Source organism: Actinomadura sp. NTSP31, assembly GCF_041951385.1.
Lineage (GTDB): Bacteria > Actinomycetota > Actinomycetes > Streptosporangiales > Streptosporangiaceae > Spirillospora > Spirillospora napierensis.
The window spans coordinates 1-56,300 of record NZ_JBGNUT010000013.1; the positions used below are offsets into that span (position 1 = coordinate 1).

The 56,300-nt window shown below is 74.3% G+C and carries 54 protein-coding genes and 1 riboswitch (1 of these 55 running past the window's edge); of the genes, 21 read left to right on the top strand and 33 right to left on the bottom strand.

Features of this window, described 5'->3' with window-relative positions; genetic code table 11:
• The 5 genes from carB to pyrR all read right to left on the bottom strand — a co-directional run.
• Positions 1–3,187 (bottom strand): carbamoyl-phosphate synthase large subunit (gene carB, locus ACA514_RS22230; protein WP_375043126.1); only part of this gene is annotated, 3,187 nt, incomplete at its 3' end.
• Positions 3,187–4,305: a glutamine-hydrolyzing carbamoyl-phosphate synthase small subunit gene (gene carA / locus ACA514_RS22235; protein WP_375043127.1), complete on the bottom strand. Its 1,119-nt coding sequence runs from the start codon at positions 4,303–4,305 to the stop codon at positions 3,187–3,189. The genes carB and carA, both read right to left, overlap by 1 nt.
• The gene (locus ACA514_RS22240; protein ID WP_375043128.1) at positions 4,302–5,588 is read right to left on the bottom strand and encodes a dihydroorotase; all 1,287 of its coding nucleotides are present in this window, start codon (positions 5,586–5,588) and stop codon (positions 4,302–4,304) included. Before ACA514_RS22240 ends, carA begins: the two co-directional genes overlap by 4 nt.
• Positions 5,585–6,526, bottom strand: coding sequence for an aspartate carbamoyltransferase catalytic subunit (locus tag ACA514_RS22245; RefSeq protein WP_344270819.1), 942 nt, complete (start codon positions 6,524–6,526; stop codon positions 5,585–5,587). Before ACA514_RS22245 ends, ACA514_RS22240 begins: the two co-directional genes overlap by 4 nt.
• Positions 6,523–7,164, bottom strand: coding sequence for a bifunctional pyr operon transcriptional regulator/uracil phosphoribosyltransferase PyrR (gene pyrR, locus ACA514_RS22250; protein WP_375043129.1), 642 nt, complete (start codon positions 7,162–7,164; stop codon positions 6,523–6,525). The genes ACA514_RS22245 and pyrR overlap by 4 nt, the downstream gene beginning before the upstream one ends.
• Positions 7,165–7,577: 413 nt before the next feature.
• Between pyrR and ACA514_RS22255 the strand changes: the two genes are divergently transcribed.
• Entirely contained in the window at positions 7,578–8,072 is a 495-nt protein-coding gene (locus ACA514_RS22255) for a transcriptional regulator (RefSeq protein ID WP_030145002.1), read from the top strand.
• Positions 8,073–8,365: 293 nt separating this feature from the next.
• On the opposite strand, the gene ACA514_RS22260 is transcribed toward ACA514_RS22255, so the two are convergent.
• From ACA514_RS22260 to ACA514_RS22270, 3 genes are all read right to left on the bottom strand, one after another.
• Positions 8,366–9,775 carry an MFS transporter gene (locus ACA514_RS22260; RefSeq protein WP_375043130.1) on the bottom strand — a complete coding sequence of 470 codons (1,410 nt, stop codon included), beginning with the start codon at positions 9,773–9,775 and terminating at the stop codon, positions 8,366–8,368.
• Positions 9,776–9,856: 81 nt separating this feature from the next.
• The gene (locus tag ACA514_RS22265) at positions 9,857–11,053 is read right to left on the bottom strand and encodes a CoA transferase (protein ID WP_375043131.1); all 1,197 of its coding nucleotides are present in this window, start codon (positions 11,051–11,053) and stop codon (positions 9,857–9,859) included.
• Positions 11,054–11,363: 310 nt separating this feature from the next.
• Positions 11,364–11,840, bottom strand: a complete 477-nt coding sequence (locus ACA514_RS22270; protein ID WP_375043132.1) for an SAV_6107 family HEPN domain-containing protein — start codon at positions 11,838–11,840, stop codon at positions 11,364–11,366.
• Between the two features lie 282 nt (positions 11,841–12,122).
• On the opposite strand from ACA514_RS22270, the gene ACA514_RS22275 reads away from it, so the two are divergent.
• The 5 genes from ACA514_RS22275 (at position 12,123) to ACA514_RS22295 (ending at position 14,893) form a co-directional block, all read left to right on the top strand.
• A complete protein-coding gene (locus tag ACA514_RS22275) occupies positions 12,123–12,587 on the top strand; it encodes a YbaK/EbsC family protein (RefSeq protein ID WP_375043133.1) in 465 nt (154 codons plus the stop codon).
• A gap of 10 nt (positions 12,588–12,597) precedes the next feature.
• Positions 12,598–12,948, top strand: a complete 351-nt coding sequence (locus ACA514_RS22280; protein WP_375043134.1) for an arsenate reductase family protein — start codon at positions 12,598–12,600, stop codon at positions 12,946–12,948.
• Between the two features lie 72 nt (positions 12,949–13,020).
• On the top strand, positions 13,021–13,935 hold the full coding sequence (locus ACA514_RS22285) for a hypothetical protein (RefSeq protein WP_375043135.1): 915 nt from the start codon (positions 13,021–13,023) through the stop codon (positions 13,933–13,935).
• Positions 13,936–13,947: 12 nt separating this feature from the next.
• Positions 13,948–14,280: a hypothetical protein gene (locus ACA514_RS22290; RefSeq protein ID WP_375043136.1), complete on the top strand. Its 333-nt coding sequence runs from the start codon at positions 13,948–13,950 to the stop codon at positions 14,278–14,280.
• Positions 14,281–14,290: 10 nt separating this feature from the next.
• The gene (locus tag ACA514_RS22295; protein ID WP_375043137.1) at positions 14,291–14,893 is read left to right on the top strand and encodes a GNAT family N-acetyltransferase; all 603 of its coding nucleotides are present in this window, start codon (positions 14,291–14,293) and stop codon (positions 14,891–14,893) included.
• On the opposite strand, the gene metF is transcribed toward ACA514_RS22295, so the two are convergent.
• Positions 14,830–15,765 (bottom strand): methylenetetrahydrofolate reductase [NAD(P)H], encoded by a 936-nt coding sequence (gene metF, locus ACA514_RS22300; protein WP_375043138.1) that lies wholly within the window; start codon positions 15,763–15,765, stop codon positions 14,830–14,832. The genes ACA514_RS22295 and metF overlap by 64 nt on opposite strands.
• Before the next feature lie 183 nt (positions 15,766–15,948).
• Between metF and ACA514_RS22305 the strand changes: the two genes are divergently transcribed.
• From ACA514_RS22305 to ACA514_RS22320, 4 genes are all read left to right on the top strand, one after another.
• The gene (locus tag ACA514_RS22305; RefSeq protein ID WP_375043139.1) at positions 15,949–17,058 is read left to right on the top strand and encodes a polyprenyl synthetase family protein; all 1,110 of its coding nucleotides are present in this window, start codon (positions 15,949–15,951) and stop codon (positions 17,056–17,058) included.
• A gap of 137 nt (positions 17,059–17,195) precedes the next feature.
• Entirely contained in the window at positions 17,196–17,738 is a 543-nt protein-coding gene (locus ACA514_RS22310; RefSeq protein WP_375043140.1) for a carboxymuconolactone decarboxylase family protein, read from the top strand.
• Positions 17,738–19,954 carry a beta-glucosidase gene (locus ACA514_RS22315; protein ID WP_375043141.1) on the top strand — a complete coding sequence of 739 codons (2,217 nt, stop codon included), beginning with the start codon at positions 17,738–17,740 and terminating at the stop codon, positions 19,952–19,954. The genes ACA514_RS22310 and ACA514_RS22315 overlap by 1 nt, the downstream gene beginning before the upstream one ends.
• An 86-nt stretch (positions 19,955–20,040) precedes the next feature.
• A complete protein-coding gene (locus ACA514_RS22320) occupies positions 20,041–21,039 on the top strand; it encodes a serine/threonine-protein kinase (RefSeq protein WP_375043142.1) in 999 nt (332 codons plus the stop codon).
• Positions 21,040–21,092: 53 nt separating this feature from the next.
• Here ACA514_RS22320 and ACA514_RS22325 read toward each other — a convergent pair whose 3' ends face one another.
• The 4 genes from ACA514_RS22325 to ACA514_RS22340 all read right to left on the bottom strand — a co-directional run bounded on the left by ACA514_RS22325 (position 21,093) and on the right by ACA514_RS22340 (position 23,851).
• Positions 21,093–21,254 (bottom strand): hypothetical protein, encoded by a 162-nt coding sequence (locus ACA514_RS22325; protein WP_344270771.1) that lies wholly within the window; start codon positions 21,252–21,254, stop codon positions 21,093–21,095.
• Positions 21,255–21,344: 90 nt separating this feature from the next.
• Positions 21,345–22,013, bottom strand: coding sequence for a thiamine phosphate synthase (thiE, locus tag ACA514_RS22330; protein ID WP_375043143.1), 669 nt, complete (start codon positions 22,011–22,013; stop codon positions 21,345–21,347).
• Between the two features lie 149 nt (positions 22,014–22,162).
• The gene (locus tag ACA514_RS22335) at positions 22,163–22,546 is read right to left on the bottom strand and encodes an Rv2175c family DNA-binding protein (RefSeq protein ID WP_375043144.1); all 384 of its coding nucleotides are present in this window, start codon (positions 22,544–22,546) and stop codon (positions 22,163–22,165) included.
• A gap of 69 nt (positions 22,547–22,615) precedes the next feature.
• Entirely contained in the window at positions 22,616–23,851 is a 1,236-nt protein-coding gene (locus tag ACA514_RS22340) for an NAD(P)/FAD-dependent oxidoreductase (RefSeq protein WP_375043145.1), read from the bottom strand.
• Between the two features lie 107 nt (positions 23,852–23,958).
• Positions 23,959–24,072, top strand: a riboswitch (TPP riboswitch).
• Here ACA514_RS22340 and thiO point away from each other — a divergent pair.
• From thiO to ACA514_RS22370, 6 genes are all read left to right on the top strand, one after another.
• Positions 24,063–25,187 carry a glycine oxidase ThiO gene (thiO, locus tag ACA514_RS22345; RefSeq protein ID WP_375043146.1) on the top strand — a complete coding sequence of 375 codons (1,125 nt, stop codon included), beginning with the start codon at positions 24,063–24,065 and terminating at the stop codon, positions 25,185–25,187. It overlaps the preceding riboswitch by 10 nt.
• Positions 25,188–25,203: 16 nt before the next feature.
• The gene (gene thiS / locus ACA514_RS22350; RefSeq protein ID WP_375043147.1) at positions 25,204–25,404 is read left to right on the top strand and encodes a sulfur carrier protein ThiS; all 201 of its coding nucleotides are present in this window, start codon (positions 25,204–25,206) and stop codon (positions 25,402–25,404) included.
• A 3-nt stretch (positions 25,405–25,407) separates the two neighbouring features.
• Complete coding sequence (locus ACA514_RS22355) at positions 25,408–26,205, top strand: thiazole synthase (protein WP_375043148.1); 798 nt, start codon at positions 25,408–25,410, stop codon at positions 26,203–26,205.
• Positions 26,206–26,365: 160 nt separating this feature from the next.
• Entirely contained in the window at positions 26,366–27,340 is a 975-nt protein-coding gene (locus tag ACA514_RS22360) for a DMT family transporter (RefSeq protein ID WP_375043149.1), read from the top strand.
• A gap of 36 nt (positions 27,341–27,376) precedes the next feature.
• A complete protein-coding gene (gene pknB / locus ACA514_RS22365) occupies positions 27,377–29,320 on the top strand; it encodes a Stk1 family PASTA domain-containing Ser/Thr kinase (RefSeq protein WP_375043150.1) in 1,944 nt (647 codons plus the stop codon).
• A gap of 42 nt (positions 29,321–29,362) precedes the next feature.
• Positions 29,363–30,214: a deoxyribonuclease IV gene (locus ACA514_RS22370; RefSeq protein ID WP_375043151.1), complete on the top strand. Its 852-nt coding sequence runs from the start codon at positions 29,363–29,365 to the stop codon at positions 30,212–30,214.
• A 686-nt stretch (positions 30,215–30,900) separates the two neighbouring features.
• Here ACA514_RS22370 and ACA514_RS22375 read toward each other — a convergent pair.
• From ACA514_RS22375 to ACA514_RS22395, 5 genes are all read right to left on the bottom strand, one after another.
• Positions 30,901–32,610: a cation acetate symporter gene (locus tag ACA514_RS22375; RefSeq protein ID WP_375043152.1), complete on the bottom strand. Its 1,710-nt coding sequence runs from the start codon at positions 32,608–32,610 to the stop codon at positions 30,901–30,903.
• Positions 32,607–33,122: a hypothetical protein gene (locus tag ACA514_RS22380; protein WP_375043153.1), complete on the bottom strand. Its 516-nt coding sequence runs from the start codon at positions 33,120–33,122 to the stop codon at positions 32,607–32,609. Before ACA514_RS22380 ends, ACA514_RS22375 begins: the two co-directional genes overlap by 4 nt.
• 112 nt (positions 33,123–33,234) lie before the next feature.
• Positions 33,235–34,032: a LytR/AlgR family response regulator transcription factor gene (locus ACA514_RS22385; protein ID WP_375043154.1), complete on the bottom strand. Its 798-nt coding sequence runs from the start codon at positions 34,030–34,032 to the stop codon at positions 33,235–33,237.
• Between the two features lie 76 nt (positions 34,033–34,108).
• Positions 34,109–35,464, bottom strand: a complete 1,356-nt coding sequence (locus tag ACA514_RS22390) for a sensor histidine kinase (RefSeq protein ID WP_375043155.1) — start codon at positions 35,462–35,464, stop codon at positions 34,109–34,111.
• A 97-nt stretch (positions 35,465–35,561) separates the two neighbouring features.
• A complete protein-coding gene (locus tag ACA514_RS22395) occupies positions 35,562–36,185 on the bottom strand; it encodes a sulfite oxidase-like oxidoreductase (RefSeq protein WP_375043156.1) in 624 nt (207 codons plus the stop codon).
• Between the two features lie 280 nt (positions 36,186–36,465).
• Here ACA514_RS22395 and aroF point away from each other — a divergent pair, with 280 nt between their 5' ends.
• From aroF to ACA514_RS22410, 3 genes are all read left to right on the top strand, one after another.
• Positions 36,466–37,506 (top strand): 3-deoxy-7-phosphoheptulonate synthase, encoded by a 1,041-nt coding sequence (gene aroF / locus ACA514_RS22400; protein ID WP_375043157.1) that lies wholly within the window; start codon positions 36,466–36,468, stop codon positions 37,504–37,506.
• Positions 37,507–37,768: 262 nt separating this feature from the next.
• Entirely contained in the window at positions 37,769–38,743 is a 975-nt protein-coding gene (locus tag ACA514_RS22405) for a DMT family transporter (RefSeq protein ID WP_375043158.1), read from the top strand.
• Positions 38,744–38,793: 50 nt separating this feature from the next.
• Positions 38,794–39,723, top strand: a complete 930-nt coding sequence (locus tag ACA514_RS22410; protein ID WP_375043159.1) for a DUF5954 family protein — start codon at positions 38,794–38,796, stop codon at positions 39,721–39,723.
• Between the two features lie 49 nt (positions 39,724–39,772).
• Here ACA514_RS22410 and thiI read toward each other — a convergent pair whose 3' ends face one another.
• From thiI to ACA514_RS22435, 5 genes are all read right to left on the bottom strand, one after another.
• Positions 39,773–41,008, bottom strand: coding sequence for a tRNA uracil 4-sulfurtransferase ThiI (gene thiI / locus ACA514_RS22415; RefSeq protein ID WP_375043160.1), 1,236 nt, complete (start codon positions 41,006–41,008; stop codon positions 39,773–39,775).
• A gap of 103 nt (positions 41,009–41,111) precedes the next feature.
• Positions 41,112–42,137, bottom strand: a complete 1,026-nt coding sequence (locus ACA514_RS22420; RefSeq protein ID WP_375043161.1) for a 6-phosphofructokinase — start codon at positions 42,135–42,137, stop codon at positions 41,112–41,114.
• Between the two features lie 159 nt (positions 42,138–42,296).
• Positions 42,297–42,935 (bottom strand): response regulator transcription factor, encoded by a 639-nt coding sequence (locus ACA514_RS22425; RefSeq protein WP_344270866.1) that lies wholly within the window; start codon positions 42,933–42,935, stop codon positions 42,297–42,299.
• Positions 42,936–42,982: 47 nt separating this feature from the next.
• A complete protein-coding gene (macS, locus tag ACA514_RS22430; protein WP_375043162.1) occupies positions 42,983–44,227 on the bottom strand; it encodes a MacS family sensor histidine kinase in 1,245 nt (414 codons plus the stop codon).
• Positions 44,228–44,232: 5 nt separating this feature from the next.
• The gene (locus ACA514_RS22435; RefSeq protein ID WP_375043163.1) at positions 44,233–44,967 is read right to left on the bottom strand and encodes a lysophospholipid acyltransferase family protein; all 735 of its coding nucleotides are present in this window, start codon (positions 44,965–44,967) and stop codon (positions 44,233–44,235) included.
• Between the two features lie 422 nt (positions 44,968–45,389).
• Here ACA514_RS22435 and ACA514_RS22440 point away from each other — a divergent pair, with 422 nt between their 5' ends.
• Positions 45,390–46,334, top strand: a complete 945-nt coding sequence (locus tag ACA514_RS22440) for a hypothetical protein (RefSeq protein WP_375043164.1) — start codon at positions 45,390–45,392, stop codon at positions 46,332–46,334.
• Here the strand turns inward: ACA514_RS22440 and ACA514_RS22445 are convergent.
• From ACA514_RS22445 to ACA514_RS22470, 6 genes are all read right to left on the bottom strand, one after another.
• On the bottom strand, positions 46,331–47,059 hold the full coding sequence (locus ACA514_RS22445) for an endonuclease/exonuclease/phosphatase family protein (protein ID WP_375043165.1): 729 nt from the start codon (positions 47,057–47,059) through the stop codon (positions 46,331–46,333). The genes ACA514_RS22440 and ACA514_RS22445 overlap by 4 nt on opposite strands.
• Positions 47,060–47,069: 10 nt before the next feature.
• Positions 47,070–48,038 carry an ROK family glucokinase gene (locus tag ACA514_RS22450; protein ID WP_375043166.1) on the bottom strand — a complete coding sequence of 323 codons (969 nt, stop codon included), beginning with the start codon at positions 48,036–48,038 and terminating at the stop codon, positions 47,070–47,072.
• Between the two features lie 49 nt (positions 48,039–48,087).
• Positions 48,088–48,645, bottom strand: a complete 558-nt coding sequence (locus ACA514_RS22455) for a hypothetical protein (RefSeq protein WP_375043167.1) — start codon at positions 48,643–48,645, stop codon at positions 48,088–48,090.
• A gap of 54 nt (positions 48,646–48,699) precedes the next feature.
• Positions 48,700–49,134 (bottom strand): SRPBCC family protein, encoded by a 435-nt coding sequence (locus tag ACA514_RS22460; RefSeq protein WP_375043168.1) that lies wholly within the window; start codon positions 49,132–49,134, stop codon positions 48,700–48,702.
• A gap of 79 nt (positions 49,135–49,213) precedes the next feature.
• Positions 49,214–49,981 (bottom strand): metallophosphoesterase, encoded by a 768-nt coding sequence (locus ACA514_RS22465; protein WP_375043169.1) that lies wholly within the window; start codon positions 49,979–49,981, stop codon positions 49,214–49,216.
• 63 nt (positions 49,982–50,044) lie between these two features.
• Positions 50,045–50,740: a copper homeostasis protein CutC gene (locus ACA514_RS22470; RefSeq protein ID WP_375043170.1), complete on the bottom strand. Its 696-nt coding sequence runs from the start codon at positions 50,738–50,740 to the stop codon at positions 50,045–50,047.
• 231 nt (positions 50,741–50,971) lie between these two features.
• Here ACA514_RS22470 and ACA514_RS22475 point away from each other — a divergent pair, with 231 nt between their 5' ends.
• Positions 50,972–52,762, top strand: coding sequence for an AMP-dependent synthetase/ligase (locus ACA514_RS22475; protein WP_375043171.1), 1,791 nt, complete (start codon positions 50,972–50,974; stop codon positions 52,760–52,762).
• Between the two features lie 39 nt (positions 52,763–52,801).
• Here the strand turns inward: ACA514_RS22475 and ACA514_RS22480 are convergent, their stop codons facing one another.
• The 4 genes from ACA514_RS22480 to ACA514_RS22495 form a co-directional block, all read right to left on the bottom strand.
• Positions 52,802–53,464, bottom strand: coding sequence for an NAD(P)H-binding protein (locus tag ACA514_RS22480; protein WP_375043172.1), 663 nt, complete (start codon positions 53,462–53,464; stop codon positions 52,802–52,804).
• Positions 53,465–53,510: 46 nt separating this feature from the next.
• Positions 53,511–54,839, bottom strand: a complete 1,329-nt coding sequence (locus tag ACA514_RS22485) for a DUF1996 domain-containing protein (RefSeq protein ID WP_375043173.1) — start codon at positions 54,837–54,839, stop codon at positions 53,511–53,513.
• A 37-nt stretch (positions 54,840–54,876) separates the two neighbouring features.
• Positions 54,877–55,512, bottom strand: a complete 636-nt coding sequence (locus ACA514_RS22490) for a DUF4142 domain-containing protein (RefSeq protein WP_375043174.1) — start codon at positions 55,510–55,512, stop codon at positions 54,877–54,879.
• A gap of 148 nt (positions 55,513–55,660) precedes the next feature.
• On the bottom strand, positions 55,661–56,300 hold the 3' end of the coding sequence (locus ACA514_RS22495; protein WP_375043175.1) for a ferredoxin. The gene runs 878 nt beyond the window's last position; only the last 640 of its 1,518 coding nucleotides appear in the window; the start codon falls outside the window, past its right edge; it ends in the stop codon at positions 55,661–55,663.

Sequence of the window (56,300 nt, forward strand, 5' to 3'; positions counted from 1 at the left end):
CGCGGATGCGGCGGACGTCGTCGTGGCCGAGGGTGATGGGCGGCAGGGCGCACGCCGAGTCGCCGGAGTGAATGCCGGCCTCCTCGATGTGCTCCATGACGCCGCCGAGGTACAGCTCCTCGCCGTCCGGGCCCTGACCTTCGCTGTGCTTGCGCACGATCTTGGCACGCACGCCGTTGCGGCGCAGGACCTCCGCGGTCCCTTCCGTGGCAAGAATCTCAAAGCCCAGGTCAGCGAGGCGCTTGACCGGGAAGATCATGTGCCGCTTGTCCCGGTTCGCGACCGACACGAACGCGCGGCCCTTGGTGGGCAGCGACCCGTAGGCGGCCTGCTGCGACTTGGCGAACGCGGTGCCGAACACCTCGTCGATGCCCATGACCTCGCCGGTGGAGCGCATCTCGGGGCCGAGGACGGTGTCGACGCCCTGCCCCCGCTCGTTGCGGAACCGGTCGAAGGGCAGCACGGCCTCCTTCACCGCGATCGGCGCGTCCAGCGGCAGGGTGCCGCCGTCGCCGGTCGCGGGCAGCAGGCCCTCGGCGCGCAGCTCGGCGATCCGCGCGCCCATCATCACGCGGGCGGCGGCCTTGGCGAGCTGCACCGCCGTCGCCTTGGACACGAACGGGACGGTCCGGGACGCGCGCGGGTTGGCCTCCAGGACGTACAGGACGCCCGCCGCCAGCGCGTACTGGACGTTCATCAGCCCGCGCACCCCGACGCCCTTGGCGAGCGCCTCGGTGGCCTCGCGGATGCGGCGGACGTCGTCGTGGCCGAGGGTGATGGGCGGCAGGGCGCACGCCGAGTCGCCGGAGTGAATGCCGGCCTCCTCGATGTGCTCCATGACGCCGCCGAGGTACAGCTCCTCGCCGTCGTAGAGGGCGTCGACGTCGATCTCGATCGCCTCGTCCAGGAACCGGTCGACGAGCACGGGGTGCTCCGGGCTCGCCTCGGTCGCGCGCGCCATGTACGACTCCAGCGTGGTGTCGTCGTACACGATCTCCATGCCGCGTCCGCCGAGCACGTAGGAGGGCCGCACGAGGACCGGGTAGCCGATCTCGGCGGCGATCTCCAGGGCCTCCTCGTAGGAGGTGGCGGTGCCGTGCTTGGGGGCGAGCAGCCCGGCGCGGTGCAGGACGCGCCCGAACGCGCCGCGCTCCTCGGCCAGGTGGATGCTCTCCGGGGACGTCCCGACGATCGGCACGCCGGCGTTCTTCAGCTTCTGCGCCAGGCCGAGCGGGGTCTGCCCGCCGAGCTGGACGATGACGCCCGCGACCTCGCCGGACTGCTGCTCGGCGTAGACCACCTCGAGGACGTCCTCCAGGGTGAGCGGCTCGAAGTACAGCCGGTCGGAGGTGTCGTAGTCGGTGGAGACGGTCTCGGGGTTGCAGTTGACCATCACCGTCTCGTAGCCGGCCTCGGCCAGCGCGAACGAGGCGTGGACGCACGAGTAGTCGAACTCGACGCCCTGGCCGATGCGGTTGGGGCCGCTGCCGAGGATGAGCACCTTGGGCTTCGCGCCCGGCGGGACCTCGGTCTCCTCGTCGTAGGCGGAGTACAGGTACGGGGTCTGCGCGGCGAACTCGGCGGCGCAGGTGTCGACGGTCAGGTAGACGGGGCGGACGCCGAGCGCGTGCCGCAGTTCCCGGACGACCTCCTCCGACAGGCCCCGCAGCTCGCCGATCTGCGCGTCGGAGAAGCCGTGCCGCTTGGCGCGCAGGATCTTGTCCCGGGTGAGCGCGTCGTCGGCGGTGCGGATCTCCTCGGCGGTCTCGTTGATCGCGGAGATCTGGTCGAGGAACCACGGGTCGATCCGGGTCGCCTCGTAGGCCTCCTGGAGGCTCGCCCCGGCGGCCAGCGCGAGCTGGACCTCCCGCAGCCGGCCCTCGTGCGGCCGCTTGGCGGACTCCAGCAGCGCGGCGGGGTCGGCGTCGGCGAGCCCGGCCCAGCTGAACGAGGAGCCCTTCTGCTCCAGCGACCGCAGCGCCTTCTGCAGCGCCTCGGTGAAGCAGCGGCCGATCGCCATCGCCTCGCCGACCGACTTCATGTGGGTGGTGAGGGTCGGGTCGGCGCCGGGGAACTTCTCGAACGCGAACCGCGGCACCTTCACCACGACGTAGTCGAGGGTCGGCTCGAACGACGCGGGGGTCTCGCGGGTGATGTCGTTGGGGATCTCGTCGAGGGTGTAGCCGATGGCCAGCTTCGCGGCGATCTTGGCGATCGGGAAGCCGGTGGCCTTGGAGGCCAGCGCCGACGAGCGCGACACCCGCGGGTTCATCTCGATGACGATCATCCGGCCGGTGCCGGGGTGCACCGCGAACTGGATGTTGCAGCCGCCGGTGTCGACCCCGACCTCGCGGATCACCGCGATCGCGACGTCGCGCATGTTCTGGTACTCGCGGTCGGTCAGCGTCATCGCGGGCGCGACGGTGATCGAGTCGCCGGTGTGCACGCCCATCGGGTCCAGGTTCTCGATGGAGCACACGATGACCACGTTGTCGGCGCGGTCCCGCATGACCTCCAGCTCGTACTCCTTCCAGCCGAGGATCGACTCCTCCAGGAGGACCTCGCTGGTCGGGGACGCGTCGAGGCCGGCGCCGGCGATGCGGCGCAGCTCGTCCTCGTCGTGGGCGAAGCCGGAGCCGCGGCCGCCCATCGTGAACGACGGCCGGACGACGAGCGGGTAGCCGAGCTCGCCGGCGGCGGCGAGCACCTCGTCCATGGTGTGGCAGATCACCGACTTGGCGGACTCGGCGTTCAGGCCCTGCTCGCGCGCGACCTTGGCGACGATCTCCTTGAACTTCTCACGGTTCTCGCCGGCCTGGATCGCGTCCACGTCGGCGCCGATCAGCTCGACCCCGTACTTGGCGAGGACGCCGCTCTCGAAGAGCGCGATGGCGGTGTTGAGGGCCGTCTGGCCGCCGAGGGTCGGCAGCAGCGCGTCCGGCCGCTCCTTGGCGATGATCTTCTCGACGACCTCGGGGGTGATCGGCTCGACGTAGGTGGCGTCGGCGAACTCCGGGTCGGTCATGATCGTGGCGGGGTTGCTGTTGACCAGCGTCACCCGCAGGCCCTCGGCCTTCAGCACCCGGCACGCCTGGGTGCCGGAGTAGTCGAACTCGCAGGCCTGCCCGATGACGATCGGCCCCGAGCCGATCACCAGGACGGACTTCAGGTCTTCGCGGCGCGGCATTACCTCGACCCCTCCATCAGCTCGCAGAAACGGTCGAAGAGCCCGGACGCGTCGTGCGGGCCCGCCGCGGCCTCCGGGTGGTACTGGACGGAGAACGCCGGGCGGTCCAGGAGCCGCAGCCCCTCGACGCAGCCGTCGTTCAGGTTCACGTGGCTGACCTCGGCGCGCCCGTAGCGGGTGTCGAACGGGCCGTCGGTGGGGGCGTCCACGGCGAACCCGTGGTTGTGCGCCGACACGTCGACCTTGCCGGTCGTGCGGTCCTGGACGGGCTGGTTGATGCCCCGGTGCCCGAACCGCAGCTTGTAGGTGCCGAGGCCGAGCGCGCGGCCGAAGATCTGGTTGCCGAAGCAGATGCCGAAGAACGGCTTGCCGGCGTCCAGGACGCCGCGCAGCGCGTCCACGGCGTAGTCGGCGGCGGCGGGGTCGCCGGGGCCGTTGGAGAAGAACACCCCGTCCGGGTCCAGCGCGAGGATGTCCTCGGCGGTGCTGCCCGCGGGCAGCACGTGCACCTCGCAGCCGCGCTCGGACATCCGGTACGGCGTCATCGACTTGATGCCGAGGTCCACGGCGGCGACGGTGTAGCGCTTCTCGCCCTGCGCCTCGACGACGTAGGGCTCGGCGGCCGAGACGTCCCGGGCGAGGTCGGCGCCCTCCATCGACGGGCTCTGCCGGACGCGCTCCACCAGCGCGTCCGCGCCGGGGGCGAGGGCGTCCGGGCCGCTGAAGATCGCGGCGCGCATCGCGCCCCTGTCGCGCAGGTGCCGCGTCAGCGCGCGGGTGCCGGGGATCGCGATGCCCACGATCCCCTGGTCGCGCAGCGCCGACCCGAGCGACCCGGTCGCGCGCCAGTTGGACGCCACGCGCGCAGGCTCGCGCACCACGTACCCGGCGACCTGGATCCGCCGGGACTCCGGGTCCTCGGCGTTGACGCCGGTGTTGCCGATGTGGGGGGACGTCATGGCGACGATCTGGCGGGCGTAGGAGGGGTCGGTGAGCGTCTCCTGGTAGCCGGTCATGCCGGTGTTGAAGACCATCTCGCCGAAGGTCTCCCCCGCGGCGCCGTAGGCGGTCCCGTGGAAGACCCTGCCGTCTTCCAGAACGAGCAGAGCAGGGGTCACTGAAGCTTCCCTTCCAGGACGGTCGGCCTGCCGCGCAGGAACGTCGCGACGACCCGGCCGGGCAGCTCCAGCCCCGCGAAGGGGGTGTTGCGGCTCTTGGAGGTCATCGCCGACGGGTCCACGGCGCGGCGCGGCGACGGGTCGTACAGCGTGATGTTGGCGGGCGAACCTGCCTCCAGCGGACGACCCTGTCCGGTAAGGCGGCCGATGCGGGCGGGGCGGTACGACATCCGGTCGGCGACGCCGGCCCAGTCCAGCAGGCCGGTCTCGACCATCGCCTCCTGGACGACCGGCAGCGCCGTCTCCAGGCCGATCATGCCCATCGCGGCGACCGCCCACTCGGTCTCCTTGGCCTCGACCGGGTGCGGGGCGTGGTCGGTGGCGACGCAGTCGATGGTGCCGTCGGCGAGCGCGTGCCGCAGCGCGGTGACGTCGTCGGCGGTGCGCAGCGGCGGGTTGACCTTGAAGATCGGGTCGTAGGTGCCGGCCTTGGCGTCGTTGAGCAGCAGGTGGTGCGGGGTGACCTCGGCGGTCACCGGGCAGCCCTTGCTCTTCGCCCACCGGATGATCTCCACCGAGCCGGCGGTGGAGACGTGGCAGACGTGCAGCCGCGACCCGACGTGCTGGGCGAGCAGCACGTCCCGGGCGATGATCGCCTCCTCGGCGACCGCGGGCCAGCCGCGCAGGCCGAGCGCCGCCGACATCTCGCCCTCGTTCAGCTGCGCGCCCTCGGTGAGCCGGGGTTCCTGGGCGTGCTGGGCGACGACGCCGTCGAACGCCTTCACGTACTCCAGCGCCCGGCGCATGATCACCGCGTCGGACACGCAGTGCCCGTCGTCGGAGAACACCCGGACCTCGGCGGCGGAGTCGGCCATGGCGCCGAGCTCGGCGAGCTTCTCGCCGGCGATCCCGCGCGTCACCGCCCCGACGGGCTGGACGTCGCAGTAGCCGGCCTCGCGGCCGAGCCGCCACACCTGCTCGACCACGCCGGCGGTGTCGGCGACCGGGTCGGTGTTGGCCATCGCGTGGACGGCCGTGTAGCCGCCCATCGCCGCCGCCTTCGTGCCGGACTCGACGGTCTCGGCGTCCTCGCGGCCAGGCTCGCGCAGGTGGGTGTGCAGGTCGACCAGGCCGGGCAGCGCGACGAGCCCCGCGGCCTCGACGATCTGCGCGCCGGCGGCGGACAGGCCCGTCCCGACCTCGGCGATGACGCCGTCGCGGACCAGGAGGTCGGCCGGCTCACCGCCGAGGATCCGGGCGCCCTTGATGATGTGCGTGCTCACGGGGAGACCTCCTGGCCGATCGCGGGCTCGGAGCCTCCGAGCAGCAGGTACAGGACCGCCATGCGGGCGCTGACGCCGTTGGCGACCTGCTCGACGATCGTGGAACGGACGGAGTCGGCGACCTCCGCGGCGATCTCGACGCCGCGGTTCATCGGGCCGGGGTGCATGACGATCGCGTGGTCGGGCAGCGCCGCCATGCGCTCGGTGTCCAGGCCGTAGCGGCGGCTGTACTCGCGGACGGTCGGGAAGTACGCGGCGTTCATCCGCTCCTGCTGGACGCGCAGCATCATGATGACGTCGCTCTTGGGGAGCACGCCGTCCAGGTCGTAGGAGACCGAGCAGGGCCAGGTGTCGATCGCGACCGGCAGCAGCGTCGGCGGCGCGACCACGGTGACGTCGGCGCCGAGGGTGTTGAGCAGCAGCACGTTGGATCGTGCCACCCGGCTGTGCAGGACGTCGCCGACGATCGTGACGCGGCGGCCCTCCAGGTCGCCGAGCCGCTTGCGCATCGTGAACGCGTCCAGCAGCGCCTGCGTCGGGTGCTCGTGCGTGCCGTCGCCGGCGTTGACGACGCTGCCCTGCACCCAGCCGGCCAGCCGGTGCGGCGCGCCGGACGCGCTGTGCCGGATGACGACGCCGTCGGCGCCCATCGCCTCCAGGGTGAGCGCGGTGTCCTTCAGGCTCTCGCCCTTGGACACGCTGGACCCCTTCGCGGAGAAGTTGATCACGTCGGCGGACAGCCGCTTGGCGGCCGCCTCGAACGAGATCCGGGTCCGGGTGGAGTCCTCGAAGAACAGGTTGACGACCGTCCGGCCGCGCAGCGTCGGCAGCTTCTTCACGGCGCGGCTCGCGATCTGGGCGAGCTCCTCGGCCGTGTCCAGCACCAGCAGCGCGTCGTCGCGGGTCAGGTCGGCCGCCGAGATCAGATGGCGTTTCACTTGGCTCCCTCCGCGGTCGCGGCCGGGCCCTGCGCGGGCGCGGGCGACCCGGCCGCGGGCCCGAGCAGGACGGCGTCGCGGCCGTCGTTCTCGGCTAGCAGGACCTTCACGTTCTCGCGCATCGAGGTGGGCAGGTTCTTGCCCACGTAGTCCGCGCGGATGGGCAGCTCGCGGTGCCCGCGGTCGACCAGGACGGCGAGCTGGACGGCGCGCGGCCGCCCGAGGTCGTTGAGCGCGTCGAGCGCGGCGCGGACCGTCCGGCCGGAGAACAGCACGTCGTCGACCAGCACGACGACGCGGTCGTCGATCCCGTCGGACGGCAGCTCGGTGCGGCCGAGCGCGCGGGCGGGGCGCATGCGCAGGTCGTCGCGGTACATGGTGACGTCGAGGGATCCCCACGGCACCGGCCGGCCCTCGACGTCGTGCAGCAGCCCGGCGAGCCGCTCGGCGAGCGTCACGCCGCGCGTCTGGATGCCGAGGAGCAGGACGTCGTGCCCGCCCTTGGTGCGTTCGAGGATCTCGTGTGCGATCCGGGTCAGCGCGCGCCTGATGTCGGGACCCTCGAGAACGGCCTTGGGCCGGGGATCTCCGTCCGCGCGCGCCCCCGCAGGCCGAACCGGCCTGGAGGCAGCATTCACCGCCGAAACCTCCTTTCCCGCCTCACGGGACGGGTCTTAAAGGACGCCTTGTCCCGAACACGGTAGCAGCCGGGCGCGGCTGCCCCGCACCCGGGCCGTCGGCGTCTTGCCTGGTGAGACGGGGTGAGAGGGGTCACATTCGGGCCGCCGGCGGGGCCCGCCGGGGGCCCGCGCGACGGCCCGGAGCCCGTCCTGGCGGGCCTTCCGGGGGGCGGGAGTGCCCGGATCGAGACCTGCGGATTCGACCGCTTTTTTCCAATCAGCTTGACCTAGGGCCCTCCCCGTTTTACCGTCACTGTCCGTAACCATCCCTGGAGACAGGGTCTTGAGGCCCAATGGCGTCGGGAATCTGTCTCCCCCCGGCATCCCGCCGGGGTCCAACGACGACGAAAGTGAGCCTGGGGGGCCGCAGAATGCCGTCTGAATACGCAAAGGCTCTCGGCGCGCGCCTGCGCGCCATCCGCACCCAGCAGGGGCTGTCGCTGCACGGTGTGGAGGAGAAGTCCCGCGGCCGCTGGAAGGCCGTCGTCGTGGGTTCGTACGAGCGGGGCGACCGCGCCGTCACCGTTCAGAAGCTGGCCGAGCTCGCCGATTTCTATGGCGTGCCGGTTTCCGAGTTGCTGCCCGGCGGAGCCGCGCCGAGCCCGCTCGGGCCTACGCCCAAGCTCGTCATCGACCTTGAGCGGCTGCAGCAGCTTCCGAAGGACAAGGCCGGTCCTCTCGCCCGCTACGCCGCGACGATCCAGAGCCAGCGGGGCGACTACAACGGAAAGGTCCTGTCCATCCGCCAGGAAGACCTGCGTTCCCTGGCGGTCATCTATGACAAGTCCCCGACCGAGCTGACCGAGGAGCTCATCACCTGGGGCGTGCTCGACCCGGAGGCGCGCCGCGCCGTCGAGTCGTTCTGACCCGGCGAGATCGCCGGGGGCGCGAGGGGCCCGTCCCCTCGAAGAGCACAGCCCCCACCGCATGACCGAGACGGGGCCCGGCCACCCACCGGGCCCCGTTCCGTGCGCGCCCGCAGTTCCCCGTGCCCGCCGGCCCTTCCGCATCGGGCCGCCGGCGGCGAACTCGATAGCGATTCCTCCCGCAATCCACCGGCGGCACGGAATTTCCAGGAAAAGCCTCGCCGCCCCTCCCGCACTCGCGGGTTCCCGCGGCCCACGCGGCGCACCGATCACTCTGCGTCCAACCTCCCGCGTCATGCCACGGGAGCGGTGCGGCGCTCCTCGCCCGCGAGGGAAGCGCTCCCACGCGCGCGCCCCCGCCGCGGGACGAGCAACGCGAGCGGAAGCACTGCGGCCATGACGGCGGAGCTGACCGCGAACCCGGCGGTGAAGCCGCGCTCACCGGGCAGACCGGCCACGATCACGGCGCTCACCTGAGTGCCGAGGGACGCCCCGACCGTGCGGAGGAGGGTGTTGATGCCCGTGGCGACGCCCGTCTCCCCCGCCGGGACCGCCGCGACGACGAGGTTCGCGACGGCGGCGTAGGCGAAGCCGAGGCCGATGCCGCGGCCGAGACCGCCGACGTAGAGCTGCCACATGGCCGCGTGCTGGACGGTCACGAACGCGTAGCCGGCGGCGGTCAGCACCGCGCCGCCGAGCAGCACCATCCGGGAGCCGACGCGGCGGTCGAGGAGCCCGGCGGCCAGGCCCGCCGCCGTCATCCCGATGCTGGCGGGCAGCTGGAGCAGGGCCGCCTGCGTGGCCGTCCCGCCGAAGCCGTAGCCGGTGCCCGCCGGCAGCTGGACGAGGAGCGGGAACAGCAGCCCGCCCGCCATCAGGGCGTACCCGGACAGCAGCGACGCGGCGTTCGCCGTCCACACCCCGCGCACCCGCATCAGGCGCAGGTCGACCAGCGGCTCGGCGACGCGGGCCTCGACCCGCAGCCACGCCGCGGCCAGCACCGCCGCGAGGGCGAGCAGGCCGAGCACGCCCGGGGACGCCCAGCCCCAGTCCATCCCCTCGGTGAGCGCGGTCAGCGCGGCCACCAGCCAGCCGGCGAACAGCGCGGCCCCCCACCAGTCGACCCGGGCCGCGTCGCGCGGCGGGGACGCGGGAACGATCCACCAGGCGAGCAGGAGGCCCGGCAGGAGCCCGGCCACCGGCACCCACAGCAGCCAGCGCCAGCCCAGCAGGTCGATGACCGGCCCGGCGATGCACCACGAGATCGCACCGCCGAGGCCCAGCATCGACGACATCAGGCCGACCGCCGACGCCGTCCGGGCGGGCGGGAAGACGTCCCGGATGATGGTGTAGGCGAGCGGGAAGACGCCGCCGCCGATCCCGCCGAGCATCCGCCCGGCCAGCATCAGCGGCAGCGACCCGGCCGCCGCCGCGACGACCATCCCGACGGTGGCGGTCACCAGCACGGCCAGCAGCACGCGGCGCGGCCCGTACAGGTCGCCGAGCCGGCCGATCACCGGGGTGGACACCGCGGCCGACAGCGTCATCGCGGTGATCGCCCAGGCGGCGCCGGCGGCCGAGGTGTGCAGGCCCTGCTGGATCAGCGCGAGCGCGGGCGTCACGACGGCCATGGACAGCGAGTACGCCATCATGCCGAGGAACGCCAGCAGCGGCACCAGCCCCCGTCCGCCCCGCGCCGTCACCGCGTCCTCCCTTACTTCGCCGCCCTAACGATCTCATGGACGGACGAAGCAGGGACAAAGCGGGTTATTTCACAATCCCCGTCACCCGGGCTCGCCGACGACGCGGCGGGCCCGCAGGGACCGCACCTCCTCGTCCGGGACGCCCAGGACCTCGCGGAGGACCTCGTCGGTGTGCGCGCCGAGGAGCGGCGCGGGCGCCGGGGCCGGCACCTCCTCGCCCAGCCGCAGCGGGGACGCGGGGGCGAGATGGCGGCCGATGCCCGGCTCGTCCAGCTCGCCCATGAGCGGCTCGTCGTGCAGACCCGCCGCGACCTCGGCGAAGTCGCGGTACCGGGAGCACAGCACCGAGGTGCCCTTCAGCCCGTCCGCGGCCTCCGCGCAGGTGCGGGACGCGAACCAGGGGGCGAGGACGCCGCCGAGCGCGTCCCGGTAGGCGTACCGGTCGCCGGCGGTCCGGAAGTCGGCGCCGAGGGCCCGCTCCAGCGCCTCGGCGACCTCGGTGAGCCCGGTGGCGGCGACCAGGTCGCGCCAGTGCCGCGCGGACAGGACCGCGACCATGACCCGCCCGTCCCTGGTGGCGAAGTCGCGCCCGAAGTCACCGAACAACTGGTTGCCGAGCCGCGGCCGCACCTGCCCGAGCTGCGCCTCTGCCAGCATCCCGAGGTTGCCGGCCGTGGCGAGCGCGACGTCGGACAGTGCGACCCGCAGCCGGGTCCCCGCGCCGGTCCGCAGCCGGTGCCGCTCGGCGGCCAGCAGCCCGACGGCGAGGTAGAGACCGCACGCCACGTCCCAGGCCGGCAGCACGTGGTTGGACGGCTCCGCGCTCCCGGCCGGCCCGGTGATCGACGGGAAGCCCGCCTCGGCGTTGACCGTGTAGTCCACGCCGTTGCCGCCGTCCCGCGTGCCGAGCAGCTGCACGTGGATCAGGTCGGGCCGCACCTCCCGCAGCGCCTCGTACGTGAGCCCGTCGCGCGGCGGCGCGTTCGTCAGCACCGCACCGGCCTCCGCCGCCAGCCGCGCGACGAGCGCGCGCCCCTCGGCCGACCGCAGGTCGGCGGTCAGCGACCGCTTGCCCTTGTTCAGCCCGGCCCAGTACAGGCTGCGTCCGGACGGGGCGAGCGGCCACCGGTCGATGTCGGGGCCGCCGCCGATCTGGTCGACCCGGATCACGTCCGCGCCGAGCTGGGCGAGGGTCATCCCGCCGAGCGGGGAGGCGACGAAACTGGACAGCTCGATTACCCGCAGCCCCGCCAGCGGCGGCGCACCGTCATTCTGCATTCCACCGAGTATGCAAGTCCCCGCACCGCCCCCACGGCCCGCCCGCCTCCGAGCGACCGCGGGAGCCGCGCCGGTGCCGGTCGGCTCGGGGGGTTGCGACCAGCACCGGCGCGGCCGTCAAGGAGGCTTCAGCCCTCTCCCCGACCAGGCGGCGACCCGACCCATCGCGATCGCGAGCGAAGCCGGATTCAAGCGAAGCGAGAATCCGATCGCGCAGCGAGCCCCCAGGGCGAGTCGAAGCGATGCAGCGATCGCCCGCAGTGCCCGCCGAAGGAAGGCGCCCCGGCGCCTGACGCCAAGGGCACTGCAATCAAGGCAGAGTGGGTTGGCTGGGCACGCCGAGGGTGTCCTCGACGAGGGTGACGAAGACCTCGGCGTCGTGGAGGAGTTCCTCCGCTTCGCGCGGGGTGACGGCGCGCGGGAGGCCGGCCTCGGCGGCGGCGCGCTTGTCGGCGCCGGCGGCGAAGAACGCGGCCCACTCGCGCAGTGCGGGCTCGGCTTCGGGCAGCAGTACCCAGACGCTGCGCGGGCGTCCGCGGCGGTGGGTCTCCAGGGGTTCCTTGGACGCCAGCACCGCGGCGGCGGCGCGCAGCGCGGCCAGGTGGGCGCAGACGTAGCGGACGGCCGGCGAGGTCGCCTCGGCGGCCTCGGCGAGGCCCATGCGGGCGGCGTGCAGCTGGCCGACCGCCGTGTGGGTCGGCCGCGGCGCCGGCAGCGGCCGGTGGCGCGGGGCCGGTGCGGGCTGGGCGGCGGAGTGGACTCCGCGCGCCGCCGTGGTTGCGGACATGACTGCCTCCTTCCGGGGCTCGGGCCGGCCGGGCGGAGAGCTTCCCCTCACTCCGCCCGGCCGTCCGTCCCGCCGGCCACCGCTGCACCGGTCGGGGACGTCGCCCTGGCGCGGGCCGCGAGTCCCGCGCCACATCGAACATAAGTTCGACGCATTCACAGTAAAGCGTCCTGCCGCCGATTCGTCAACGTGTTCGAACGGGTGTCGCCTGACCTGCGTTCCGGGGCATACGCGCAGGAAAACGGCGGGTCGCGGGGGCCCGCCGCACCATAGGGTGCTGGCATGCATCCGAATGTCGAACGGGTCGCCGCGGCGCTGCGCGAGCACGGCGCCGCGGGAGAGATCATCGAGCTGCCGGACTCGGCCCGCACCGCCCAGGCGGCGGCGGACCAGCTCGGCTGCGAGGTCGGCGCGATCGCCAACAGCCTGGTGTTCGACGCCGACGGCGCGCCCCTGCTGGTGATGACGAGCGGCGCGCACCGGGTGGACACCGGCAAGGTCGCGCTGCTGGTGGGCGCGGAGAAGGTGCGGCGGGCGTCGCCCGAGTTCGTCCGGGAGGCGACCGGGCAGACGATCGGGGGCGTCGCGCCGGTCGGGCATCCGGCGCCGATCCGCACGCTCGTGGACGTCTGGCTGGACAAGTACGACGAGGTGTGGGCCGCCGGCGGGCTCGCGCACACCGTCTTCCCCACGGGCTACGACGAACTGTTGAAGATCACCGGGGGCACCCCGGCCGAAGTGAGCTGAAGGGGCCCACATGGAGATCTGGCACAACCCGCGCTGCTCGAAGAGCCGCGCCGCCAAGGCCGCGCTGGACGAGGCGGGCGTGGAGTACACCGAGCGCCGCTACCTGGACGAGCCGCCCACGGCGGACGAGCTGGACGCGGTCCTCAAGCGGATCGGCGCGGAGCCGTGGGAGGTGGCGCGGCTGAGCGAGCCGGTCGCCAAGGAGCTGGGGCTGAAGGACCTCGAACACGACCGCGCCCGGTGGATCGAGGTCATGGTGGCGAACCCGGTGCTGATCCAGCGGCCGATCGTGCTGACCGGTGACGAGGCCGTGGTGGCGCGGGATCCCGAATCGGTCCGGAAGGCCCTCGACAGCCGCTGATGCCGGTGTGATTCTGGGGATCGGAACGCTGCGGCGTTCCACGCCGACGATGGGTGACGTCCGGGAGGGGCGATGACCGCGCAGATGCGCACCGGCCCGGCCGCGCGCGACCCGGAGTTCCGGGGCATCGACCCGCCCGCGCTCGACCAGGTGATCCGGCAGCTGCGCGACGCGCAGGCGGCGATCTCGGGCTGGCTGAACGGGCACCGCCCGCCGGCCGGGGTGTCGCAGGCCGGGTACCGGCAGGCCGACCAGGTGGCGCACTGGGCCTCCGGGCAGCTCGGGATGCTGACGCGGCGGTACAACTTCGCGGTCACCCACCCCGACCCGGGCGGCGGGGTCGACGCGCCTCCCGCGCCGAAGCCCGCGCCGTCGCCGCCCCGGACGGGGAGCCCCGCCCCGGGCGGGACGCCGCATCCGGTGCGCCCGCCCCGCCGGACGTCCCCGGTGCGCAAGGTCGCGCCGACGCCGCGGGGCGCGGGCGACCTCGGCGGCTACCCGGACCGTCCGGCCGCGCAGAAGGCGGCCAGGGCGGACGCGCTGGCCGTCGCCGCCGCCGTGCAGGACGGCAAGGCCGTCCCGGACGCGGTGTGGAAGCGGCTGAAGGCCGACGCCGGCGACCCCGACTACACCGAGGCGCTGTACGGGCGGCTCGGCCCCGCGGGCGCCGCGGACCTGGTCAGGGCGGCGCACGGCGACGAGGCGCGGCTGAAGGTGATCGAGGAGTCGCTCGGCACCTCCAGCCACCACCTGGTGATGGACGTGACGTGGCTGCGCGCCTTCCTCGCCGAGGCCGACCGCGCCGGGGTGCGTCCGGCGGCCGTCCAGGTCGTCACCGAGGCCGCGATGAGCGGCAGGACCCGCGAGGCCATCGCCAAGCTGCACCTGGACCCCGTGATGCACACGCAGGGCGCACCGGGCCCGAACAGCACACCGAACCACGCGAGCACGCCCAGCCACGAGAGCACACCGAGCAACGTCGCCTGATGTGAGGTCGCCATGGCCGCTCCGCCGCCTCCGGGGAGCCTGCCCCCGCCGTACACGGCCGCCGGGGCCGCCGAGCTGTCGCCGACGGAGCGGCCGAACCCCGAGTACGAGCGGCTGTACCACGCCTACGCCGACGCCTACGGCAGCATCGACCAGGTCAGGCGGGCCCTGGACGCGCCGGCGCGGACGCTCGGCTCGACCGACGCGTGGCTGGGCCCGGAGGCGCGCGAGTGGGGCGCGCAGCTCGATTCCCAGCGCGGGACGCTGAAGAAGGCGGCCGACCGGATCCTGTGGGACATCTACGACCGGCTGTCGTCCACGCAGCGCACCACCCCGCGGGTCTAGTCTCTTCCGGGTGAGGGACCCGAAGCTGCGCGAGATCGACGAACGCGCCTTCCTACGCCGACTCGGCCCCATGCTCGATGTGTACAGGGCCGCCATGGAGCCGCCGGAGGAGCAGTTGCCGGGCCGGCACACGATCATGGAGCGGCACGCGGCGTACCCGTCGTTCCGCGCGTTCGTCGCGGAGCGGCGCGGCGCGCTGCCCGGCCTGCCCGGACCGGTCCACGGGTTCGCCTACGGGTTCAGCGGGGCGCGCGGGCAGTGGTGGCACGACGTGGTGTACCAGGCGCTCATCGACGTCGGCGGCGACGCGCACGCCGAGTCGTGGATGGACGACTCGTTCGAGGTGGCGGAGCTGCACGTGCACCCGCAGGCGCAGGGCAGGGGGCTCGGGCGGGCGCTGCTGACGGCGCTGTGCGAGGGGCGGCCGGAGCGCACGGTCGTGCTGTCGACGCTGGACCGCCGGCCCGAGACCCCGGCCCGCCACCTGTACCGCTCGGTCGGCATGGTCGATCTGCTGACCGACTTCGAGTTCCCCGGCGGCGGCCCCCGCTACGCGGTCATGGGCGGGACGCTGCCCCTGGCGCCGTACCCGCCGGTCTCCAGCAGCCCGTAGACCTCGCGCGTCGCCGTCGACTGGTTGAAGGTGATGAAGTGGACGCCGGGCGCGTCCTGGTCGAGCAGGTCGCGGCACAGGTCGGCGGCGTGCTCGATGCCGAGCCGCCGCACCGCGTCCGGGTCGTCGGCCACGGCGTCGAAGCGGGCCCTGACCTCGGGCGGGAACGGCGCGCCGGACAGCTGCTCGGAGCGCTCGATGGTGCTGTACTTGGTGACCGGCATGATGCCGGGGATGATCGGCGTATCGCAGCCGGCGGCGGCCACCCGGTCGCGCAGCCGGAAGTAGTCGTCCGCGCGGAAGAACATCTGGGTGATCGCGTAGTCGGCGCCGGCGCGGCACTTGTCCACGAAGAACCGGGTGTCGCTCTCGATGTCGGGCGAGCGCGGGTGCTTGTAGGGGAACGCGGCGACGCCGACGCAGAAGTCGCCGTAGGAGCGGATCATGCGGACGAGCTCGGCGGCGTACTCGACGCCCTCGGGGTGCTTGAGCCATTCCCCCATCGGGTCGCCGGGCGGGTCGCCGCGCAGCGCGAGCACGTTGCGGACGCCGGCGGCGGCGAACCGGCCGATGAGGTTGCGCAGCTCGGCCTGGGAGTGGTTCACGGCGGTGAAGTGCGCGACGGGGGTGAGGGTGGTGTCGGTGGCGATGCGCTCGACGATGTCGACGGTCGTGTCGCGGGTGCCGCCGCCCGCCCCGTAGGTGACCGACACGAACGTCGGGTGCAGGGGCTCCAGCTCGCGGATCGTACGCCACAGGTTCCGCACGCCCTGCTCGGTCTTGGGCGGGGAGAACTCGAAGGAGAAGGAACGCTCGCCCGAGGCGAGCAGCTCTCGGACGGTGGGAGGCCGGACGGGACGTACGGATCGCATCCCCCAAGCCTACAGGCGGGCTCCCCCGGGGTCCGGCGGACGGCCGGGCCGCGGGCGACGGCTCCGTTACGGGTGATCCTGCACACGTCTACACCGACGTAATGCCTCTATTTCCCGTGATCGACTGACATATCCCCGGATAGCTGGCGGGTGGATTCCGTCCGGCTGGATACGATCGCGGGCATGTCGAGGCTGCCTGCGGGAGGACGACCCCCCGCGCCCCCCGGATCGCTCCGCTCGTCCTGGAGCCGCATCCGCAAGGAGGTCGACGAGGCGCTGCTGGCCTTCGTCGACCGCCAGCGCCCCGGCCTGCTGGCCATCAGCGACGACCTCGGGCCGCTGCTGTCGGCCCTGGACGCGCTGCTGGCGGGCGGCAAGCGGCTGCGCCCGGCGTTCTGCTACTGGGGATGGCGCGCGGCCGACGGCGGCACCGACGACCCGGCGATCGTGCACGCGGCGGCGTCCCTGGAGCTGCTGCAGGCGAGCGCGCTGATCCACGACGACGTGATGGACTCCAGCGACACCCGGCGCGGGCAGCCGTCGGTGCACCGCCGGTTCGAGGCGCTGCACCACGCGCAGGGCTGGCCGGGCGCCGCCGTGCCCTTCGGCTCGGGCACCGCGATCCTGCTCGGCGACCTGTGCCTGGCCTGGTCGAGCGAGATGTTCGAGACCTGCGGGCTGGACGAGGAGCGGCGCCGCCGCGGCCGTGCCGTCTACGACCTGATGCGCACCGAGGTCATGTGCGGCCAGTACCTCGACATGCTGGAGGGCACCCGCGGCCGCGCGACCGTGGAGACGGCGCTGCGGGTGGTGGAGTTCAAGAGCGCCAAGTACACGATCGAGCGGCCGCTGCACCTCGGCGCCGCGCTGGCCGGCGCGGACCCGCGGGTCACCGCCGCGCTCACCGGCTACGGCCTGCCGCTCGGCATCGCCTTCCAACTGCGCGACGACGTGCTGGGCGTGTTCGGCGACCCCGCCGAGACCGGCAAGCCGGCCGGCGACGACCTGCGCGAGGGCAAGCGGACCGTGCTGGTCGCGCTCACGCTGGAACGCGCCACCGCGGCGCAGGCGGCCGCGCTGGAGCGCCGCCTCGGCGACCCGGAGCTGGACCTTCCCGGCGTGGACGAGGCGCGCGCGATCATCGAGGAGACCGGCGGCCTGGCGGCCTGCGAGGCGATGATCGACGGCTACCTGGGCGAGGTCGGCCGCGCGCTGGCCGGCGCGCCGATCGCCGAGGAGGCCCGCGACGCGCTCGCCGAGCTCGCGATCGCCGCCACCGCCCGCCGCACCTGACCCCGCCCCGCCCGGTGGCCGCGCCCGTGATCGGGGGCGTCCGGGCCCGTATTGGCAGATGATCCAAAAGTAACGATCCGGCCAAGTGAGGCCGCAGGGGTAGCACCGTTCCACCATTTGGTGGCAGAAATGTCGCCATGTGCGCAGACATCCCCGGGAACCGCGTGCCGCGCATCGCTCCGCTGCCCGCGGCGGAGTGGGACGACACGCTGAAGGCCGCGACCGCGTCGATCGGTCCGCTGAACGTCCTGACCACGCTCGGCCGCCACCCGAAGCTGTTCGGGAGCTGGGTCCGTCTCGGGACGGCGCTGCTCATGAAGGGCCTGCTGGGCGACCGCGACCGGGAGCTGGCCATCATGCGCACGGCGCACCTGCGGGACTGCGCGTACGAGTGGGGGCACCACCGCCGGCTCGCGCTGGCCGCGGGCCTGACGGAGGCCGAGATCGCCGCGCTCCGGCTGCCCGCCGACGACCACGCCTGGAGCGAGGACGACCTGATGGTGCTGACCGCGGCGGACGAGCTGAACGAGCGCAGCACCCTCACCGACGCGACCTGGGCGGCGCTGTCGGCCCGGTTCGGGGAGCCGGAGCTGATCGAGCTCGTGATGCTCATCGGTCACTACCACATGGTCGCCTTCGCGCTGAACGCCCTGCGCGTCCAGGACGAGGAGGAGCACTGATGCAGCCCTTCACAAGGCGGACGAGCACCCGGGCGAGCAGGCGGGCGGGCACGCGGACGGGCCGATGGACGGGCAGGTGGACGCCTGCCGCGGGGGCGCTGGCGTCCGTGCTCGCGCTCGCCGCGCCCGTCTCCGCCGCGTTACCGGCGCAGGCGGCGCCGACCAGGTGCGGCGACCCGGCGCAGCGCCCGTGGTGCGACGCCTCGCTCACCGCCGACCGGCGGACGGCGCTGCTGACGGCGAAGATGACCGACGACGAGAAGATCGCGATGCTCGCGTCGGACGACCCGCTGGGCGGCCCGCTCGGCGGCTTCATCGACACCGCGCACGCCGACACCAACAGCGGCATCGCGCGGCTCGGCATCCCGCCCGTCTACATGGCCGACGGCCCGGCGGGCGTCCGGCAGGGCAGGGCGACCCGGCTGCCCGCGCCGATCTCGCTGGCCGCCGGCTTCGACCCGGAGGCGGCCCGGCTGTACGGCGGGACGGTCGGGTGGGAGGCCAGGCACCGCGGCAACGATCTGATCTTCGGGCCGACCGTGGACGTGCTGCGGGTGCCGCGCAACGGCCGCTCGTTCGAGGGCTTCGGCGAGGACCCGTACCTGTCGTCCGGTCTCGGGGCGGCCTGGATCCGCGGCGCGCAGGCGCAGGGCGTCATGGCGTCGGTCAAGCACATGGCCGTCTACACCCAGGAGACCGACCGGCTGTCGCTGGACATGAAGGTGGACCCGCGCACGCTGCGGGAGGTCTACCTGCCGCCGTTCGAGGCGGCGGTGAAGCAGGGCGGCGCGGCCACCGTGATGTGCGGGTTCGGCAAGCTGAACGGGCGGTGGGCGTGCCAGGACGACGGCGCCCTCAACAAGGTCCTGCGGTCGGAGTGGGGCTTCAAGGGGTTCGTGCCGTCCGACCACACCGCCGTGCAGGACACCGCGGCGGGCGCCAACGGCGGCGTCGACATGGAGCTGCCGATCGGCATGCACTACAACGCGTTCATGCTCAAGCAGGCGGTCGCGCAGAAGACGGTCACGCAGGCGACGATCGACGGGCACGTCCGCAACGTCCTGCGGACGATGTTCGCGTTCGGGGTGTTCGACCGGCCCGCCTACCCCAACGACCTCGGGACGATCGACCGGAGCGCGAGCGAGGCCGCCGCGCGGAAGATCGCGGAGAGCGGCATCACGCTGCTGCGCAACGCCGGCGGGATCCTGCCGCTGAAATCGCCGTCGTCCATCGCGCTGGTCGGGCGGGCCGCGCGGGAGAGCCAGAGCGGCTCGGGCTCGGCGAACGTCGTCCCGTTCAGCGCCGTCAGCGCGCAGGACGGCATCGCCCGCCGCGCGGGCTCCGGGACGAAGGTCACCTACACCGACGGCGGGAACGCCGGTGCCGCCGCCGACGCCGCCCGCAAGGCCGACGTCGCGATCGTGTTCGCCACCGACAGCGAGGGCGAGTTCTTCGACCGGTCCTGCCTGACGCTCACGTGCGGCGACCCGCTGCGCGGCGACCAGGACGCGCTGATCAGCGCGGTCGCCGCGGCCAACCCCAACACGATCGTCGTGCTGGAGACGGGCGGCCCGGTGCTGACGCCGTGGCGGAACCAGGTGAAGGGCATCGTCGAGGCCTGGTATCCCGGCCAGGAGGGCGGGAACGCGCTGGCCCGCGTCCTGTACGGGGACGTCGACCCGGGCGGCCGGCTGCCCGTCACCTTCCCCGCCGCGGAGAACGACGCGCCGACGGCCGCGAACCCGGCGCAGTTCCCCGGCGTGAACAAGACCGTCACGTTCTCCGAGGGCGTCATGGTCGGCTACCGGCACTACGACGCCAAGGGGACCACGCCGGCGTTCCCGTTCGGGCACGGCCTGTCCTACACGGCGTTCGGCTACAGCGGGCTCACCGCATCGTCCACGTCGGTGGAGGTGACGGTGACCAACACCGGCCGGCGGGCGGGGACGGCCGTCCCGCAGCTCTACCTCGGGCTGCCCTCGCCCGGCGTGGACGTCCCGCAGCCGGCCCGGCAGCTGAAGGGCTACGCCAAGGTCGCGCTGGCGCCCGGCGAGAGCAGGCGCGTGGCGTTCCCGCTGACCTCGCGGTCGCTGGCGTACTGGAACGAGGGGGCGAAGGCGTGGAAGGTCGCCGCCGGCTGCTACAAGGTCATGGTCGGCGGATCCGAGCGCGACATCGCCCAAACGGGGAGCTTCGGGACGTGTCCCGCCAAGTAAAGATCGGGGTTCCCCTGCCCCGGTCCGGGGTCACGCGGTAGAAATGAGGGGTTCTTCGTCCGTCCCCGCCGAGTCGGAGTCCCCCCTTGCCGCACGACACCTCCCGCGGGAGGACGACCTCCCGCAGCGCCCGTCCCGCGCCGCGGCACGGCCGGGGCCGGCGGCACGAGAGGCCGCTGCGCCCCGGCGACCCGCGCAGCGTCGGCGGCTACCGGCTGCTCGGCCGGCTCGGCGAGGGCGGCCAGGGCGTGGTCTACCTCGGCCGGGACGGCGACGGCGCGCCGGTCACGGTCAAGGTGCTGCGCGGCGGCCTGGACGCCGGGGAGCGGGCGCGCAGCCGCTTCGTCAAGGAGGCGGAGGCGGCGCGCAAGGTCGCCGGGCGGCACACCGCGCGGGTCCTGGACGCCGACGTCACCGGCGACCGCCCCTACATCGTCAGCGAGTTCGTCGAGGGCCCGACGCTGCAGCGGGTCGTGGACGAGGAGGGGCCGCTGCCGGCGCCGCGGCTGCGCAAGACGGCGCTGCGCACCGCCGGGGCGCTCGCCGCGATCCACCGCGCGGGGATCGTGCACCGCGACTTCAAGCCCGCCAACGTGGTGCTCGGCCCGGACGGCGCGAAGGTCATCGACTTCGGCATCGCCCGCGCCGCCGACGCGCTCACCCGCACCGAGCCGCTCACCACGAGCCCGCTCGGCACGCCCGGCTACATGGCGCCCGAGCAGATCGAGGACGAGCCGGTCGGGCCGCCCGCCGACGTGTTCGCCTGGGGCGCCGCGATGGTGTTCGCCGCGACCGGCCGGCCGCCGTTCGGCACCGGGCCGGGCGCGGCGGTGATGCGGCGGGTGACCTCCCGGCCGCCCGACCTCGGCGACATGGCCGGGCCGCTGCGCGACCTGGCCGCCCGCTGCCTGGACAAGAACCCGGCGGCCCGGCCCACCGCGCCGCAGCTCGTCCGCGCGCTGCGCGAGGGGCAGGGCCCGGCGCCGCGGCCGCGGCCGACCCGCATCCCGCGCTACCGGTGGCGGATGATGCTGGCGCTCGGCGCGGTGATCGTCGCCGGGTTCGTGCTGGGCGTGCTGTTCTAGCGGCGGGCGGCCCGTTCTCACGGCGCGCGGCCTGCGATTGCGGCGGGCGGCGCTCACCAGTGCGGCGGGCGCTCCTCCAGCAGCCGGTCGTCGTCATCGCCGCCGCCGCGCCACTCGCCCCAGCCGGTGTCGGTGTCGTCGGAGGTCTGGTCCGGCAGGATCTCCAGGTCGTCGCCCAGGTCGACCGGCCGGTCGTCGTCGGGTCCCACGGTCATGACGCCCATTGTCGGTCATCGGGCCCACCGCCCGCACCGTGATCCCCGTCGCCGCCCGCCGGGCCCGGTCGGGCCGCCCGCCGGGCCCGGTCAGGCGGCCAGGCGACGGGCGAACCCGGCGGCGGCGGCGCCCGGGTCGGCGGCCTCGGTGATCGCCCGGACCACCACGACGCGCTCGGCGCCCGCGTCCAGCACCTCGCCGAGGTTGGCGAGGTCGATGCCGCCGATCGCGAACCAGGGGCGCGGCTGGCGCTGCGCCGCCACGTACTCCAGCAGCTTCGGGCCGGGCGCGGGGCGTCCCGGCTTGGTCGGGGTGGGCCACACCGGGCCCGTGCAGAAGTAGTCCACGCCCGGCTCGGCGGTCGCCGCGGACGCCTGCTCGCCGGAGTGCGTGGACCGGCCGATCAGCACGTCCCCGCCGACGATCTCGCGGGCGGCCGGCACCGGCAGGTCGTCCTGCCCGAGGTGCAGCACGTCGGCGCCGACCGCGCGGGCGACGTCGGCGCGGTCGTTGACCGCCAGCAGCGCCCCGTGCCGCTCGCAGGCCGCCCGGAACACCTCCAGGTACGCCATCTCCTGCCGGGCCTCCAGGCCCTTCTGGCGCAGCTGGACGATGTCGACGCCGTTGCCCAGGACCGCGTCCAGGAACGCGGGAAGGTCCCCTTGCCGCTCCCTCGCGTCCGTGCAGAGGTAAAGGCGGGCGCGGCTGAGCCGGGCGCGCAGCGCCACGGCCCGTTCGGTCGGGATGTGCCTGGACACGGTGGGGGAGGTTTCCTTTCACGGGGCGGGCACGGGTCCGCGGGGCCACGCGCGATGGCGCGACCCCGCGGGTCGTTCGGTCGGCCGTTCGGTCGGCCGGCGTCACCGGGAGGGCGGCGTCCGCTCCCCCGGGGGCCGGCGTGGTCGGGTCAGAATGCCAGGGCCTGGGCGCGGCGGCGCACCTCGGTCCCCCGGTTCTCGCTGAGCGCCTGGACGGGCGTGCCGGGCAGCGTGTCGTCGGCGGTGAACAGCCAGCGGAGGGTCTCGACGTCGCCGAAGCCGGCGTCCGACAGCAGCGTCAGCGTGCCGGGCAGGCCCTTGATGACCTGGCCGTCGCGGATGAACGCCGCCGGGACCATCGGTTCGCCGTCGCGGCGGACCGACAGCAGCTTGCGCTCGCTGATGAGCTGCTTGATCCGGCTGGTCTTGATGCCGAGCCGCTCCGCCGTCTCCCGTAGGGAGAGCCAGTCGCCGGCGAGGGCGTCGGTGCGGGGGTCCAGTGCGCTGTCAACGGTTGCGTGCGTCTGGGTCACGCCCCCTTGCTACCACGCCTTCGGAAGCCTCAAACCCGCCCGGCCGCCGTTACCGCCGGTCACCTTCCGCTACCCGCGAACGGCCTGCCGGACGGGCACGTCCGGGTCCGCGACCGCCGCCGGATCGACGGGCGTCCCGGCGGCGATCACCCGCCTCGCCTGCACCAGGTCGCGGGGGCGGTCGACGGTCAGGATCGCGTCGAGCCGGTCGCCGGTCAGCCACGCCACCGCCCACTTGCGGCCGGACGGGTCGCCGCGGTGCACGAGCCGCTCCGAGCGCGCGTGGTTCCCGGCGTACTGCACCATGCGTCCGAACTGCTCGGACCAGAAGTAGGGGGCGGCGTCGTAGACCGCGTCCTGGCCGAGCAGGGCCGCGGCGGCGACGTCTGGGGCGTTGAGGGCGGTGTCCCAGTGCTCGACGAGCAGCCGGCGCCCGTACCGCTCCGACCACCAGGCGGCGCAGTCGCCGACCGCGACGACGTCCGGGCGGACGGTGCCGTCCCCGTCGTCCAGGACGGTGCGGAACGAGCCGTCGGTGACGACGCCACGCTCCAGCCGCAGGCCGGAGCCCTCCAGCCAGCCGAGCGCGGGCCGCACGCCGACGCCGACGACGACCTCGTCGGCGTCGATCCGCTCGCCGCCGTCCGGGCCGGCGAGGGCGAGCCCGCCGTGCTCGACCGCGGCGACCTTGACGCCGGTGCGCAGTTCGACGCCCGCCTCGGCGTACCAGGGGATGGTGAGCGCGCCGACCTCGGGCCCGATCGCCTGCGAGAGCGGGGTGCCGGCGGCCTCGACGACGGTGACGGCGCAGCCCTTCTTCGCGGCGGTCGTGGCGACCTCGGCGCCGATCCAGCCGGCGCCGACGATGACGATCCGGGCGCCCTCGGTGAGCCGTCCGCGCAGGTCGCGGGAGTCCTCGATGGTGCGCAGGACGTGCTGGCGGCCGTCGCCCGGCAGCGTGACGGGCGCGGCCCCGGTCGCGATGACCAGGCCGTCGAAGGGCAGGTCGCCGGCGGTGGAGGCGACGGTGCCGCCCCCTCGGCCGTCCGGGCCCGGTGCGTCGAGGCGAAGGCCGGTGGCGCGCTCGCCGAGCAGCAGTTCGCAGCGGAGCGCGTCCCAGTCGGCGTCGACGGTCGTGTCGTCGGAGTCGCCCGCCAGCACGGCCTTCGACAGCGGCGGCCGGTCGTAGGGCCGGTGCCGCTCCGCCGAGAGGAGGGTCAGCGCGCCCTCGTACCCCTTGCTCCTCAGTGCCTCGGCGGCCCGCACGCCCGCCAGCCCGCCGCCCACGACGATCACCCTGTTCATGGGCGCCCACCCTAACGGGCCCGCCGGAGCGGATTTGGACTGGTGTCCAGACAGCTGCATCGCGGCCGGTGGTCGTAGGGTGGGGGACATAACGGCACGTGCACAACACAACAGGGCGCGGGAGTCCGGTGCGACCGGGCTGAGAGGGCGGCTGACCGGGCCGCCGACCGCCACGACCTGATCCGGATCATGCCGGCGAAGGGAGCGCGCATTGCAGATCGCGATCATCGGGGCCGGGGTCATCGGCCTGGCCACCGCCTGGCGGGCCGCGCAGGGCGGCGCCGCCGTCACCCTGGTCGACCCGGCGCCCGCGGGCGGCGCGTCGTCGGTCGCCGCGGGCATGCTCACCCCGGTCAGCGAGCTGACCTACGGCGAGGAGCCGCTGCTGCGCCTCGGCCTCGCCTCCCGCGACCGCTACGGCGCGTTCGCCGCCGAGCTGGCCGAGGCCACCGGCCTGGACACCGGCTACCGCGACGACGGGACGCTCCAGGTCGCGTTCGACTCCGACGACCTGAAGGTCCTGGACGACCTGCGCGCCTTCCAGGAGGGGCTCGGGATCCCCGTCGAGCCGCTGACCGGCCGCGAGTGCCGCAGGGCCGAGCCGATGCTGGCGCCCGGCGTGCGCGGCGGCCTGCTCGCCCCCGAGGACGGCTCGGTCGACCCGCGCCGCCTGGCCCCGGCGCTGCTGGCGGCGGGCGAGCGGCTGGGCGTCCGGCTGGTGCGGCGGCGGGCGAAGGGCGTCGTGATCGAGCGGGACGCCGCCGCCGGGGTCCGGCTGGAGGACGGCTCGGAGATCCGCGCGGACAAGGTGCTGCTGGCCGCCGGGCCGTGGTCGGGCGACCTCGAGGGCCTGCCCGCCGGGACCGTTCCACCCGTCCGGCCGGTCAAGGGCCAGGTGGTCCGGCTCCGCACGCCGGTGCCGTTCCTGCGGCGCACGACCCGCGGCCTGGTCAAGGGCTCGTCGATCTACCTGGTGCCGCGCGCGGACGGCGAGATCGTCATCGGCGCCACGCAGGAGGAGATGGGGTTCGACACGCGGGTCACCGCGGGCGGTCTGTGGGAGCTGCTGCGGGACGCCCGCGAGCTGCTGCCCGGCATCACCGAGCTGGAGTTCGCCGAGGTCACCGCCGGGCTGCGCCCCGGCTCCCCGGACAACGCGCCGCTGATGGGCCCCACCGCGCTGCCCGGCCTCTACCTCGGCACCGGCCACTTCCGCAACGGGATCCTGCTGGCGCCGGTCAGCGCCGACGCGCTCGCCGCGATGCTGCTGGACGGGCCCGTCCCGGACGTGGCCGCCCCGTTCTCCCCCGCCCGCTTCGCCCCCGAACCGCAGTGACGAAGGTCGTGCAGTCATGAAGATCATCGTGAACGGAGAGCCGCGGGAGCTGCCCGCCGGCACGTCCCTGGCGCAGGCGGTCGCGGCCGTGACCACCGCCGCGTCCGGAGTGGCCGCCGCGCTGAACGACGAGGTCGTCCGGCGGTCGGCGTGGGAGGCGACGACGCTGCGCGAGGCGGACCGCCTCGAGGTGCTGACCGCGGTACAGGGAGGCTGACCGGTGACACAGCGGACGACGAACGACACCGCCGAGGACGCCCTGGTGATCGCCGGGGAGGAGATCTCCTCCCGGCTGATCATGGGCACCGGCGGGGCGCCCAGCATGCACGTGCTGCGCGAGGCGCTCACCGCGTCGGGGACGGCGCTGACCACGGTCGCGATGCGGCGGGTCGACCCGTCCGCGCGCGGCTCGGTGCTGGACGTGCTGACCGAGTGCGGCATCCGGGTGCTGCCGAACACGGCGGGCTGCTTCACCGCCGGCGAGGCTGTGCTGACCGCGAAGATGGCGCGCGAGGCGCTCGGCACGAACTGGGTCAAGCTCGAGGTGATCGCGGACGAGCGGACGCTGCTGCCGGACCCGATCGAGCTGGTGGAGGCCGCCGAGCAGCTCGTCGACGACGGCTTCGTCGTGCTGCCCTACACCAATGACGACCCCGTGCTGGCGCAGCGGCTGGAGCGGATCGGCTGCGCGGCGGTGATGCCGCTCGGCTCGCCGATCGGCTCGGGGCTCGGCATCCGCAACCCGCACAACATCGAGCTGATCGTCGAGCGGGCGGAGGTCCCGGTGATCCTGGACGCGGGGCTCGGCACCGCGTCCGACGCCGCGCTGGCGATGGAGCTCGGCTGCGACGCGGTGCTGCTCGCGACGGCCGTGACCCGCGCCCAGTCCCCCGCCCGGATGGCGGCGGCGATGCGGCACGCCGTCGAGGGCGGGCGGCTCGCCCGGCTGGCCGGCCGGATCCCCAGGCGCCGCTACGCCCAGGCGTCCTCCCCCTTCGAGGGCCTCGCCTCCCTCTGACTTCGCTGAAGCGCTACTAAAGCTTCGGCTGAAGAAATATTCGCTGGACCTGAACGGTGGGCGTCCCCAGACTGAGGGGCGTCCACCGGACGGGGACCGGCCGCAACCGCGCGCCACCGTTCGGTGTTCATGGAAACGTCCCGACCCTAAGGTGCGCCACATGCAACAGGACAGCTCCCGGCCGGCGGGCATCGACCGGCTCGCCGTCGCGGCGGCGGCCGTCACGGTCGTGCTGTGGGCCTCGGCGTTCGTCGCCATCCGCAGCGCCGGCGCGGACTACGGCCCCGGCGCCCTCGCCCTCGGCCGGCTGCTCTCCGGGACCGTCGTGCTCGCCGCGATCTGCCTCGTCCGCCGCGAGGGCCTGCCGCCGAAGGGCGCCTGGCCCGGCATCGTCGCGGCGGGCGTGCTGTGGTTCGGCGCCTACATGGTCGCGCTGAACTGGGGTGAGCGGCTCGTCGACGCCGGCACCGCGGCGCTCGTCGTCAACATCGGCCCGATCCTCATCGCGCTGCTCGGCGGCTGGCTGCTGAAGGAGGGGTTCGCGCCCCGGCTGCTGGCCGGCATGGCGGTGTCGTTCGCGGGCGCCGCCGTCGTGGGGCTGTCGATGTCCGGGGACGGGAGCGCCTCGGTCGGCGGCGTGCTGCTGTGCCTCGGCGCCGCCGTGACCTACGCGTTCGGCGTCGTCAGCCAGAAGCCGGCGCTCCGGCACGCCTCGCCGCTGCAGTTCACCACGTGGGCCTGCGCCATCGGCGCGGTCGTCTGCCTGCCGTTCGCGCCGCAGCTGGTCGCGCAGGCCGCGGACGCCCCGGCCGGCGCGACCCTGAACATGCTCTACCTCGGCGTCTTCCCCACCGCGATCGCCTTCACCACCTGGGGATACGCGCTGGCCCGCACGTCCGCCGGGAAGATGGGCGCCACCACCTACGCGGCGCCCGCGCTCGTCGTGGCGATGTCGTGGCTGTTCCTCGACGAGGTGCCCGGCCTGATCACGCTCGGCGGCGGCGTCCTGTGCCTGGCCGGCGTCGCCGTCTCCCGCAGCACCCGTGGCCTCCGCCGCCGCCCGGCGCCCGCGCCCGTCCCCGCGGACGCCGCCGGATCCGACCCGCGGCTCATCGATGCTCATACTCCCGACTGATGAGAACATCCGTCATTCGCCCGTAAACTCGCACCGATGGACACGTCGGTTGCAGATCCACTCGTCGGGCAGGTGCTCGACGGGCGCTACCGCATTGAGTCGCGGATCGCGCGCGGCGGCATGGCCACCGTGTACGTGGCCCGCGACATCCGGCTGGACCGCACGATCGCGATCAAGGTGATGCACGCCGCCCTGGCCTCCGACGAGGACTTCGTCGCCCGCTTCATCGGCGAGGCCAAGGCCGCCGCGGCGCTCTCCCACCCCAACGTCGTCGCCGTGTACGACCAGCGCTCCGACGGCGAGCACGTGTTCCTGGTGATGGAGTACGTCCCCGGCCGGACGCTGCGCGACGCGCTCACCGAGCTCGGCCGGCTCGGCCCGCGCTCCGCGCTGGAGATCATGCAGCCGGTGCTGGCGGCCCTCGGCGCCGCCCACCGCGCCGGGCTCGTGCACCGCGACGTCAAGCCGGAGAACGTGCTGATCTGCGAGGACGGCACGATCAAGGTCGCCGACTTCGGGCTCGCCCGGGCCGAGACCGCGAGCAAGATGACCAAGACCGGCATGATCATCGGCACGGTCGGCTACCTCGCGCCGGAGCAGGTCCTGGCGGGCAGCGCCGACGTCCGCTCCGACGTCTACGCCGCCGGGATCATGCTGTTCGAGCTGCTCACCGGCCACCTGCCGCACCAGGCCGACACGCCGCTCGCCGTGGCCTACAAGCACGTCAACGAGGTCGTCCCGGCGCCGTCCAGCGTCGTGCCCGGCATCCCGCAGCGGGTGGACGAGCTGGTCACCGACGCCACGGCGCACGACCCGTCCCGCCGCCCGCAGGACGCCAACCAGTACCTCGCCGAGGTCGCGGAGGTCTTCGGCGGGCTGCCCCGCGACTTCGACCGCCGGATGGAGGAGGCGTCCCGCAACGCCACCAGCATGCTGGAGTCGCCGCCCGCCGCGCCGCCGCAGGGCCGCACCGCCGTCCTCGACGCGAGCACCCTGCCGCCCGAGGCGCTCCCGGCGGGCCACATCCCCCGCTCCCGCACCGACCGGGCGCTCGGCGCGCTCACCGGCAAGTACGTCCTGATCGCCATCGGCGCCGTCGCCGCGGTGATCCTCGGCTGGGCCGTCTGGTACCAGACGTCCGGCCAGTACGACCACATCCCGTCCCAGATCATCGGGATGAAGGTCGCGGACGCCCAGCGCGAGCTCGACGGCGACGGCCTCGACGTCCGCGTCGCCACCGCCGTCTACGACGACCACGTCCACAAGGGCATGGTCGCCAAGAGCGACCCGCCCGCCGGGGCCCGGATCGCCAAGGGCGAGACCGTCACGCTGACCCCGTCCAAGGGCATCACGCCCCGCGAGATCCCGGACGTGTCGGGCAAGTCGCTCGACGACGCGAAGCAGACCCTGCGGAGCAAGGGCTTCACCGTCGGCAAGACCAGCACGATCCCGTCCCAGACGGTCGCCAAGGACAAGGTCGTCGGCACCGACCCGGAGGCGGGCGAGAAGCTGTCCCCCGACAAGCCGGTCGACGTCGTCGTCAGCAGCGGCATGTCCATGCCGAACGTCCTCGGCTCGAACGGCGACGCGGCCGCCAACCAGCTGCGCTCCATGGGGCTGAACGTCAAGGTCGAGAAGAAGAAGGTCGACGGCAAGCCCGCGGACACGGTGGTGAGCCAGGACCCGTCCGAGGGAACCGGCGTGTCCCGCGGCGACGACGTCACCATCGTCGTCAACAAGCGCGACTGCGTCGTGGACGCCGGCCCGTTCCACTTCGGGTGCAACGACGGCGACCAGCAGCAGAACATCCCCGTCCCGAACGTGACCGGGCGCAGCGTCGCCGACGCCAGGAAGGCCCTGGAGGACTCCGGCTTCCAGGTCAACGTCACCGGCTTCGGCGGCAACACCGTCCGGCTGCAGAGCCCGAACGGCGGCGAGGCCCCGCGCGGCTCCACCGTCACCCTGGTGAAGGGCCCCTGACCGGCTCGGACGGTCAGCGGCGGCGGCTAGGCTGAAGGCGCTATGACCGCACCGCAGAGCCCCGTCGGGGCGCATGTTCCCGTGGCCGGCGGGCTCGCCACCGGCGGCCTGAAGTACGCCGCCGAGATCGGCGCCGAGGCGATCCAGGTGTTCGTCTCCAACCCGCGCGGCTGGGCGCTGCCCGAGGGCAGGCCCGCCGAGGACGCCAAGCTCCTCGAACGCACCGACGTGCCCGTCTACGTGCACGCCCCGTACCTGGTCAACTTCGGCTCGCCCAGCGAGGAGACCCTCGCCAAGTCGATCGCGACCGTCCGGCACTCGCTCGTCCGGGGCCGCGCCATCGGCGCCCGCGGCGTCGTCGTGCACACCGGCTCCGCGGTCAGCCAGACCTACGACGAGGCCATGGCCCAGGTCCACGAGCACGTCCTGCCGCTCCTGGAGGAGATCCCCGAGGACGGCCCCGACCTCCTCCTGGAGCCGATGGCGGGCCAGGGCAGGATGCTGTGCGCCAGGGTGCGGGACCTCGGCCCGTTCTTCGACCGCCTCGAGCACCACCCGAAGCTCGGCGTCTGCCTCGACACCTGCCACGCGTTCGCCGCCGGCCACGACCTCGCCGCCCCCGGCGGCGTCGAGGACACGATGGACGAGCTGGCCGCCACCGTCGGCGAGGGCCGCCTGAGGCTCGTCCACGCCAACGACTCCAAGGACGCCTGCGGCTCCGCCAAGGACCGCCACGAGAACATCGGCGCGGGCCAGATCGGCGAGCGCCCCTTCGCCGACCTCCTGAACCACCCCGCCGCGGCCGGCGTCCCCTTCATCATCGAGACCCCCGGCCGCGCCCCCGAACCCCACGCCAAGGACATCACGACCCTCAAGAACCTGAGAGCCGATTAAGCAGCCCCCCAGCCGAGGCCCCCAACCGGGGCTCAGCCACAACGGACGGCCACATGATCGTCCGTAAGCGAGGTGGCGACGACCGCCACGTTGCGATCGCGTGCGAAGCCAGATTCGAGCGAAGCAAGAATCTGATCGCGCAGCGAGCCCCCAGGGCCGAGTCGAAGCGATGCTGCGATCGCCGCTTTGCCCGCCGAAGGGAGGCCCCCCAGGGCCGACCGCCAAGGGCAAAGCAATAAATAGGACTCGGGCGCCGCTGAACAACCCCCCGACTGTTCAACGACGCCCGAGCCACAGGTCGTCGGGTCCCACCCCCCCGGTACGGGACCCGGCGACTCACGATCCGGCGTTCGACTGGCGTCCGCCGGATCTCCGGATTTGCTTTTGTGGGAGGTCTCGCGGTGGTGGACGGTGGGTGCCGTCCGGTCCGTCCGCCCGCTCCTCCGAAGCGGTGTGGCGTGTGGTGCCACTGAGAACACTAGAGGTCTGATGCCTCCGATCGTCACCCGGCAAGCACAAGGCTCGGTAAACGGTTCGTAGTCATAGATGTGCGGAGAGTAGTTGGACGGTGAGCGGTCGGTTTCGCGGGACGAACGGTCGGGCCGGCATCCAGGAACGGTCCACACGACGGTGAACGGTTCCGAAGGAAAATCACCGGGCGGCGTTGTGCCCGGTTCGCCGGGTTCTCAGCGGGCGGCGGCGTGTTCGGGCAGGTGCAGCCGGGCCATGGCGCCGTCGGCCCGGCGCGGGACGCGGCGCCGGGTGAGCAGCGACACCGCGATCATGGTGGCGAACGCGGCGGGGGCGACCGCGAGGGTGGGCTGGGCGAGCAGCGCCGCGGCCCAGCCCGTCCACGGGGCGGACGCGAGCCGCGCGATGCCGGCGGCGACGGCGAGCCCGCCGCCGGTGACCAGGCCGGCGCAGGCTCCGGCGGCGGTCAGCCCGCGCCACCAGATGCCGAGGACGAGCAGCGGGCACAGCGAGCACGCCGACACGCACAGCGCCGTGGTGGCGAGGTCGGCGGCGTCGCGCGGGCCGATGCCGGGGAGCACGGCGAGCGGCGCGGCCAGGGCGAGCACCACGCCGATCCGGAAGGCGGTGACGCCGTCCTGGTGCCGCATCCGCTGGGTGACCGTCCCGGCGATGGCCATGACGAGGCCGCAGGAGGTGGAGATGAACGCGGCGAACGCGCCGGCGGCGACGACGCCGGTCAGCAGCGCGCCGGCGGTGCCGGGGGCCGCCCGGCGCGGGAGCAGCAGGATGGTGGCGTCGATGTCGCCGGTCATCAGCAGTTCGGGCGTGTAGAGGCGGCCGAGCGCGCCGTGGACGGCGGGGAAGACGTAGAACAGGGCGAGCAGGACCGGGACGAGCGCGGCGGTGCGGCGCGCGGCGCGTCCGCAGGTGTTGGTGTAGAAGCGCATCAGGATGTGGGGCAGCCCCATCGTCCCGAGCAGGACGCCCAGCAGCGTCGAGTAGGTGGTGTAGGCGCCGTGGCCGGCCGGCTGGCCGAACGGGGCCGGCCATGTCCCGTCCTGCCGGGCGGGCAGGCGTTCCGCGCGGGGGACGGCCGCGCCGCGGGGGAACACCAGTTCGGTGCCCGCGCCGATGGTGTGGCGGCCTGGGGGCAGCGGCACCGCGGCGGCGTCGTAGCGGGCGCCGTCCACGCGTCCCGTGGTGGTGACGGTCACGGCGGCGGGGACGATCACGGCGGTGCCGGTCCGGACGTGGACGTGGGTGGCGTGCGCGAAGCGCATCGGCCGGTCCGCGGCGGGGGCGTCGGCGTGCCAGCAGGCCAGCAGCGCGAGGGCGGGCACCGCGACGGCGAGCAGCTTCACCCAGAACTGCACGGCCTGGACGGCGGTGATGCCGCGCATGCCGCCGGACGCGACGAGCGCGAGCGCCACCACGACGATCACCGCCCAGCCCGCCCAGACGGGCGCGCCGGTCAGCACCCGCAGCGTCACGCCGGCGCCCTGGAACTGCGGCAGCAGGTAGAACCAGCCGACGAAGCAGACGCAGCAGGTGACGGCGCGCCGCACGGCCCGCGATCCGAGCCGCCACTCGGCGAAGTCGGAGAGCGTGTAGGCGCCCGAGCGGCGCAGCGGGGCGGTCACGAACGCCAGCAGCAGCACGTACCCGGCGATCGCGCCGATCGGCAGCCACAGCATGTCGGCGCCGTAGGCGAGGACGAGCCCGGCGGTGCCGAGGTAGGCGGCGGCGGAGAGGTACTCGCTGCCGATGGCGGTGGCGTTCCGCAGCGGGGTGACGCCGCGGGAGGCCACCAGGAAGTCGGCGGGGGTGCGGGCGGCGCGGCGGGCGTGCAGGCCGAGCGCCGCCGTCAGCGCCAGCACGACGGCCAGGGCGGTGAGCGCGGCCGGCACCGCCGGGGCGGTCACGAACGGCCCGCCGGCCTCGCGAGGTCGCGTTCGGCGCGTTCGGCGCGGCGCAGGTGCAGGAGGGCGGCGAGCATCCACAGCGGCTGGACGACGAGGAGCGGCAGCAGCCAGGACAGCGGCACCCCGAACGCCCGGATCCGGCCGAGGCCCGGCGCCAGGACGGGCAGCGCCGGGAGCACCGCCGTAACGGCCAGCACGACCGCTGCGGTCTGCACGGCGATCCGCAACTGAACCCGCACGAGCGCACGCACATCGTCCGGCCGAGGCACCCCCGCGACACCCTGCTCGGCCAAGTCACCCGGATCGACAAGGCCGCCGGGGACCCCCGGGCCAAGGCTCGCGGTAGCGGCGGGCTCGGCCGGGCCGGCCGGATCGGCCAGGTCGGCCAGGTCGGGCGGGCCTGACAGGCCGGACGCGGCGGACGGGCCGGGGTTCACGAGGGCGGCGGGGCCGGCCGGGCCGGTATCGGGCGGGTCGGGGTCCGGGGCGTCCGGGCCCGCGGGTTCGGGCACGGCGGCTCCGGCCCCTGCCCGCCGCGTCCCGGTAGGCCGCGCTGCGTCGACCTGTGTCGCGTCGTTCACGCTTGCTCCCTTCGCCCCTGCTCGCTCCGCCGTCCGGCGGCGGTCAGTCGTGGCCATGGCCGCCGCCGTCACCCGTGCCGTCCGGCGCGTGGTGGAACTTGCGCACGAGGAGGTCGCGGACCTCGCGGGTGTGCCGGCGGCTCACCGGCAGCAGCGCGTCGCCGATCTGCACGGCGGCCCGCCCGCCGTCGAAGCGCAGCTCGGTGATGTGCGCGGACGCGACGAGCGTGCTGCGGTGGATCCGGATGAACCCGGCGGCCTCCCACCGCTTGGTCAGCGCGGTCAGCGGCATCCGCACCAGGTAGCCGCCGTCTGCGGTGTGCAGCCGGACGTAGTCGCCCTGCGCCTCCACGTGGGTGACGGTCCGCCGCGACACCAGCCGGGTGCGGCCGCCGAGCTCGACGGGGATCATCTCGTCGTCGGCGCCGGTGGAGGGGGCGTCCTCGCCCGGCGGCCCGGACGGGCGCGCGGCCCGCGCGACCCGCCGGACGGCCTCGGCGAGCCGCTCGGGCCGGACCGGCTTCAGCAGGTAGTCGAGCGCGCCGAGCTCGTAGGCGGTGACGGCGCAGTCGTCGTGCGCGGTGACGAACACCACGTGCGGGGGCGCGGCGAAGCCGGTCAGCAGCCGGGTGAAGTCCAGGCCGTCGAGCCCGGGCATCCGGATGTCCAGGAACACCGCGTCCAGGCGCTCGCCCTCGACGAGCATCCGGCTCAGGTCGCGCAGCGCGGACGAGGCGTCCTCCGCGCCGGTGACCCGCCCGATCCTCGGGTCCTCGCGGAGCAGATGGGTGAGCTCCTCCAGGGCGGGGCGTTCATCGTCGACGGCCAGGACGTGAAGCATGATGGCGACTTTGCCGCGATTACCGTCTGTCCGCAATCGGTTCCGAAAAGTGAGTGGTCCGCCGGGGCGGGGCCGCTCAGTCCGGAAACACGCCCGGACGGTACTTCGGAACGCGCAATTTGACCTTGGTCCCGGCGCCGAGCGCTGTCTCGACGGTCAGCCCGTACTCCTCCCCGTAGACCTGCCGCATCCGCTCGTCGACGTTGGCGAGCCCGATCCCGCCGCCGCGCCGGTCGGGGGTGGCGACGCTGCCCCATCCGGTCGGACCCGGCAGGCCGACCGGGGCGGCGAGGATCTCCTGGAGCCGCTCGGGGTCCATGCCGACGCCGTCGTCCTCGACGCTGATCGCCGCCTCGGCGCCGCAGTCGCGCGCCACGATCGAGATGCGCAGCGGGCCGCGGGTGCCCTTCATGCCGTGCCGGATCGCGTTCTCCACCAGCGGCTGCAGGGCCAGGAACGGGACGGCGACCGGCAGCACCTCGGGCGCGACCTGCACGTCGAACCGGAGCCGCTCGCCGAACCGGGCCCGCTCCAGCAGCAGGTAGCGGTCGATGGAGCGCAGCTCGTCGGCGAGCGTGGTGAAGTCGCGCGGGTTGCGGAAGGAGTAGCGGGCGAAGTCGGCGAAGTCCAGCAGCAGGCCGCGGGCCCGCTCGGGGTCGGTGCGGACGAACGAGGCGATCGTGGTCAGCGAGTTGTAGACGAAGTGCGGGGAGATCTGCGCGCGCAGCGCCCGCATCTCGGCCTCGGCGAGCCGGATCCGGGCGGCGTCCAGCCCGGCGAGCTCCAGCTGCCCGGTGACGAGCCGGGCCGCCTCGCCGACGGCGCGGACCCGCGCGGTGGACGGCCCGGACCAGTACGCGGCGAGCGCGCCCTCGACGCGTCCCTCGATGGTGAGCGGGGCGACCATGGCGACCCGGACGCGGCACAGCGGGTCGTGGCAGCCGAGCAGTTCCGGGACGATCACGCGGGGCCGGCCGGAGGCGAGCACCGGCAGCGCGTGCCCGACGGCGTCGCCGGCGTGCTCGTCGCGGCCGGCGCCGTCCCAGGCCAGCAGCCGGGGGGCGGGCTCGTCGCCCGCCGCGTCCCGGTCCTCCCCTGCGGCTCCGCGGTCGGCGGGGCGGGCGGGGCCCGGGTCGTCGTCGGCGAACGGGTCGTCGCGGCCGGACGGAACGGCGACGAACGCGACGGCCTCGGCGCCGAGCAGTGCCCGCAGGGGCCGGGCGGCCTTGCGGGCCGAGTCGGGGGTCAGCCCGGCGCGCAGCGGCGGCGACAGGCGGGCGATGGTGTGCAGGGCCGCGAACGCGGCCTGCTCCGCGGGGCCGGCGGGGGCGCGGCGCGGGAGCCGCAGCCGCCCGCGCAGCGCGAGGGCTGCCGCGGCGGCGCCCGCGGCGAGGGCGCCCGCCAGGATGTCCGCGACGGACGGTAGGTCCATGACAACGTACGGTAACGGTTGTCTTCCGCTCGGGATGGTGTGTTGCCGATTTACGACGGTGTCCGGGGCGGCGGCGCCTTCCGCCGTCCTCCGGGGATCACAGCGGCGGGGTCTGGCCCTCGTCCTCCTGGTAGGAGTACCGCTGCTCGGACCAGGGGTCGGCGACGTTGTGGTAGCCGCGCTCCTCCCAGAACCCGCGGCGGTCCTTGACCAGGTACTCGACGCCGCGCACCCACTTCACGCTCTTCCACGCGTACAGGTGCGGGACGACGATCCGGGTCGGGAACCCGTGGTCGGGGGTGAGCCGCTCCCCGTCGTGGTGGGTGGCGAACATCGTCCCGTCGGCGAGGAAGTCGCTCATCCGGATGTTGGCGCTGTAGCCGTACTCGGCCCACACCATCACGTGCGTGACGTCCGGCGCGGGCGGCGCCAGCTCCACGACCGCCGTGCCGGGCACGCCCTCCCACTCGTTGCCGGGGATCGTGAACTTGGTGACGCAGTGGAAGTCGGAGACCGCGCGCCCCTTCGGCAGCGCGTCGAACTCCTCCCAGCTCCACCGGTGCTGCTCCCCCGACGCGGTCGCGCCGAAGACCCGGAAGTCCCAGTCCTTGGGACGGAACTTGGGGACGGGGCCGTAGTGGAGGACCGGCCAGCCCCGGGGGACGTACTGGCCGGGCGGCAGATCCCGCGGCTGCGGTGCGGACTGTTCGGGGTGGGACATGACGCGGCCATCCTGCCACCCGGCGTGAGCTGAGCCATATTCGGGGGGCTCGCGGGATTCGGCGCCCCTGATCGGCTACGCTGATGTCCGTGCGCAACATCGTGTATTTCTTCTGGTTCGACCAGCCCGGGCGGCTGGTCTGCCAGACGTTGCGCTGACAGACCACAAGGCGAGAGCCCCGGGCCCCATCGGCCCGGGGCTCTCGTCGTTTCTGCAGGGCCGTCCGCGGGATCCGGCCGGGATCCCGCACGGTCCGCGTGATGAGGAGAGGCAGCACACCATGGTCGTCGTCATGGGCCCGGAGGCCACCGAAGCCGATATCCAGGCCGTCGTCTCGCTGGTCGGGACGGCGGGGGGCGAGGCGTTCGTCAGCCGCGGCGTGGAACGCACCATCGTCGGGCTCGTCGGCGACGTCCAGCAGTTCGGCTCGCTGAACCTGCGCGCCATGCGCGGCGTCCGGGACGTGGTGCGGATCTCGGTGCCCTACAAGCTGGTGAGCCGCGAGCACCACGCCGAGCGCACGGTGGTGCGGGTCGGCGGCGTGCCGATCGGCCCCGGCACGATGACGCTGATCGCCGGCCCGTGCGCGGTGGAGACCCCGGAGCAGACGCTCGGCGCCGCGCAGATGGCGCAGGCGGCGGGCGCGACCCTGCTGCGCGGCGGCGCGTTCAAGCCGCGCACCTCCCCGTACGCCTTCCAGGGCCTCGGCGAGGCCGGCCTGCGGATCCTCGCGGACGTGCGGGCGGAGACGGGCATGCCGATCGTCACCGAGGTGGTGGACGCCGGCGACGTCGACCTCGTCGCGTCCTACGCCGACATGCTGCAGATCGGCACCCGCAACGCGCAGAACTTCGCGCTGCTGCAGGCCGCCGGCGAGTGCGGCAAGCCGGTCATGCTGAAGCGCGGCATGAGCGGCACGATCGAGGAGTGGCTGATGTCCGCCGAGTACGTCGCGCAGCGCGGCAACCTCGACATCGTGCTGTGCGAGCGCGGCATCCGCACCTTCGAGAAGGCCACCCGCAACACCCTCGACATCTCCGCGGTCCCGGTGGCGCAGCGCCTCTCCCACCTGCCGGTGATCGTGGACCCGTCGCACTCGGGCGGCAGCCGCGACCTGGTGCTCCCGCTGACCCGCGCGGCCGTCGCGGTCGGCGCCGACGGCGTGATCATCGACGTGCACCCGCACCCGGAGACCGCGCTGTGCGACGGCCCGCAGGCGCTGGTGGACGGCGACCTGCGCGAGCTCGCCAAGCTCATGCGCGACCTGCCGCCCATCGTCGGCCGCACCCTGACCGGGGCCTCCGGCCCCGTCCTCGCCTGACGCCGTCCGTCGGGCCGCGGCGAGTCGCCGCCATGAGCGACGTCATGACGGCGACTCGCCGCACGTCAACGACGTGTTACGGGGCTGGTACGGTCGCCGGTATGGCGTATTGGACCCCCTCCCTCGGGCCGCCCCGCTCCTGACGGGGCGCGGCTAGGAAACCCCAGAGTCCCGACGGACCGGCGCACCCGCGCCCGGCCCGCGTTCTCCTGCGCCCCGGATCCGGATCTCCTCTCCCGATTCGAGCCCAGGAGCACCTTCCGTGTCAGTGCACACGTCCAGAACGTCCAGAACGTCCAGGCGGAGCGTTTACGCACCCTCCCGGCGCACGCTCGGCGGCGGCGCCGACATCCTGCTCGCCGCGTCCCTGTGGGGCACGACCGGGACGGCCCGCACCTTCGCCGGCCACGGCGCCTCCAGCGTCTCCGTCGCCGCGGCCCGGATCGTCATCGGCGGGCTGCTGCTGCTCGCGCTCGCCGCGCTCACCCGCCGGGACGGCCTGCGCCGCCTCCTCGCCGGCCGCCGGAACCAGGCGCTGCTCGCCCTCGGCGCCCTCGCCGTCGCGGTGTACCAGACCGCGTTCTTCGTCGCGGTCTCCCGGACCGGCGTGGCCGTCGGCACCGTCGTGACGATCGGCGGCGCCCCCGCGTTCACCGGGCTGATCGGCCTGGCGATCCGGCGCTCGGTCCTCACCCGCCGCTGGACGCTCGCGACCGCGGGCGCCGTCGCCGGCTGCGCCCTGCTCGTCGGCGCCGGGCACGGCTCCGGCGCCGACCCGGCCGGCATCGCGCTCGCGCTGCTGTCCGGCCTGTCCTATGCGGTGTACGCGACCACCGCGTCCGTCCTGATCACCCGCGGCGAGGACGACCGGGCGGTCGCCGGAGCGCTGTTCGGCGGCGCCGCCGCGGCGCTGCTCCCCGTCCTGGCCGCCGGATCCGCCGGATGGCTGCTCACCGGCTCCGGCGCCGCGACCGCGCTCTACCTCGGCACGGTCACCACCGGCCTCGGGTACGTGCTGTTCGCGCGGGGCCTGCGCGGCACGCCCGCCACGACGGCGACCACGCTGACGCTCGCCGAGCCCGCCGTCGCCGCGGTCCTCGGCACGGCGGTGCTGGGCGAGCACCTCGGCGCGGCCGCCTGCGGCGGACTCGCCCTGCTGGGCGCCAGCCTCGTCGCACTCGTCGCGCCCGTCCGCCGCCCGCGAAAGCACGGGAAACGCAACGACGGAAGCGATTAATTGGTCTGAACCACTCGCCAGATCGGGAGGCGGCGAGGATGATGTCCGGCATGACGATGGGCGATGGCGACGCCGGGGGACGGCTTTTCCCGGAGGACCTCGACGGTGTCGACCCGGTCGCCGCCGTGATGCTGGCGGACGCCTGCCGCTCCCTGGCCGCCTACCCCGATCTGGTGGCGGTCGGCGCGCTGTTCACCGCGGCCGAGCGGGTCGCCGCCGGCTGGCAGGTCGTCTGCCCGCCGGACCCGCTGCCGCAGGGCGCCCGCGAGCTGCTCGCCGACCACCTGGACGACCGCGCCGCCCGGACGGACGGCGCGGCCGCGCGCGAGCTCCGGGAGGCCGCGGCGGCGCTGCGGTCCGGGCCCCGCGACGCGGTGGCGGCGGCCGGCCGCCGGTTCGCGATCGTCCGGGTCGAGCAGCTCGTGCGGACCGGCCCGGACGGCCCGGAGCCGCCCCGCCCGAGCGACCCGGACCCGCGCCCGGCGTCCCTCCCGGCCTCCTACCGCCGCCCCTACGACCTGCTGTCCGATGAGGGCACCGGGTCCGACCTCGCCACCGCCGAGCTGCTGTGCCAGGTGCTCGACGCGGCGGCGTGCAGCGGCAACGAGCCGTCCGGCGCGTTCCTCACCCCGGTCACGCTGGCGCCCGCGTTCACCGTCGCCGAGCGCGTGTCCGCGGACCCGGCCGGGCAGGGCCGCAAGCGCCGCTGGCGCCCGGTCGGCCGGCTGCACGCCACCCCGCACCAGGCCCGCGACTCGCTGATCGGCTACCTGCGCGACGTGGCGCCCGTCGTGGAGGGCCTCGGCGAGGCCGAAGCGGCCGCCTACGCCGAGGCCGCCGAGCTGCTGGCGGAGGAGACGCGGCGCAACGGCATCGCCGTCGCGGGCCGCCGCTTCCGCATCGTCCGCATCGAGCGGATCACCCTCATGGGCCCGCAGGGCCCCGAGCCGCCCCGCCCCACGGACTTCGACGCCCGCTGAGTTCCTTGCGGGGTCCTCGGCGATCGCTGCGCTGGGGTCGGGGCAGGCCTCAGGACGCGGGGATGTCGCCGTAGACGGGGCGGTGCTCCTGGACCGACTCGGCGAGCTCGTCGGCGAGCTCGCCGACGTCGAGGCGCTTCTCGATCTGGCGGAGGTCGTCGATCTTGGCGCGGGTCTCGGCGCGGCGCGGCGCGAGCATCGTGCAGCAGTCCTCGTCGGGCAGCTCGGAGATGGACAGCGTGCGGATGCGGCGCGCCTGGTCCATGATCTCGACCTTGTCCATGCCGACGAGCGGGCGCAGGATCGGCAGCTCGACGGCGTCGTCCAGCGCGGTGATGTTGGCCAGGGTCTGGCTGGAGACCTGGCCGAGCGCGTCGCCGGTGATCAGCGCGGAGCCGCGGAGGCGGCGGGCGAGGACCTCGCCGGTGCGCAGCATCAGCCGGCGCTGCGCGATCACCGCGAGCCGGTCGGCGCCGGACGACTTGATCTGCTGCTGCGCCTTGCCGAACGGGACGACGAACAGCCGCGACCCGCCCTGGAACCTGTCCAGCTCGCGGACCAGCGCGTACGCCTTGTAGATCGACTCCGGGCCGGTGAACGGCATGCCGGAGAAGTGCAGGTAGTCGACGCGCAGGCCGCGGCGCATCATCCGGTACGCGGCGACGGGCGAGTCGATGCCGCCGGACATCAGCACGAGGGCGCGGCCGGACATCCCGACGGGCAGGCCGCCCTGGCCGGGCAGGCCGCCGGAGTAGACGAACACCTCGTCCCGGTCGACCTCGATCGACAGGGTGTGCTCGGGGTCCTTGAGCCGGACGGGCTGGCCGTAGCGGTCGGCGACGAGGGCGCCGATGTGCCGGTCGAGCTCCATGGAGGTCAGCGGGAACCGCTTGTCGCGGCGCCGGGCGCGGACGGCGAACGTGCCGGTGCGGCCGTCCATGAGCTCCAGGGCGGCGCGCTCGACGCTGGCGACGTCCTTGCCGACCCGCCAGGCGCGGTGCGCCCACACGATGCCCATGACGTCGCTGACCCGCTGCGCGATCTGCTCCATGGTGGCCAGGTCGGCATCGTGCTTGCGGACGATGAACACGCCGTGCCGGCGGATCACGTCGACGCGGGCGACGGGGCGGACGGCCTGCCGGACGTTGTCGGCGAGGCGGCGCTCGAACTGCTCGCGGTTCTTGCCCTTGAGGACGACCTCGCCGAGCTTGAGCAGCACGCACGGTTCGCCGTCGACCGGCGACTGCTCCCGGACGTGCGCGGGCGCGGTCTCGAGCGTGGTCATGCGTGATCCTCCCGGCGGGAACAGGTCGAGGGTTGGCCTCCAGTGTGGCCCACCGGATCCAACACCGCGACCCGGAATGACTGTTCCCGCCGGGCGGACCCGGTCAGCCGAAGAACACCTCGGACTCGGCGTAGCGCTCCAGCGGGACGGTCTTCAGCTCCTTGGTGGCCTCGTCGAGGCCGACCCGGACGATGTCGGTGCCCTGCAGGGCGACCATCTTGCCGTAGTCGCCGTCGCGGACGGCGTCGATCGCCTGGAGGCCGAAGCGGGTGGCGAGGACGCGGTCGAACGCGGTCGGGGTGCCGCCGCGCTGGATGTGCCCGAGCACCGTGGCGCGGGCCTCCTTGCCGGTGCGCTTCTCGATCTCGTCGGCGAGGGCCTGGCCGATGCCGCCGAGCCGGACGTGCCCGAACGAGTCGCGCTCGCCGGTCTGCAGCTGCATCTGCCCGTCGATCGGGTGCGCGCCCTCCGACACGACGATGATCGGCGCGTAGCGGGTCTTGAACCGGCTCTCGACGTACTCGACGACCTTGTCGATGTCGAACGGCCGCTCCGGGATCAGGATGACGTTGGCGCCGGCGGCCATCCCGACGTGCAGCGCGATCCAGCCCGCGTGCCGGCCCATGACCTCGCAGATCAGCGCCCGGTGGTGGCTCTCGGCGGTGGTGTGCAGCCGGTCGACGGCCTCCATGCCGATGTTCACCGCGGTGTCGAACCCGAACGTGTAGTCGGTGGCGTTCAGGTCGTTGTCGATCGTCTTCGGGACGCCGACGACGTTGACGCCGCTGCCGTACAGCTCGCGCGCGACGCCGAGGGTGTCCTCGCCGCCGATGGCGATCAGCGCGTCCACGCCGAGGCCGGCGAGGTTGTCCTTGATCCGCTCGACGCCGCCCTCGACCTTGACCGGATTGGTCCGGGACGAGCCGAGGATCGTGCCGCCGCGCGGCAGGATCCCGCGCACGGCCTGCACGTCCAGGGCGACGGTGTCGCCTTCGAGGGGGCCGCGCCAGCCCGCCCGGAACCCCACGAACTCGTAGCCGAAGACCTGCACGCCCTTGCGGACGACCGCGCGGATGACCGCGTTCAGGCCGGGGCAGTCCCCACCTCCGGTGAGCACTCCGACTCGCATGCCGTCTCCTTCTCCCGCCACCGGGCTCCTCCCTCGATTCACACGGCCAGACTAGTAGTCAGGGCACGGCTACGCAGGGCATTCGCCGGGCGTACCGGCGTGCCGCCATTGGTCTAGACCATAGCCTCCGGGACCGCCCGCGGCACGCCGTCCGGCGTGTCAGTCCTCCTCGTCCAGGCCCTTCTCGATGGCGTAGCGGACGAGTTCGACGCGGTTGTGGAGCTGGAGCTTGCCCAGGGTGTTCTGCACGTGGTTCTGCACCGTGCGGTGCGACAGGACGAGCCGCTGGGCGATCTGCTTGTACGTCAGGCCCTTCGCGACGAGGCGCAGGACCTCGGTCTCGCGATCGGTGAGCCGGGGCGCGTCGTCGTCCTCGCGGGCGGGCGCCGCGGCGAGCCTGCGGTACTCGCCGAGGACGAGCCCGGCGAGGCCGGGGGTGAACACCGCGTCGCCGTCGGCGGTGCGGCGGACCGCGTCGAGGAACTCCTCGCGCCCGGCGGACTTGAGCAGGTAGCCGGTGGCACCCGCCTTCACCGCCTCCAGGACGTCCTGCTGCTCGCCGCTGGCCGACAGCACCAGCACGCGGACCGGCGGGTCGGCGGCGGCCAGGTGCCGGGTGACCTCGACGCCGCTGATGTCGGGCAGCTGCAGGTCGACGACCGCGACGCGGGGCCGCGCGGCGGCGGCGATACGCACGGCGGCGCGGCCCTCGCCGGCGGTGGCCACGACCTCGTGGCCCGCCTCGGCCAGGTCGCGGGCGACGGCCTCGCGCCACATCGGATGGTCGTCGACGACCATGACCCTCAACGGAACCTCGCTCACGAGCACAGCCTAGACGGGGCGGCTCACCGCGGAACGGTCATTTCGATCTCGGTGCCCTCGCCGGGCGCCGAGACGATCGAGACGGTGCCGCCGAGGTCGCGGACGCGGCCCCGGATGGACTGGGCGACGCCGAGCCGGCCGGACGCGGCGGCGTCGTCCAGCCGCCCGGGCGGCATGCCGGGGCCGTCGTCGCGGACGCTGACGGTGACGGCGGCGGGGTCGTCCTCCAGCAGGACCCAGGCGCGGGCGCCGTCGCCGCAGTGCCGCCGGACGTTGTCCAGCGCCGCCGCGACCGCCGCGGCCAACTCGCCGGCGGCATGCTCGGGCAGCGCCACCGGCGTCGCGGGGGTCGACACGGTCACCGACGTGGACGCCTGGCCGGCCAGCAGCGGCCGCAGGTCGGTGTCGTCCCCGGTGCCGGTGCCCGGCGCGGGGGCGCCGCCGTGCGCGCGGGCGGCGCGGGCCGTGGCGGGCGCGGTCGGGCCGGCGCCGATCAGGGCGCGCAGCGCGGCCTCCTGCTCCCCCGCCAGCCGGCCCAGCTCGGCCGCCTCGCCGCCCGCCTCGCCGCCGCGCCGCTGCACCATCGCCAGGACCTGCAGCACCGAGTCGTGGATGCGGCGCGCCAGCCGCTCGCGCTCCCGGGTCGCCGCCTCCATCTCCACGGCCCGGGCCAGCCGCGCCTCCGCCTCCCGCGCCAGCCGCACCACCTGCCCGACGACCAGGCCGGCGAGGAACAGCAGCACGATGCCGTTCAGGGTGGTGTTGCCCATCCCGCCGGACGTCCCGGCCACGGCGTGCACCAGCAGGTTCGCGACGCCGAGCACGAGCGCGGCGGTGACGCCGAGCCGCCGCCCGCCCGCGACGGCCCAGGCCAGCACGGACGCGGCGACCCACGACACCGGCAGCGTCGGACGGCCGACCGCGATGTGGTGGGCGGTCTCCACCCAGGCGGTCGCGAGGACGCAGCCGAACGCGACGGCGAGGTCCGCGGCCAGCAGTGGCCATCCGCGGCGGGCCGGGTCCCGGTACGCCAGCGTGGCCACGCCCGTCCAGACGGCGATCACCGCGAGGACGGCCCAGCCCCCGACGGGGTGCGCGTACCCGCCGGAGTTCTTGGTGATCACCACGGCGGCGTAGACGAGCGCGAGCACCCGGTACACCGCCACCGACCGCCACAGCGCCGCGTCCAGGGCCGCCCCGGTCGCGGCGGCGTCCTCGCCGCGGTCCTCGCGGTCGTCGCGGTCCTCGCGGTCCTCCCGCACGGGCACCGGGATCAGTCCTCGGTGAAGCCCTCGTCGCCGTCCTCCACCGGGCGGACGGGCTTGCCGGCCATCTCCGCCTTCACCTCGGCGGCGTACCGGTCGACGTACTCCTGCCCGGACAGCTTCTGGATCGCCTGCATGATCTCGTCGGTGACCGTGCGGAGCACCTCGCGGTCGTCCTCGCGGCCGAAGTAGCGGGAGAAGTCCATCGGCTCGCCGAACCGCACGCCCGGGCGCACCCCGAGACGCGGGTACGGCTGCCCGGGCGGCATCAGCCGGAACGTGTTGATCATCGCCATCGGGATCACCGGCACCCGCGACTTCAGCGCCAGCCGCGCCACCCCGGTCTTGCCGCGGTACAGCCGCTCGTCGGGCGCCCGGGTGCCCTCGGGGTAGATGCCGAGCAGCTTGCCCTCGCCGAGGATGCGCAGGCCGGTCTGCAGCGCCGCGTCCGCCTCGGGGCCGCCGGTCCGGTCGACCGGGACGACCCCCACGCCGGTGAAGAAGCCCTTGCTGATCAGGCCCTTGATCCCCGTGCCGGTGAAGTAGTCGGCCTTGCCGATGAAGAAGATCGGCCGCATCAGCGGCAGCGGGCCGAAGAAGTGGTCGGCGAAGGACTGGTGGTTGCACGCCAGCAGCGCGGGCCCGCGCTTGGGCACGTTCTTCATGCCCCGGTTCCGCGGCCACCACGCGCCGTACATGATGGGAGAGAGCACGACCCTCAGCAGGATCCAGAACCAGAGCATGCCGACACCTTCCTCCGAACCGCGTGTGCATGCGGCGCGCAAGTCCAAGTCCCCGTCCAAGGGGGGGTAATGATGGGACATCTTCGCATCCCGCCCGGCGCACGCCCACACCACTGTCCCGGTCCCGCCGGACGGTCCCGCGCGCCCGGCCGGATGAACGTAGGCTGTGGTTCCGACGCAGTCGGCCCGGGCGGCCAGGGGGGTCGCGGCCACCCGGGGGATACTGACCGGAAATCTCAATCGGGTGCGCCCGGGGGCTTGTCCACCGCGGCGCAGCGAATACCGTGGGACACACGTTTCGGGTCGTCCGGGTGGGCCGCCGCGCACCGCGGCGGACGGCCGGGCGCACACCTCAATGGGGGAGCGGAGGCCGCCATGCCGGTGCTGTCGGTCACGCCGGAGTCGTCGAAGGAGCCGGCCCCGTGAATCGCCGTGGCAATGGACTGTCCGCCGACACCTACGCGCCGCTGGTCGACCTCGCCCCGCACCTGGCCGACGCGATGCTCGCGGCGCTCGGCGAGGCGGGCGTGGCGGCGTACGCCACGTCGCCGGACGGCCTGCCCGAGATCGCCGGGACGGCCGGCGACACGGTCGGCGACGTCCTGGACCGGCTGTACGTGGACGTGGAGATGAAGCCCGCCGCCGAGGGCATCCTGCGCGCGCACCTCGCGCGGCTGCGGGACGCCGGGGTGCGCGGCGACGGCGACGGCCGGCCCGAGACCGACCTGGCCGATGCCGGGCCCGACCCGTCGCCCGCCCGCGACGGCACGCACGACGTGCCGCGGGACGGCGCGTTCGACGGGGCCTTCGACGGCGTGTTCGACGGGACGGCGTCCGGCCGGCGGGGCGACGCCGAGGCCGGCGGCGCGTCCGGCAAGGACGACGCGTCCGGCGGCGGGGGCGGCGAGAAGGGCCGCGACCTCGACGAGGACGCCATCTGGGCGGAGATCGTCGCGGGGTTCGACACGGCGCCGGAGGGCGACGAGGTCCCCTGGCCCGACCAGGAGAACATCGACGAGAAGCCGCGCCCGCCGCGCGAGGGCGACGACCGCACCGGCCGGCTGCCGCGGGCGCGGGTGATCCGGCCCGCCGACGACGCCCCGGAGTTCCCGCCCGGCGACGACGACGAGGGCCACTACATCCCGCCGCCTCCCCCGCCGCTGCCGAGCGCGGACCCGCTCACCAAGGGCGCCTGGATCGCGCTGATCGGCGGCCCGGTCTACCTGCTGGTCACCGTGATCCTCGACTGGGAGGTGCCCGGCTGGGCCGCGTTCCTCGCCGTCGCCGCGTTCATCGGCGGGTTCGTGACGCTGGTCCTGCGGATGGGCGACGAGCCCCGCGACCCCGACGACGGCGCCGTGGTCTAGCGGGGCGCCGTGGTCTGACCCTTCGGCACGGGCAGGCGGAGGTCGGCGCGCAGCGGCCGGTGGTCGGTGGCGCGGACGTGGTCGCCGGGCTCGTCCGGCGGCACGCCGCACCCCGCCACCTCGACGCCGGGGTCGGCGAACACCCCGTCGATGCGGCGGCGCGGGTCGCGGGCGGAGAAGGTGAGCCCCTCCCCCGCCGGCGCGGTCGCGTGGCCGTCCTGGAAGTGGTCGGTGAGCAGCGTCCAGGACGGGCCGCCGGGCTCCTCGTTGACGTCGCCCGCGAGCACGACCGGCGCGCCGTACCGGGTGCGGGCCCCGTCGAGATGCGCGAGCACCTCGCCGGCGTGCCGCAGCCGCGGCCCGTCCGCGAGGTCGAGGTGGGTGCTCGCCGCGATCAGCCGCGCCGGGCCGGCCTCCAGCACGGCGATCGCCAGCGCCCGGCGGTGCAGGCCCTCGTCGGGCGTCAGCAGGTGGAACTCGCGGCCGACCCGGCGGACGCGCGGCGCCGCGAGGACGGCGAGGCCGCACGCCCGGCGGCCCGCCGCCACGTCCATCCCGCACGCCCGCGCCAGCTCGCGCCGCTGCGCGCGCCAGCCCCAGAACCGCGGCACCTCCTGCAGGCACAGCACGTCGGGATCGTTCGCCCGGACGACGCGCGCCACGGCCGCCGGATCGTCCTTGAGCGACCGGATGTTGTAGCTCAGCACCCGCACCGGCGTCGCCACGGCCGCGGCCCTAGACGGACGCCTCTTGGAGCGGCCGGACGCGGGCGAGGTCGGCGGCGCCGACGATCCCGGCGGCCGAGCCGAGCTCGGCGATCCGGATGTCGGGCAGCGGCCGGTGCCCGCGCCCGGTCAGCGCCTCCTCGAACGCGACGCGGATCGGGTCGAGCAGCAGGTCGCCGGCGTCGGACAGGCCGCCGCCGATGATGAACGCGCCCGGGTCCAGGATCGCGCTGAGGTCGGCCAGGCCCTGGCCCGCCCAGTGCGCGATCGTCCGGAAGCACTCCAGCGCGGCCTTGTCGCCCTCGCGGGCCGCCTGCGACACCTCGGGGCCGCTGATGCCCTCCGGCCGGCCGCCGCCGAGCTCCAGCAGCCGGCCCGCCATCGCCGGCGCGACGCGCGCGAGGTCGCGGGCCTCGTGCACGAGCGCGTTGCCGCTGGCGTACTGCTCCCAGCAGCCGCGGTTGCCGCAGCCGCAGCGGCGCCCGTCCGGGACGACCCGGAAGTGCCCCATCTCGGCGCCGATCCCGAACCGGCCGCGGTACAGCTCGCCGTTGATGATGATGCCGCCGCCGATGCCGGTGCCGAGCGCGACCAGCACCAGGAAGTTCTCGCCGCGGCCCGCGCCGAACTTCGCCTCGCCCCAGGCGGTGGCGTTGCCGTCGTTCTCCACCACGACCGGCAGCCCGACCAGGCTCTCGACCTTCGCCCTGATCGGCTCCTCGCGCCAGGCCAGGTTGGGCGCGAACAGCACGGTGGAGCGGGTCTCGTCGACGAACCCGGCGGCGCCGAGGCCGACCGCCGACACCTCCGCGTACTTGCCCTTGAGCAGGTCGACGACCTCGGCGATGGTCTCGGCGGTCTCCTTGGGGTTGGTCGAGGGAGTCGGCCGCCGGACCTTCTCCAGGATCGTTCCCCGGTCGTCGACGACGCCGGCGGCGACCTTCGTGCCGCCCACGTCCACGCCGATGGTCAGGGCCATGTACGCTTCCTCCTCCTCGCGCGCCCCTGGCTGGAGCCCGTCCGCACCACTACCCGATGTCGATGGAGTCGCCGGTGGCGGCCGCCCACGGGTCGGCCGGCTCGTCGCGCGGCCTCTCCTCGCGCGGCTCCGCGGCGCGCGGTGTCCCGCCGCCCGGGGCCTCCTCGCGGGGCGAGCGTCCCGACCGGTCGGACCTACCCGCCCCGGGGCCCGCCGACGCATCGCGCGGCCGCGGGGGCCGGTCGCGGTGCGGCTCCGGCCGGGTGCGGTCGAACCCCTGCACCACGTCCAGCGCGGCGGCCATCAGCGACCGCCCGGCCTCCCGGACGTGCCGGCCCACGTCGTGCCCCGACTCGCGGGACACCGCGATGGCCCGGCAGACCGGGCAGTGGCAGCATTCGGGGGCGCCGGTGGCGTAGCGCGGCCGCTCCGCGGTCGCCGCCGCCCACACGTCGCCCTCGTCGCCGCCGCCCTCGCCGCCGCGCGGCCGGTCGTCGCGCGGCGGCTCGCCGCGGTCGTCGCCGGACCCGCCGCCGACCACCCGCTTCAGCACCGCGTCGAAGAGCTTGCCCGCCTCGTTGATCAGGTCACCCGGCTGATCGGTCATGGCTCCATCATCCATCCGTCATCGGCGTGAAACGGTACCGCCTCCCGGGCGTGCTCAGCGCTCGACGCGGCGCTGGAGGCCCTTGAGCGCCGAGTCGATGATCCGCTTCTCGCCCTTGCGCTTCACCATGCCGATCATCGGGACGCGCACGTCCACCGCCAGCTCGTAGGTGACCTCGGTGCCGCCGCCGGCCTCGGCGAGGGCGTAGGTGCCGTGCAGGCCGGTGACGACGGTGCCCTTCTCCACCAGCTCCCAGCTCACCCGGTCGTCGCCGTCCCAGGTGTAGGCCAGCCCGACGGTGTCGCTGAACGGGCCGCCGTCGAAGGTCAGCCGGCCCCGCAGCGCCCGGCCGTCCGGGCCGGTCTCCTGGACGGTGAACTCCCGGATGCCGCTCGCCCAGTCCGGATAGGCCTCCAGGTCGGCGATCACCGCCATGATGTCGGCCTTCGCGGCCTTGATCGTGATGGAAGAACTCGTGCGGTCCGCCATCTGCGTTTCCCTCCGGCTCGCCGTGAACCCGCGCCCGTGCACCCGCGGCCGGGTCCGCTGTCGTAAAGCACGGTATCCGTCACACCGTGAGGACGTACGGCACCCCGCGCGCGCGGAAGTGGCCCACGTTCACGCATTCGGTGCGGCCGATCCGGGTGCGGGACGCGAGCGGCTGGTGGACGTGCCCGAACAGCACGTATTTCGGCTGCGTGCGGTGGATCGCGTCCAGGATCGCCTCGCTGCCCCGCTCGAACCGGCGGGCGACCGTGTCGTACAGCAGGTCCGGGACGGCGGGCGGGATGTGGCAGCACAGCACGTCCACCTCCCCCACCGCCTCGACCTTGGCGGCGTAGGCGTCGTCGTCGAGCTCGTAGGGGGTGCGGTACTCGGTGCGCAGCCCGCCGCCGACGAACCCGAACCGCAGCCCGCCGATCTCGGTGGTCTCGCCGTCCAGGACGCGGTGCCCCTCGCGCAGGTGCGGCGCCCACATGCGCGGGACGTCGACGTTGCCGTAGGTGAGGTAGGCCGGGGTCGGCATCGCGGCGAACAGCTCGGCGTACTGGCGGTCGACGGCGCGCTCGATGTGCGGCCACGCGTCCCCCTCCAGGGAGGCCCACAGGCCGCGGGAGAACTCCCGCGCCTCGTCGAAGCGCTTCTGCGTCCGCAGCGCGATGAAGCGGTCGGCGTTCTCCTGGCCGAACAGGTCCGCGAAGATCCCCTGGCCGTGGTCGGAGTAGTCGACGAACAGGATCAGGTCGCCCAGGCAGATGAGCGCGTCCGCGCCGTCGCCCGCGCCCCTCAGCGCGTCCGCGCGGCCATGGACGTCGCTCACCACGTGGATCCTCATGACGCGACTCTAATAGGGGACCTCTCCCCCGAAAACGGGCGGCCCTTCGCGGCGCCCGGGCTGTCAGCCGGCGGCGGCCGACACCAGCGAGCGCCACTCGCCCACCAGCGCCGGGTCGACCGGGGCGTCCCAGGACCCGTCCGGGCGGACGGCGGTGCCGACGTGGAACGCGCTGACGCCGGCCGCCGCGAGCACGGCGACGTGCTTGCGGCGCAGCCCGCCCCCGGCCATGATCATCGCGGCGGAGCGGGGGGCCTCGGTGGCGCGCCGGACCAGCACGCCGACCCCGGCGTCCACGCCGCGCGGCGAACCGGCGGTGAGCACGGTGTCCAGGCCGCCGTCCAGCGCCCGGACCGCGTCCCACGCCTGGACGGGGTCGGCGGCGTGGTCGACCGCGCGGTGGAACGTCCACGGCAGCGGCGCGCAGCCGGACGCGAGCTTGCCGGTCGCGCCGGCGTCCACGTGGCCGGAGGAGTCGAGGAAGCCGAGCACGAACCCGTCGGCTCCGGCGGCGGCGAGGTCGGCGGCGGCGCGGACCAGCCGGTCGAGCTCGGCGCCGGTGGTGCGGAACCCGGCGTTGGCCCGCAGCATGACCCGCATCGGCAGCGCGGTGGCCGCCCGCACCGCCTTCACCACGTCGGGGTCCGGGGTGAGCCCGTCGGCGCCCATGTCGGCGACGACCTCGATCCGGTCGGCACCGCCGTCCTGGGCGGCGCGCGCGTCCGCGGCCGTCAGCGCGATCACTTCGAGCAGCGCCATGGCCCTCCCCCGACCGGATCCGTATACGACCAGGTCAAGGGTAGGGGACGGGCCGGCGGTCGGCCGCGCGCGACGAGCGGTCTTTGCCGTGCCGTTAACCGCGGATCCGGCGGCCGATCCACGGGACGATGCGCACTTCCCGGCAGAATTCCTACTCGTGGGTATCATTCACCTGCGGAGGGACCGGCAGGTTCCCCCGCCGTCCCCGAAGATCGACTACAGGAGTGGGCCGTGCGCGAGTTCAGCGTCCCCGCGATGGTGGAGGTCCCCGACTCCGCCAATCTGACCGACGCGCCCTTCACCCGGGCCGCCGAGGAACCCGGCCGGATCGTGCTGCGCCGCCGCAGCGGGACCGCCTGGAGCGCCGTGACCGCGGCGGAGTTCGCGGCGGAGGCGGCGGCGGTCGCCAAGGGCCTGGTGGCCGCCGGCATCGAGCCCGGCGACCGGGTCGGCCTGCTGTCGCGCACCCGCTACGAGTGGACGCTGCTGGACTACGCGATCTGGACGGCCGGCGCGGTCGCGGTCCCGATCTACGAGACGTCCTCCGCCGAGCAGATCGAGTGGATCGCCGGCGACTCCGGCGCCAAGGCGCTGTTCGCCGAGACCGAGGCGCACCTGGCGCTGATCGAGGAGGTCCGGGGCCGGCTCCCGGACCTCGCGCACGTCTGGGGCATCGACGCGGGCGCCGTCGCCGAGGTCACCGGGCTCGGCGCGGACGTCGCCGACGCGACGATCACCGAGCGTCGCCGCGCGCGCACCGCCGCCGACGTGGCGACGCTCGTCTACACCTCCGGCACCACCGGGCGGCCCAAGGGCTGTGAGATCACCCACGGGAACCTGGTCGCGACCGCCCGCAACGCCGTGCAGGGCGCCATCTCCGAGATCGCCGTCGACGGCAGCTCCACGCTGCTGTTCCTGCCGCTGGCGCACGTGTTCGCCCGGCTGATCGAGGTCGCCACCATCGAGGGCGGCATCGAGCTCGGGCACAGCGACATCCCCAGCCTGCTGCCCGACCTCGCCTCGTTCCGGCCCACCTTCCTGCTCGCCGTCCCGCGGGTGTTCGAGAAGGTCTACAACGGCGCCGAGCAGAAGGCCGACGCCGACGGCAAGGGCAAGATCTTCAAGGCGGCCGCGGACACCGCGATCGCCTACAGCCGGGCGCTGGAGTCCGGCGGGCCCGGCCTCGGCCTCAAGGTGAAGCACAAGGTGTTCGACGTGCTGGTGTACGGGAAGCTGCGCGCGGCCGTCGGCGGCCGGGTGCAGTACGCGGTGTCCGGCGGCGCCGCGCTCGGCGAGCGCCTCGGGCACTTCTTCCGCGGCGTCGGCATCACGATCCTGGAGGGCTACGGCCTCACCGAGACCACCGCGCCCGCGACCGTGAACCGGCCCACCGCGATCCGGATCGGCACGGTCGGCAAGCCGATCCCGGGCGTCGACGTCCGCATCGCCGAGGACGGCGAGGTCCTGGTCCGCGGCATCAACGTCCTGCGCGGCTACTGGAACAACGAGGCCGCCACCAAGGAGGCCATCGAGGACGGCTGGTTCCACACCGGCGACCTCGGTGCCCTCGACGCCGACGGCTACCTGAAGATCACCGGGCGGAAGAAGGAGATCCTCGTCACCGCGGCCGGCAAGAACGTCGCGCCCGCCCCGCTGGAGGACCGGCTGCGCGCCCACCCGCTGATCAGCCAGTGCCTGGTCGTCGGCGACGGCCGCAAGTTCATCAGCGCGCTGGTCACGCTGGACGAGGAGGCGCTCGTCCCGTGGAAGGAGCGGCACGGCAAGCCCGCCGCGATGACCGTGGACGAGCTGCGCCGCGACCCCGACATCGTCGCCGAGATCGAGGGCGCGGTCGCCGCCGCCAACCGGTCGGTCAGCCACGCCGAGGCGATCAAGAAGTACGTGATCCTCGGCGTGGACTTCACCGAGGAGGCCGGGCACATGACCCCGAGCCTGAAGGTCAAGCGCAACGTGGTCATGAAGGACTTCGCCGACGAGATCGAGTCCCTCTACACCGCCTGATCCCCCTGCACCGCCTGGGCGGAGCCGGGAGCGGCGCCGTCAGCGCAGCGCGGCGACGGCGCCGGCGATCGGGACGTCGCCGTTCAGCAGGTCGAGGGTGCGGTGCCGGACGTCCGGCAGGCCGTCCAGCAGCGCGACGATCACCGCGGCGACGTCGTCGCGGGTCACCGCGCCGTGCCCGATCGGCGGCTCGGCGAGCGCGACCAGCCCGGTGCCCGGGTCGTCGGTGAGGCGGCCCGGGCGCAGGATCAGCCAGTCCAGGCCGCCGCGCGCCTTCAGGTCGTCCTCGGCCTCGCCCTTGGCCCGGATGTAGGCGGACCAGACGTCGTCGCGGCCCGGTGCGGGCCGCTCGCCCGCGCCCATCGCGGAGACCTGCACGAACCCGCGCACACCGGCCGCCTCCGCCGCGTCCGCCATCAGGACCGCGGCGGCCCGGTCGACGGTGTCCTTGCGGGCGGCTCCGCTGCCCGGCCCCGCGCCCGCGGCGAACACGACCGCGTCCGCGCCGGCCAGATCGCCCGCGACCTGGCCGGCGGACGCCGCCTCCAGGTCCCGGACGACCGGCGTCGCGCCCGTCGCCCGCACGTCCGCCGCGTGGTCGGCGTTGCGGATGAGGCTCACCACGGTGTCCCCGCGCCCGGCCAGCAGCCGGGCCAGCCGCAACGCGATCTGCCCGTGCCCGCCCGCGATCACGATCTCCATGACCGCGATCCTACGCGCGGGCGCGCACGGGCCCTCGGGGCGGGGATCAGCGGCGGCGCCCGTTGATCGCGGTGACGGCCTTGCGCATCAGCTGGTCGGTCATCACGTTGATGAAGTCGCCGTGGTCGGTCACCGGGTCGTGCCCCTGCTCGGGGAAGGTGTCCAGCGCGAACGCCAGCGCCTTGGCGGGCACGTTGTAGGCGAGCGTCATCCGCAGCTGCGGCACGGCCTTGCGGCCCTGCGGGCACTGCCCGGTCCGCGCGTCCGGGAAGACCATGTGGTCGCGGTGGTTGGCGCTGTCGGTGTTCTGGCCGTCCCAGCAGCTCGGGAAGTTCAGCACGCGCTCGACCTTGCTGCCGCTCGGGCACAGCGGGTACTTGTCGGTGAACGCCCGGTTCTCGAAGCCGCTGCACGTCCACTGGGAGTGCGCGTTCGCCGGGCCGTTCGTCGCGGCCTTGGCGTCACCGGTGACGATCCGGGTGAAGCGCGGGATCGCGGTCACCTTGCTGCGCGGGTTGCCGAAGAACTGGAGGGTCACCTTCGCCGGGGTGACGATGCTGCCGGTGTTGCCGTCCGCCTGGCTCTGCCCCGCGCGGTCCGAGCCGTCCTGGCCCGCGCGCAGCCGCACGACCGGCCAGTAGTAGGTCGACTGGTCGCCGTTGGTGCAGGTCGTCCCGGCGGCGGCGAGCGTCTGGTCGGTCGAGAACGCGCTGGTGTCCTTGTTGCCGACGTAGTCGTGGATGTGGTGGGCGCCGTTCTGGACGCCGGGAGCGACGATCACGTTGTCGGGGTTGCTGTGCGCCTGCCCCGCGTTCGTGCCGCAGCTGGAGGTGAAGGTCCCGGTGGAGGCGGTCCTGGCGCGGCGGGGCTGCCGCACGGCCGGCGCCTTGCGGATGGCGACGAACTGGTCGGCGCGGGGGCCCGGCTTCGCCTGGTTCTGGGCGCCGCCCTGGTTCTGGCCGCCGCCGTTCTGCTGGCCGCCGCCGCCCGCCTGGCCGCCGCCGCCGGGCTGGTTCGGGTCGGTCTGGCCGGGGGCCGGGGAGCCGGGGTCCGGGGAGCCGGAGTCCGGCGGGTCGGGGACGGCCGGCTGCGAGGGGTCGGCCGTCTGGCCGTCGCCGCCCATGCCCGGCATGTCGGGCATCTGGCCGTCACCGTTCTGGCCGCCGTTCTGGCCGCCGCCGTCGCCGGGCTGCTCCGTCGCGGGGGGACTGGTCCGGCCGCCTGTGTAGTGCTGGACGTTCCCGGCGGCGTCGACGGCGACGGTCGTGCCGCCGGGCAGCGGTGCCGCGGCGCCGCCCGGCACGTCGTTGCACGCGGACGCGGCCATGAGGAGCGCCGGGACGAACACGGCGAAGGCTTTTCTCTTTCTTCCCATTTGAGTACTCCCTTTGAGCGGGGGGTTGGGATACCCGTCAGTGCAGCGCGGATTTGGTGACCAGGCCGGTGCTCTCCAGCAGCTGCATGTGGTGCAGGACGAATCTCATCCCGCGTTCCGCATAGGCTCGGACGATCGAGTTCTGGCTCTGTACGCGGGCCTTGGCGGCGAACGGGAGGACCTGCCCGTGCGCGGAGCGCATCCGGAACACGTAATCGGTGTCGAAGGCCTTGCCGTTCAGCCCGGCCAGCTCCCGGAGATAGCTCCGCTGCGTGCCGTTCGGAATGGCCGGCAGGGACACGCCGAGCTGCTGGGCGGTGGCCCGGGTGTCGGCGTCCAGCTGCATGTGCTCCTGATTGATGATCTTGCCGATCTCGCGCACCCGGGGGCCGGCGCCCCGCTGCACGGCCATCTGGCTGGCCGGCATCTCCCACAGCCCGGCCTGCCGGACCTTGACCAGCAGGAGCCTGTCCTGGGCGCTCAGCGGCCCCCATTTCGACGGGATGGTGGCGCCCTTGTCGACGCCGTCCGCCGGGGCCACCCGCGGGTTGAGGAGGACCGCGAGGGCGGCCGCGGCGACGGCCGCGACGGCCAGCAGCAGCAGGCCCCGGCCCCGCCGGAGCCCGACCCGCGGGAGCCGGCGCGGTTCCGCGGCACCGTACGAATTCCTCACCGAAATCCCTTCCTCCTCCCGGGAGCGCACCGGAGAGCGAACCGGCGCGGTTTCGCCGGGCAATACGCACCGCGCCGGACCGGGGGTTCACCGCCGTGCGGTCTTTTTCATTTCTCCGGCCCGTCCGTAATGGCGGGCAGGGCGGCCGTCAGGGGCGCCGGTCGAGGCCGCCGCCCGGGACTCCCCCGACGACCCGCAGCGCCAATGCGGGGCACATCGCCACCGCTTTCTGCACGTCCCGTTCCATCCAGGACGGAATGTCGCTGCCGAGCACCACCGGAAAGCCGTACCGGTCGAGCTGGATCAGCTCCGGGACGAGGTAGGCGCACAGCCCGTGGCCGTCGCAGCGGCTCCAGTCGATCGCCACCCGGCCCTCCCGCCCGGTCGGGACGGGCAGCGGCAGCACGCCGAACGTGGACAGCCCGCAGGTGCCGCCGTAGCGGTGCGCGTCGATGTCGGCGGTGAACGCCTCGACCGCCGACAGCACGAACCGCGCGGTCCCGTCCGGATGGGTGCAGGCGCCGCGGCCGCGCCCGATCGCCGCGGCGCGGCGCACGTCCTCGACCGTCCCGCCGCCCTCGCTCAGCGCGTTGAGGGCGCGGACGACGTCCGGCAGCCCGAGCCGGCACGGGCCGCACTGGCCGGCCGACTGCGCGGCGAGGTAGGAGGCGATCCGGGTCACCTCGCCGAGCGGGCAGGTGCCCTGGCCGAGCGGCAGGACGATCCCGGCGCCGACCGTCCCGCCGGCGGCCCGCATCCCGGCCCGCGACAGCACGGCCCGCGACGCC

Coding starts and splice junctions, on each gene's coding strand:
- ACA514_RS22480 (WP_375043172.1), bottom strand. CDS start 53,464: ATGGAGATCGTGATCGCGGGCGGGCACGGGCAGATCGCGTTGCGGCTG.
- ACA514_RS22410 (WP_375043159.1), top strand. CDS start 38,794: ATGACGATGGGCGATGGCGACGCCGGGGGACGGCTTTTCCCGGAGGAC.
- ACA514_RS22395 (WP_375043156.1), bottom strand. CDS start 36,185: ATGTCCCACCCCGAACAGTCCGCACCGCAGCCGCGGGATCTGCCGCCC.
- aroF (WP_375043157.1), top strand. CDS start 36,466: ATGGTCGTCGTCATGGGCCCGGAGGCCACCGAAGCCGATATCCAGGCC.
- ACA514_RS22420 (WP_375043161.1), bottom strand. CDS start 42,137: ATGCGAGTCGGAGTGCTCACCGGAGGTGGGGACTGCCCCGGCCTGAAC.
- ACA514_RS22290 (WP_375043136.1), top strand. CDS start 13,948: ATGGCCGCTCCGCCGCCTCCGGGGAGCCTGCCCCCGCCGTACACGGCC.
- ACA514_RS22465 (WP_375043169.1), bottom strand. CDS start 49,981: ATGAGGATCCACGTGGTGAGCGACGTCCATGGCCGCGCGGACGCGCTG.
- ACA514_RS22275 (WP_375043133.1), top strand. CDS start 12,123: ATGCATCCGAATGTCGAACGGGTCGCCGCGGCGCTGCGCGAGCACGGC.
- ACA514_RS22370 (WP_375043151.1), top strand. CDS start 29,363: ATGACCGCACCGCAGAGCCCCGTCGGGGCGCATGTTCCCGTGGCCGGC.
- pknB (WP_375043150.1), top strand. CDS start 27,377: ATGGACACGTCGGTTGCAGATCCACTCGTCGGGCAGGTGCTCGACGGG.
- ACA514_RS22450 (WP_375043166.1), bottom strand. CDS start 48,038: ATGGCCCTGACCATCGGCGTGGACGTGGGCGGCACGAAGGTCGCCGCC.
- ACA514_RS22305 (WP_375043139.1), top strand. CDS start 15,949: ATGTCGAGGCTGCCTGCGGGAGGACGACCCCCCGCGCCCCCCGGATCG.
- ACA514_RS22460 (WP_375043168.1), bottom strand. CDS start 49,134: ATGGCGGACCGCACGAGTTCTTCCATCACGATCAAGGCCGCGAAGGCC.
- ACA514_RS22270 (WP_375043132.1), bottom strand. CDS start 11,840: ATGTCCGCAACCACGGCGGCGCGCGGAGTCCACTCCGCCGCCCAGCCC.
- ACA514_RS22310 (WP_375043140.1), top strand. CDS start 17,196: ATGTGCGCAGACATCCCCGGGAACCGCGTGCCGCGCATCGCTCCGCTG.
- ACA514_RS22385 (WP_375043154.1), bottom strand. CDS start 34,032: ATGCTTCACGTCCTGGCCGTCGACGATGAACGCCCCGCCCTGGAGGAG.
- ACA514_RS22455 (WP_375043167.1), bottom strand. CDS start 48,645: ATGACCGATCAGCCGGGTGACCTGATCAACGAGGCGGGCAAGCTCTTC.
- ACA514_RS22425 (WP_344270866.1), bottom strand. CDS start 42,935: ATGGTCGTCGACGACCATCCGATGTGGCGCGAGGCCGTCGCCCGCGAC.
- ACA514_RS22340 (WP_375043145.1), bottom strand. CDS start 23,851: ATGAACAGGGTGATCGTCGTGGGCGGCGGGCTGGCGGGCGTGCGGGCC.
- ACA514_RS22265 (WP_375043131.1), bottom strand. CDS start 11,053: ATGCAGAATGACGGTGCGCCGCCGCTGGCGGGGCTGCGGGTAATCGAG.
- metF (WP_375043138.1), bottom strand. CDS start 15,765: ATGCGATCCGTACGTCCCGTCCGGCCTCCCACCGTCCGAGAGCTGCTC.
- ACA514_RS22285 (WP_375043135.1), top strand. CDS start 13,021: ATGACCGCGCAGATGCGCACCGGCCCGGCCGCGCGCGACCCGGAGTTC.
- ACA514_RS22255 (WP_030145002.1), top strand. CDS start 7,578: ATGCCGTCTGAATACGCAAAGGCTCTCGGCGCGCGCCTGCGCGCCATC.
- ACA514_RS22360 (WP_375043149.1), top strand. CDS start 26,366: ATGCAACAGGACAGCTCCCGGCCGGCGGGCATCGACCGGCTCGCCGTC.
- ACA514_RS22280 (WP_375043134.1), top strand. CDS start 12,598: ATGGAGATCTGGCACAACCCGCGCTGCTCGAAGAGCCGCGCCGCCAAG.
- ACA514_RS22470 (WP_375043170.1), bottom strand. CDS start 50,740: ATGGCGCTGCTCGAAGTGATCGCGCTGACGGCCGCGGACGCGCGCGCC.
- ACA514_RS22435 (WP_375043163.1), bottom strand. CDS start 44,967: ATGCTCTGGTTCTGGATCCTGCTGAGGGTCGTGCTCTCTCCCATCATG.
- ACA514_RS22325 (WP_344270771.1), bottom strand. CDS start 21,254: ATGACCGTGGGACCCGACGACGACCGGCCGGTCGACCTGGGCGACGAC.
- ACA514_RS22390 (WP_375043155.1), bottom strand. CDS start 35,464: ATGGACCTACCGTCCGTCGCGGACATCCTGGCGGGCGCCCTCGCCGCG.
- thiI (WP_375043160.1), bottom strand. CDS start 41,008: ATGACCACGCTCGAGACCGCGCCCGCGCACGTCCGGGAGCAGTCGCCG.
- thiS (WP_375043147.1), top strand. CDS start 25,204: ATGAAGATCATCGTGAACGGAGAGCCGCGGGAGCTGCCCGCCGGCACG.
- ACA514_RS22485 (WP_375043173.1), bottom strand. CDS start 54,839: ATGGGAAGAAAGAGAAAAGCCTTCGCCGTGTTCGTCCCGGCGCTCCTC.
- ACA514_RS22315 (WP_375043141.1), top strand. CDS start 17,738: ATGCAGCCCTTCACAAGGCGGACGAGCACCCGGGCGAGCAGGCGGGCG.